Source organism: Porphyromonas loveana (genome assembly GCF_003096695.1).
GTDB lineage: Bacteria > Bacteroidota > Bacteroidia > Bacteroidales > Porphyromonadaceae > Porphyromonas > Porphyromonas loveana.
The window spans coordinates 1-57,671 of sequence record NZ_QEKY01000001.1; the positions used below are offsets into that span (position 1 = coordinate 1).

The following is a 57,671-nucleotide window of genomic DNA, read 5'->3' on the forward strand; positions in this document are numbered from 1 at the left end:
GTGGCAGGGGATGCTGTGAACATCCTATTGGCAGCTGCTGCTTACAACTTCAAAAGAGCCATGAAGGCTCTTTTGCACCTGCTCAAAATAATAAGCGAAAAGCTAAGCGAGAGACCATCGATGAATGACTTCTCACTTGCCAATGCTTTTTAAGGGATGACTAATTAAGGCCTACTCACTTAATGGCTTTTCAGCTTACTCCAATTCTAAGTATTATTTCTTAAATCGCTCCAGATGGTTTGTTTCAGAACGATCTTTGGCTCCACGAACACGGCTCTGGCCAAATTTGTATGTAAATCTTACCTGAATAGATGTATTATTCGTTTTAGGAATGATATTATACGAATAGGTATCAGTATTATAGTGATATGATGGCTTGTAATTAAGTAAATTAAGAGCATGGATGCTTAAAGTGCCTCCGAACTTAAAGTCCTTACTCAAGGATACATTGAGCAAATGTTTGTGTCGTCCTATTTTCAAGACTCCCCGTGATGGTGTATAGTAGTTGTAGCTCATAGTAGCACTAATGCTTCTCTTTGGTGAAATTTTGAATACATTACGAATACCGGCGGTGCTCATCCATGTTTTGTAGCCAACATCTTTGCCATCTATATGTCCCGTGGTTATATCATAGTCAGTACCTGCGCTGAATGACATTCGCCAAAAACCTTTGAAGAAAATTTTATCCATATTGAAATACAGAGACAACTCCTGTTCGTGACCAAAATTCGCCACACTACTAACCGTAGTATTATCCTCTGCCGAATAAGTGTATTCGCTAAAAGTATCGGAACCATAGTTATAAGAAGCACCGATAATGTAATCACCACAAAATGAGTAGCTCAAATCTACACCATTGTAGATCATGGGTTTGATATAGATATTACCCATTGTATAGGTGTTTTCTGAGTTCCATATCTTGAATGGATTAAGGTCATTATAGAATGGCCTTACTATTGAACGAGATAAATCTAATGCAAGGCTATGATCGCCATCTGCCAAATCCACTAAGACACTTAACTTCGGAAAGAAATTCCAATAATTTCGACGAAACTTCTCATCGGAGGTAATTTGATGGCCATGGATATTAGTATTTTCTGCTCGTACACCCAATGTGGTACTTAATACATCACTCCACTTTTTGTCGTATGTAATGTATAAAGCATTGACTTTTTCTTCATAAATAAAATGATTGCTATGGGCTTCATTGGGGATATACCCACTGCCGTCAAAATCATTACGGATAAAATCGTTCGACAGATGTGAGGCATTGAAATCATATCCAGCTGTAAGATTGTTGTCATTATCAAAATAATGGCTGTAATATCCCTTAAATTCATACCCATAACTATCGACAGTGCTATTTTGCTGGAATAGAGAATATGGAATAAGATTGTTTCTATTAGTAGCATTTGCATACTCCATTTTTCCCAACGAAGTGTTTATTGAGGAGGAATAGTTTGCACTTAGATCAAGATTGCTGCCGTTATTATCCATTTTGAGATTATAGTATGCCACAACACCTATCTTAGGTCTCTGGAATGGATTGTCTGTTTCATTGACTGATATTGAGGACTTATCCAATATGCCATTGAGATAATTTGAACTTTTTGTTGTCGAATTGCTGTTACTTTCCGAGCCTCCTATATGGAATGATGCACCCACAGTACTTCGTTTGGTAAAGTCATAGGTAATATTGATATTGCCATTCAAAAAGTGACCGGATGTTTCTTGTATTGTTGAGTTAAGAATATCCGTAAAGGTATCTGCGTAGTTATATGTTGCGTCGGTTTCATTTTGCGAATCATTATAGAGATAGCTTAAGTTTGCCGAAGCATTCAACTTATTCTTTGAATAACCCAAATAGAAGGTCGCTCTTGGAGATACTCTTTCCCCGAGGCAAACACCGCTTACACTCGCACTTCCTGTTAATCCTTGATTAGGATTCTTCTTCATTACAATATTTACAATACCTCCGGTGGTTGATGCCCTATAAGAGCTGTTGGGAGACATAATAATCTCAATATTCTCAATCTGATTGGCAGGTGTAGAGCGCAACATCTCCATCAACGAGGTATTGTCCATTATTGGTTTTCTGCCGTTAATGTATATAGTAGATATACCCTTACCCAATATGCAAACGGAGTTATTTTCTAATGTTATTAATGGAGTGTAACGCAGTATGTCATAACTATCAATATCCCCGACTTCAGAAAGACGAGGTTTGTATATAAACTTACCCGGTTTTTGCTTTAATCGCGGTGCTGATGCTGTAACAACAACCTCTTCTAATGCTATGGCAGACTCCTTGAGTGTAATAACGATCTCTTCAGATATGGGTTTCATATAAGCTTTCTCATATCCAATGAGTGACACTTCAAGCAAGTACTTCTCATAGGCTTCTTTCAATCCTGAAAATTGGAATACACCATCTACGCTTGTTACGCAGTAACCGACAACAGTGCTATCTGGCAATTCGATACAAGAAACAACAGCTCCTACAATAGTCTCTCCATCATTGTCAAGAACTCGTCCTCGTAGTGATTGATGCTCTTGGGCATTAACAGATAGAGCGAATAGAACAATACTCAACAAGCAATAAATACCTCTCCTATAAAGTTTCATAATTTGCAACTAAGAATTTGTTTTGTACGTTGCCAAATTAAAGTGCATAACTGTAAACGTAGTTATGTCCTGTAATTATGACACAATGGTACGCAAATTATTTCAATACACCAATTTTCCTAAATGTTTTTCTTTAAAAAGGTTCATTTTTTTCTCATTTCCTCTCGTTTTACAATGTAAAATGATTGATTTTGAGCTTTTTGCTTGCATAATAACGACGATAAAACTTGAACAAATTAGCACATTCAAAGAGAGTTACCCCGAGTTGAAAGAGCTCTCTTTTGCTTTCAATGGGGCAGAATGCGTTTGGTGTTCAAAATGATTGGTGGAGACGGAAAAAGTTTTTGTATACCGCGGACGAGACCATGAAAAAAATTGATCTGGGGTTTCTAAGTGAGCGATGTCTCCAAAAGAGTTTATTCTCCCTTCGCAGGTGTACGATGAGTAGAAAAACGATTTTTCAGCTCTTCGAATGTGTACGAAGACCTAAAAAACGATGATTTGACTCTTTGTAAGCCTGCGAAGGCTCTAAAAAGGTTGATTGAGACGATTGTAAACGTGCGAAGAGCTGAAAAATCGTTTTTCAACGCTTTGCACGCTGTTGAAGAGTCGAAAAATGGTTAAGGGACTTATTGAGCGCCGTTGATGAGCTCTCGAATGCTTGATTCTCTCATTAGAAAGCGATGGGAGATGTCGCGGATGATTTTGGGAGGTCGAAGAGGAATTTGGCGATAAAAGGGCGACCAAGGAAATGAGGTGCAGAGCTTGCCGGCAGCGAACGTGCGTTTGTCGTGCTGTGAAGCTAATGGTTTTCCTGTAGGATGAAGTAGGCGCGGTAGAGGCGCAGCTGGGTGTAGGTGTAGCGCCCTTCGAGCCGATCGTAGAGGGTTTTGAGCTCATATATCCGTGACGGATGGACGAAGTGGGGACGCAGTTCGTGCACGATAGTGGGATCAATATAGGGCTCGGGGGACAGCTGTCCTTTTTCTATCAGGAGAGCAAGGTGGCTTTCGATGGTGCTCGGACTGAGGTGGCGCTCGGCGGCAATTTCGCTTACACTCTTGCCTGCATGGAGCAGCTCCAGCGTGATTTCGTGCGTGCTCTTTTTCTCGCGACTCTTCTTCTCTTTGGTTTTTTTCGGACTGTCGGCTGTCGGCTCTTCGGCTGTGCGCGGACTGATGCTCTGCACCCATCGGGACATTTGTTCGTCCGTACCGAGCCGCTCTTGGCCGAGATTTTGTCCCGCTGCCAGCGCGCCGAAGATGGCGCGGAGTCTGAAGAGCTTGTGGACGGCTGCATGCAGACTGTCCTGTAGCTCGACCAATTCTTTGGCAAACTGCTTCGCTTTTTTCAGCTTGCTCACTTCCTGAAGGGTGGCGGATAGTTCGCTCGCGATGGCTGTCAGGGGTGGCATGAAGTATTCGACAGCCTTGTCGATGCGCTCTTTGAGGAGGCCGTTGTTCTCGTCGGGCTGCATCCACAACCGGCTGAGCTGCCGACGGAAGCGCGCTCCTACCTCCGCTACCTCGTCGATGCATGCCGATTGCTCGGCTGCCCGGTCGCCATAGTGGCTCTTGGTGCTCTGGGCGCTTTCGGTCCGATAGCTCATGCTGTGTTTGTGCCATAGCCCTGCGAGTTGCTGCCAGTCGAAGGCTTCGTCCGATTGTCGACGGAGGTAGATGCGGCTGTGCTCGTGGAGGGTCGATTGCAGTGCTGCTTCGTCCTGCTTGGAGGCTGCATAGTCTATCAGCTCTTGGGGCGTCTCCAGCCCGTGCAGCTCCGGAGGCGAGAGCAATACCATCCCGTCGGGGCCCGTCATGCGGGAGAGCGCCACGTAGGCTTGGCCGGGGACGAAGACGCCCTCGAGGTCGATGGCGGCTCGGTCGAATGTGAGTCCCTGGCTCTTGTGCACGGTGATAGCCCAGGCCGTGCGCAGGGGGAAGAGGCGGAAGCTGCCGATCACTTCTTGCTCGGGGGCGTTTGTCTCGGAATTGACCGTGTAGCGGACGTTGGTCCATTCGTGTGTTTCCACGTCGATGCATTCGCCGCTGTCGAGTCGGACAACTACGGAGGAGGCCGTGAGTGCGTGGACGACGGCGATCTTTCCATTATAATAGCGTCGCGGGTGGCGTGTATCGTTGCGAACGAACATGACGCGGGCGCCGACTTTCAGCTCCAAGACGGGATCCAAGGGGAAGAGATTCTCGGGAAAATCCCCCTTAACGGCCGCCTTATAAGTGTGTGATTCGGCGGGCAGAGCGGCGAGGGCTCGGCGATTGATCTGCTCGGCCTTGTGATTGTGCGTGGTCAGCGTGATGAAGCCTTCGTGTCGGATGCTGTCGAAAGCGGGATGCACGCGTTCCGTCAGATAGGCGAGGTCTTCGGCGGGAAGTCGGTTGTGGCGGAGGTGATTGAGCAGCGACATGAAGCGCGCATCGGTCTGTCGATAGATCTTCTCCAGCTCCAGATAGAGTGGTGGATGCTGCCGGATGACCATCGAATGAAAGAAGAAAACTCCCGGATAGACATCCGCCATCCGCTCCCATTCATGAACTTTGACGACGGGTGGCAGCTGCATCAGGTCGCCGATGAAGAGCATCTGGACGCCGCCGAAGGGGCGCGGATTGCTGCGGACGCGTCTGAGGACCAGGTCGATCAGGTCCAGCGTGTCGGCTCGGAGCATGCTCACTTCGTCAATGATGAGCAGCTCCATGTTCTGTAAGAGCTTGCGCTTCGAAGCGTGCAGACGGCTCTGACGAAAGTAGGATGCAGGCGTGTGGATGCTCGCGTCCACGGAGCTGCCTTTGGGCAGTTCGTAGGGGATGAATGTGCCCGGGGGCAGTTGTAAAAGAGAGTGCAGCGTCACGCCTCCTGCATTGAGGGCTGCGATGCCGGTGGGGGCAGCCACGATGCAGTTCTTATGCGTGTGGTCGATGATGTGTTTGAGGAGAGTCGTCTTGCCCGTACCGGCATTGCCCGTCAGAAAAAGGTTGCAGTCGGTGCGATTGATGAAGTCCAGTACGTATGCTTTTGTGTCCATCGGTTGTGTGTTCGCGGGCTATGGCCACGCCGCCATCGGGTGGCGTGGGACGATCCTCTGCACGAGAGGTGTGAGTGCGGGAGAGCGATCAGCGACGCTTGCGGAAGCGGCGGGTGATGCGATTCTTGAAGAATCCGAGAACGGCAGCGACCAGAAGCGGACGACCGAAGTCGGTAAGCTGCTCCATAAGGTGGAGAGTGGGGCGTCCCGTGGGGGTGAGCAGTTTGGCCGAAGGCACCTGTTTCCTGCCGACGATAAGCCGGAGGATTTTATTGCCCAGACTGCCCGGATAGAGGAGATGCTCTTCTACCTCTTCGAAGATGATGTCACCGTAATTGTTGCGTACGTGCTCCACGCGACGAATGATGTTTCTGCGATGCGTCTCAGCCTCTCGGTTGCAGTTGTCACGACGGCGTTTCAGTTCATTATATGCGTTCATGTCAGTGCCTGTTGCGTAGTACGTAGATAATTATGGTTGAGTCTCTTGGTTGTTCTTCTCTGCGAAGTCGGCTTTTCGGCTCTTGTGACGGTCGGCTATTTCCAGCACTTCACGAGCGAGCATATTGTGCAGGAATGCTCTGATCTTGTTGCGACACAAGTGTGAGACGAGCGCCACGACTACATAGATGCCCAATACGACAAAGAAGCCTCCCGCCTCTCCGATGCCAAACCAACGACCGAAGCCGAATCCCAAAGCGACGCTGAGGAAGAGGATGATGAGAAAAGCCATGAGGACAGACAAGACCACCAATGCTAATTTGGCGATGAGCCGAGCTACTTCATCTGCGGCTGTGTAGGCAGCCCCTTCGAGACGGAGCGTTATCATTTTGTATATGTCGTCGAATAGTTTCATGAACATAATGCGTCAGTCTTATATGATCAGATAAAAATGGAGAGGTGGATCTTCTCGGAGAAGGAACAAAAGATTTCACCGCAACAGACCATAGCTCGGCACTCCGATACGCGGGAAAAGGACACACTCCTCCTCGTATACCAAGAGCTGACAAGCCACTAAAGCCCTCGGGGCGGTACACTTTTGTAGAAAGAAAGCGTGTAAGCAACCCGCTTATGAGGGGGAGGATTGCTTACACGCCTCGGACTTATTTATTGCAGATCGTCGAGAGCTTCGTCGTACTTCTCACCCATTTCCTCCACCAAGTCCTCAGTGGCACCTTTCAATTTCCTGCGATACTTCTGATAGCGATGCTTAGCTTCGTAATAGCCTTCTACTACGCTGTCTTTTACCTTGTCGGCTGTGCTGTTGAAGTCCTCCACGAAACGAGTGCGCTTCTCGCGGTCGGCAAAATAAGCTACTGTAGCACCGACAGCCAGTCCTACCAAAACGCCGAGTGAAAATTTTCCCTGTGAGTTCATAAATAATCCTCCTAAAATTTATTGTTTGCTTGTGAATCAATTCCGGCTGAGAGCCGACCTCGTCGAAACGACGGGGCGCACCGCCGATTGTTCATGCGTAAAGATAAGAGTTTTTCAGACACAAAACAATTTTTGCGCTGAGAATGAACGGAAGAGTAAAGCGTCCACTTATGAGAGGCCGGGGGGGTGTCATTCGGCAGCGATGGCAGCGAGTTTGCGAGCAGTGTTGATGTTGCGCGTGGTCATCATCCTGCCGAAACTTTTCTCCAGAAGGGTGTTGCTGAGCTTCGACTGGCTCATCCCTGCTGGCAGATACATATAGATGCAGCGGGGCGTCAGCACCAATTGGTCTTCTCCCCAAGTTTTTTCGGCAAAAGAAGTCATCGTACCCTTGTCCAATTCGCCCATGAAAAAGGTGAGAAAAACGCGGCTCCCGTTCAGATCGCCGGCGAAAGGTTGGGCGGATAGAAGGTTGTCCAATTCTTCGGGGGTGAGTGCGATCACAGGCAGATCGGGGCCGATCTCCTGCTTGATGAGGGCGTTCACCTTTGCGCAAAGGGCTGGAGCGTTAAGATCGGTGTCCAAGACGATATTGCCACTCTGGATATAGGTGCGCACGTGGAGGAATCCTTCCCGCTCCAACATGTCTCGGAGGTCTGCCATCTTCGGGATGCGATTTTTGCCTGTTGGCATCACGCCCCGCAGCAATACGATGTATCTGGTCATTGCTCTTTCCTTCAGGTTGTTTTTAGAAGCGTCTATCAATGTCTCTTGTGCCGAGGTTGTTCTCCGTAAACCATAGATGAACATCATCAACCTCCTATCCCTTTCGAGGGGAGGAGATAGAGGCGAGATAGAGAAGTTTGTAGAGATTGAATAGGCGAAGCGAGGGATGTGCGCCTGTGAGTTGTCTCTCCAAGAGTGGACGAAGGGGGGGCCATAGAGCAGCTGCTACGTCTGCAAGGTGCCAATTATGCAGCTTGCGATAGGCTCGAGCGAGTCGCACAAGACTGCCAAGCTCCTCTTGATGGCGATGAAGATTGTCGATGTAGCGACGCGTAGTGGAGAGAAATTCGGCGGGCGTGTCACAGTTGTGATGCTCGACGGGGTTGTCAAAGTGACGCAAAGCGACGCCCGCCAGTCGCAGATGCTCGCCGAAGAGGAGGTCTTCGTAGCCCATGCCCATATTGGGAGGGAAGCCTGTGGCAAGCATGGTGGTGCGAGGGATCATGAAGGCCATGGAGACAAATCCGGCATGGGGAGCCTTGGCCCGTTCAACAGCCGGCTTACTTTCGACGCGCTCTCCGTAGCGTTGGCGCAGGGGATTGTCCAGCGTGGGGGGATAAATAAATCCACCGCAAACGGCTTCGTCGGCAGATGCCTGCTGCAGGTAGCGGGCCAGGAAATTCGCCGATGCGGGCATGGTGTCTGAGTCGAGGATGAGAAGTTGATCGCCTTGTGCCTCTTGTGCCAAGGCGTTGCGGAGCCGTCCCGCACCCATATTCTGATGCGGTGTGAAGACCCGACACAGGCCTTCTTGCTGATAGGTTGCATAGACCGATGTGAAGGGTTCGCCCGAACAGTCGTCACCGAGGATGATCTCGTAACCGACCGACAACTTTTTGGCTTGCGCCTGCAGCTCTTCCAGGAGCGGGCGGCAGTCTCGTCGGAAGACGGGTATCAAGATGGAAAGGGCGATGGTGTGGTGCATGGCTACTTCTGTATCGTGTACATACCTCCGGGCAGCGATCGTATGAGTCCGTCAAGCTCCATATCGAAGAGTTGGGCGGACACGTCGTTAATGCTCAACCCCGTCTCGCGAGTAAGTTCGTCGACGGAAATGGACTGGGCGTGGAGCAGGAGTTTGGCCACGGGTGTGTCAGGCCAATTGTCGGGTTCGAATGCCAATGTTTGCGATTGGGCTTCGGCTGTCGATGACCAAGAGAGAAGGGAGAGAATGTCTTCGGCCGATGTGACCAAAGCGGCTTTCTGTTCTCGTATCAGCGTATTGCACCCCGCCGAACGGCTATCTGTGGCACGGCCGGGCAGTGCCAGCACGTCACGATTGTAATCGGAGGCCAACTCTGCCGTGATAAGCGAACCGCCCTTGGCGGCCGATTCGATGACGAGTGTGGCATGGGAGAGTCCGGCGACGATGCGATTGCGGCCGACGAAGTTGAAGCGCTCCGGCTCTGTTCCCGTCGGATAGTCTGTGAGTAAGCCGCCATGGGCGAGCATTTCGGTCGCGACAGAGCGATGGCTGCTCGGATAGATCCGATCCAATCCATGTGCCAAGACCCCAACCGTGGGCAAGCCGTTTGCTAAGGCTGCTTTGTGTGCAGTGACATCGACTCCGTAGGCCAGACCGCTGACGATGAGCAGATCGGGGATGGCGTGAGCCAAGTCGGCAATAATCCGTTCCGTCGCCGAGCGGCCGTAGGCGGTGATATTACGCGTGCCCACGACGCTCAAGGCCCGTGCGGGGGAGAGATCGGCGTTGCCTTTATAATAGAAAAGGATGGGGGCATCGACGCATTCTTTGAGGAGCGGCGGATAGTTCTCGTCGGTGATGAAGTAGGTTTGCAGCCCTTTGGCCCGGATTTGCTCCAGTTCTCTGCGCGCTCTTTCCATGACGGCGGGAGCAAAGACGGCATCAATCAGACGATGTGAGGCGCGTGGCAGTTTGCGTGCCAGCTCGCTCCTGTCGGCAAAGATGGCCTCGGGTGATCCCATAAAGTGGAGCAGTTGCCTCGCCAACACGCTCCCCACCCCTTTGATCAGGGTCAGGGCTATGCGGCAAAGCAACTGCTCCTCAGTTACGTACGGCTGTGTGACCGTCATGTTCTATTGCTGCTTGGCGATCCACTCGTAAGCGTTTCGGAACGCCTGCATCCACGGAGTCACTTGGTGGTCATCGCGTGATGCCTCGGGGTAATACCCGCACTGCCAAGGGAAGATGCTCCGCTCGGGGTGTGGCATCATGGAGAGGTGGCGACCGTCTGCGCTACAGAGACCCGCTATGCGGTGCGGCGATCCGTTGGGATTGGCAGGATAGCCGTCATATTCGTACTTGGCGATGACGTGATAAGCTTTCTCGTCGTATGGCAGACTGAAACGACCTTCGCCGTGCGCACACCAGACACCGATCTTGCTGCCGGCCATGTTGCCGAGCATGACGGAGTTGTTTTGCGGTATTTCGAGCGTGACAAAGGTGCTCTCGAACTTGTGCGATTCGTTGTGTGTGAGCTTGTGCTTGAGTTCGTGATCGGGGTAGAGTAGTTCCAATTCCGCCATGAGCTGGCAGCCGTTGCAGATACCCAAACTCAGCGTGTCGGGGCGGGCATAGAAACGTTCCAGAGCAGTCTTGGCTTTTTCGTTGAAGAGAATACCTCCGGCCCAACCCTTGGCGGAGCCGAATACGTCCGAATTGGAGAATCCGCCACAGAAGGCGATCATCTGAATGTCCTCTAATGTTTCGCGTCCGCTCGTGAGGTCAGTCAGATGTACGTCCTTGACATCGAAGCCGGCGAGGTGGAGCGCATACGCCATTTCCCTCTCTCCATTCGTGCCTTTGTCGCGGATGATGGCAGCACGTATGCCGGATTTTTCTTTGCGATCGGGATCAAGTCCCATTGAAGCTAGTTTGCCGGTGAAGTTCTTGGGGAAGTGATAGAGAACGGGTTGCTGCTTGTAGTTCTCGAAACGGTTCCCTGCGAGGGTATTGCCGGTCTGGAAACAATCCAACAGATAGGAGGATTCGTACCAGACATCGCGCTTGTGGTCGATGCCGAAGAGGTACTCCGCTCCGTCTTTATGGATGAGGAGGTGACGCTCTGCAACCGGTTTTGCGATCGGGAGGAAACCAATGCCGGCATCCGTCAGGATCTTATCCACAGCTTTGCGGTCTTTCACCTGAATGAGGATGCCGGGATTTTCTGCGAAGAGTACTTTGATCAGATCATCCTCTACGAGCTTGTCCAGATCCACTTCCAGACCTCCTTCTACATTGGCAAAGCACATTTCGAGCAAAGCGGTGATCATACCGCCCGCCGAAATGTCGTGTCCGGCAAGAACCAGTCCCTTGCTTATCAACTCTTGTACGGCGTTGAACGCATCGCGGAAGTACTCAGGATCATTGACAGAGGGGACCTCGTCGCCGATGAATCCGAGGCTCTGTGCGAAAGCCGATCCGCCCAGAGAGAAAGGACAGAAGCTGAAGTCGATATAATAAAGAGACGTGCCTGCTGTGCGGCTGAGCACAGGGCTGACGATGCGACGGACGTCGGTTACTTCGCCGGCGGCGCTGATGATAACAGTACCCGGGCTCACGACTTTCTTGTCGCCGTACTTCTGCGTCATCGAAAGGGAGTCCTTACCCGTCGGGATATTGATGCCCAGATCGACGGCAAAGTCCGAACATGCTTCCACTGCTTGGTAGAGACGAGCATCTTCACCCTCGTTGCGGCACGGCCACATCCAGTTGGCAGAAAGGCTCACGCCTTCAATGCCGTCGCGAAGAGGAGCGAAAACGATATTGGTCAGTGCCTCAGCGATGGCAAGAACCGAGCCGGCAGCCGGATCGGCCAATGCGGCTTGCGGAGCATGTCCGATAGAGGTGGCTACGCCACTCTTGCCACGGAAATCGAGAGCCATGGCTCCGAGGTCGCTCAGCGGCAACTGGAGTTCGCCTTGACATTGCTGGCGAGCTACGCGTCCTGTCACGGAGCGGTCCACCTTGTTGGTGAGCCAATCCTTGCAGGCAACGGCTTCCATGCGCAGCACTTGCTCCAGGTATTCGTCCAGATGTGCCACATCGTATTGCGGAGCTTTGTACTGATGCGCTACCGTCTTGTCCTCCATGATCGTGCGAGGGGGCTTGCCAAACATATCTTCGAGCTTCATGTCGATGGGGCGCTCGCCGTTGTCCTTGCGGAAGACGAAGCGCATATCGTCCGTGGTTTCACCTACGACGTACATGGGAGCACGCTCGCGCTCTGCTATTTTGCGGATGTGTTCGAGGTCTTTCTCTTGCATTAGAAGGCCCATTCGCTCCTGGCTTTCATTGCCGATTATCTCTTTGGCGGAGAGCGTCGGGTCTCCTACGGGGAGGCGATCCATCTCAATGCATCCGCCCGTTGCTTCCACGAGTTCGGACAGGCAGTTCAAGTGGCCGCCCGCTCCGTGGTCATGAATGGAAACGATGGGGTTGTCGTCGCTCTCGGCTATAGCCCTGATCACGTTCTCGACGCGCTTCTGCATTTCGGGATTGGCACGCTGCACGGCATTCAGTTCTATGCTGCCGGCAAATTGTCCGGTGTTGACCGAGCTGACAGCCCCGCCACCCATGCCGATTCGGTAGTTGTCTCCACCGAGAAGAACCACCTTCTCTCCGGGTACAGGCTCTCCCTTGAGAGCATCGGCCTGCTTGGCATAGCCCACACCACCGGCGAGCATGATAACCTTGTCATAGCCGTAGCAAGTGTCGCCCGGTGTCTCCTGATGCTCGAAGGTGAGCACGGAACCGGTGATAAGCGGCTGACCAAATTTATTACCGAAGTCGCTGGCCCCGTTCGAAGCCTTCGTCAAGATCTGACGCGGTGTCTGGTATAGCCATTGGCGTTCGGATAATTTCTTTTCAAAAGCTCTTGCCCCGTCCGTGCGAGCGTACGAAGTCATATAGACGGCAGTGCCAGCCAGAGGAATACTACTCTTGCCTCCGCCCATTCGGTCGCGTATCTCACCGCCCGTTCCTGTGGCGGCACCGTTGAACGGCTCGACCGTTGTGGGGAAGTTATGTGTCTCGGCTTTGAGACTAAGCACCGTGTCAATGGGTTTCGTCTGATAGTAGTCCGGCGCGTCGGCGCTGCGAGGTGCAAACTGCTCTACCTTGGGACCCTGCACAAAAGCCACATTGTCCTTGTAGGCCGAGACGAGCAAGTTCGGATTGACGGCCGATGTGCGTTTGATCAGATTGAACAGGGAGCTTTCTTTTTCTTCTCCATCGATGATGAATGTGCCGCCGAATATCTTGTGACGGCAGTGTTCCGAGTTGACTTGTGAGAAGCCGAAGAGTTCGCTGTCGGTGAGTTGCCGGCCAATGCGTGCCGACACTTCTTCCAGATATACGATCTCGTCTTCGCTCAGCGCCAAGCCCTCTGCATCGTTGTATGCTCGGATGTCTTGCACGAAGAGGATGGGCTCGGGACGACGATCGACCTCGAACGTTTTCTGATCCAAACGCTCATACAGCGCTTGCAGCATGGGGTCGAACGCTGCATCGGCTCCCTTCACAGGGAAAAACTCTTCGATGCGACGGATGCCCGACACGTTCATATTCTGCGTTATCTCTACAGCGTTGGTGCTCCAGGGGGTCACCATCTCGCGTCGTGGCCCTACGTGGTAGCCGTTTACGGTGTCTGTGTCGAGCGGATCGGCGCCACCGAACAGCCACACCAGGCGGCGTATGTCTTCTTCGTTGAATAGCTTCTCACTCTCCACGGCATAGACTGAGCCAGACGGGTGACGAAAGAACAAAATCATCATGGATGTGCTTTATAGAATGCTTCTTAGTAATTACTTCTTCTGACAAAGATAAACGAAAAACAGGAAGGCAGGGTCAGCGTATTGTGTGGGAGCGCCCGAATGGAGAAATATAGGGGTGCACGATGATACGCAAACCTATGCTAAGCATGGATTTCTCCTATATATGAATAGAACCTTTCCCTTCAAATACTCACCGTCGGGAGCCTCTGAAGTGCAAGATTCGAGCTGTTTCTGCCAAAACGTGCCGAAAGTTGGCCGAATTGCGCCCCATAATCGTGAGCAAACTCGCGCCATTTCCTTTTTATTTTGGCGCCATTTCGGAAAATATTATGCGCCAAATCGAAAAAATTCTGGCGCGACTTTGTGTTAGATTTTGGCGCCACAGCCTCTTCGTTTCCGGCGCGAAAAACAGGGCGTTTAGACGAGGTGGTGCCTGAAAGAGGCTATCATTCCATTCGAACGTAAGTTATAGAGAGGATATTCGCACAGAGCTACCCTGTTCTATAGACTCCACTGTGATGGAGCGGTGGAGACCAGCTGTCTTGCTCATGGGGTATGATCGGGGAGAATTGCATCCCAAGGGCAGATTTTCGGCAAATATTTTTTGATTTATTTGGCGCGTAACAAAAAACGCATATCTTTGCAGCGTCAAAAACGAAAGGACTGGTTCCTTTCACGATGACGACTCCGTAGCTCAGTTGGTAGAGCAAATGACTCTTAATCATTGGGTCGTGAGTTCGAGCCTCACCGGGGTCACTCGAAAGGATGATGAGGGTGTACCGTTTCCGCGGTGCGCCCTCCATTTTTTTGTCCGCTGCGCATTCATAGCAGGCATAAGACCGTTTTAGAATTTTTTAGCACTGTTTTCGAGTCCGATAGTCTGTTTTACTTGCAGATTACGGGCTAATCCGTTATATTTGAGGTCACAAAAAATATTAATTTCTTACTGACAACCGAAACGTTATGGCTAACAGAATAAGAGTCCTGCTCACCGGAGCTGCCAGCACACTGGGTCGAGAGATTCTGGCGCAACTCCTCGATATGCGCACCGTCTTCGAGATCTCAGTCTTCGATATCAAGCGCGGACACACGATGGCTCTCTTCGAGAGACATAAAAAAGACCTCCATATCTATTATGGGGACTGCTCCGTGCCCGAAAACTCTGTGGAGGCTTGCAAGCGACAAGACTTTGTGATCCACTGTCACTCTCTCGACAAGACTAATGCCGACAAGAGATTGCGACTGGCCGAAGATGTGAACACGATGGGGACGCGTTACATACTGGAAAATCTGGAACGCTTCTCTCCGCATGCTTACTTCCTCTATATCTCTACTGTAGGTGTGTACGGCGACAGGCTCAAAGCGCCTATGATCAGTGCCGACAATATGCCGTGTCCCTCAATGGGAGACTACGATGCGCTGACCAAGCTGCAGGCAGAAAAATTGGTACAAGAGTCTGCTCTCGAATCCACGATCTACCGCCCCGGGATCATCTTGGGACACGAATCGTCAGCTCTCAATAGTTCTGTTTTCTTTATGCCGCTTGCTACACGTTTCGAAGCTGTGCATATTCGCGATTTGGCATCGGCTTGCGTCAATGCTTATGACCACCGAACTTACCTTTGGGGGCGTATATATAATGTGGGAGGCGGAGAAGGATGCCGCATCACTTACCAAGACTATCTCCGTCGTTTGTTCTCATTGCTCGGATTGGGCAATCCGGATTTCCCCGACAAAGCTTTTGCCACACGCAATCGCTATGGTGGTTATTTTGCCGATAGCGATGTCCTCGAAGACATCCTTCACTTCCGTCGCTATACAATTGAGGACTACTTCAGAGAACTGAAAGCCGAGCACCCCATCCTCAAGAAGCTTGCCAATAAGATATTCGGCGGTATGCAGCTCAAGAGCATGGAGGGCAAGAGTGCACCGCTACGCGCTGCCAAGGAAAATGACAAGGCGAAGATGAAGTACTACTTCTGATCGCAATAGTCTCCAAACATGAACGAAGGCTGTCTCCGCAAGAGGAGACAGCCTTCGTTTTCTTATTTGATGGTCTGCGGGATGACACCCGACAAGCGTCTTGATCCAAGCCCTATGAGAGCCCGGCGACGAGTGCGTAGAGATAAACGGCGGGAAAGACAAAGAAGGCACTGTCCAGACGGTCCAACACACCCCCGTGCCCAGGGATAATGCGACCTGAGTCCTTTACTCCAGCATTGCGCTTGAGATTGGATTCATACAGGTCTCCCCACGTTGCCATAGCTGTCACGATTAAGGCGAAGAGTACAAGCTCCGCGGGTTGCTTCGTCGAGCCGTACAGATGTGCAGCTGCGAAGGTCCCTGCGATGGTGAAGGCCAAGCCTCCGAAAAATCCTTCCCAAGTTTTCTTGGGGGAGATCACCTTAAAGAGCGTGTGCTTGCCGAAGAGCGATCCGGCAATGAAAGCACCCGTGTCATTCAGCCAGATAAGGACAAAGACAGCGAGGAAGAAGTGCGGCATAAAATCCGGCTGCTGCCCCTCTGCCAACTGTCGCCCAATACCTGTGGGATCGAGCAATAAACTTCCCAACCCCAGCGACCCTGCTATATACAGGTGTCCCATGAACGTGCGACTGTTGTCCGATCCTGCCTTATGGCGGTCCGAATACAGGCTGCGCACCATGGTATAGAGGACATAGAATAGGTAGGGAGCAAATATCGTGGCGTCCATGCGTCCTGTTCCGTACAGGAAAATAGCGGCGAAAAGGAAGGCTCCAAACAGTCCATCCATGAAGGTGCGGAGAGGACGCGTACGGTTTAGATTAACCAACTGTGCGAACTCTCGCAGTCCTAAAATGATGAAGACAGAGAAAACAGTTACGAACAATGCAGGGTCTCTCAGAACCACCGGCAGGATGATCAGGGCCATATAGACCAGACCGCTCAGACTACGAATGAGAACTCCTTTCATATCAGTTGTCAGATTTATGCGTCGGCTTGGTCTTCGGGAGAGTCTACCGACTGCTCTGCTGTGTCAGATGCAGGCTGCATCTCTTGTTCACGATCTTTTTCTGTTGCTGCCTGAGCGGCATTCAGACCAAGGAGTTCGTCCGTGCGCGAAGTCCAAGGACGCTTGCCGAAGATACGTTCCACATCATCCGCAAGGATGACCTCCCGCTTGAGCAATAGCTCTGCCAGTTCGTGATGACCGGCCTCATGCTCTTGCAAAATACTCTTGGCCCGTTCGTACTGTTCGGCTATGATCCTGCTCACTTCTGCATCAATGAGCTGAGCGGTATTGTCGCTATACGGTTTAGTTAGGTTCCATCCGTCGTTCTGCATCTCGTAGTAATTGATGTTCGGGAGCTTGTCACTCATGCCATAATAGGTGACCATGGCATATGCAAGTTTGGTCACGCGCTCCAGGTCATTGGCGGCACCAGTCGATACACGCTGGAGGAAAAGGTCCTCCGCGGCACGCCCTCCGAGAAGAGAACACAGCTGGTCTTGCAATGCTTCCGTGGTCGTTATCTGACGCTCTTCGGGCAGATACCACGCTGCACCGAGTGCTTTGCCGCGAGGCACGATAGTAACTTTGACAAGGGGATTGGCATAACGCAACATCCAACTAATCGTAGCGTGTCCGGCTTCATGGATGGCTATGCTGCGCCGCTCCTCTTCTGTGGTGATTTTGTTCTTCTTCTCCAAACCGCCGACAATGCGGTCTACGGCACTCATGAAGTCATCTTTGTCCACGAATGATTTGTCGCTTCGGGCTGCTATAAGTGCGGCTTCGTTACACACATTGGCAATGTCGGCACCGGAGAAGCCCGGAGTCTGCCGGGCAAGGAACTCTACGTCCACCGTTTTGTCTGTCTTTAGCGGTTTAAGGTGGACGAGGAAAATCTCCTTACGGTCGTTCAGATCCGGCAGATCCACGTAAATCTGTCTGTCGAAACGGCCCGCACGCAGCAGTGCGCTGTCCAGCACGTCGGCACGGTTGGTCGCAGCCAAGATGATAACCCCGCTGTTGGAGCCGAAACCATCCATCTCGGTGAGGAGTTGATTGAGGGTGTTTTCCCGCTCATCGTTGCCGGAGAAGTTGTTTCCCTTGCCGCGGGCACGTCCTACGGCATCGATCTCGTCGATAAAGATGATACAGGGAGCTTTTTCTTTGGCCTGACGGAAAAGATCGCGCACTCGAGAGGCTCCCACTCCAACGAACATCTCCACGAAGTCCGATCCTGATAGCGAGAAGAACGGCACATGCGCCTCTCCTGCCACAGCTTTGGCCAGCAGTGTCTTACCCGTTCCCGGGGGGCCTACAAGGAGTGCTCCCTTGGGAATCTTACCTCCAAGCTCAGTGTATTTGGAGGGATTCTTGAGGAAATGAACGATCTCCTCCACTTCTTGCTTGGCTTCGTGCAAACCTGCCACATCACTGAAAGTGACATGGATATTGGTTTTGTCGTAGAGTTTTGCTTTGGACTTGCCGACGTTGAAGACTCCTCCACCGCCTCCACTGCCGCCACCGCCGCCACTCATGCGACGCATCATCCATACCCAGAATACGATAAGCAGGATAAGTGGTCCCCATGCGATCAAGATGGAGGTGAAGCTGAACTTGCTCTCTTCGTACTTCACCTTGGCCTGGATCTGGTGCTCGTCGTAGAAATCCGAGAACTTGTCTACGGACGGTATTTGGGTATTGATATAGTAGTCCGATATATTGCCCTTCTCTTGGAAAGCGGGGATATCGCCTTTCTTGAAAACGGAGTCCACCATGGAGGGAGCCACTCTGGCTTTGAGCGTATTTTCTTTTCTGTTGACCACGATGTCCGTGAAGGCTTGTTTCTTGGCGATATTCTGGAATTCGTTCCAGCTGAGTTCCTTCTGAGAAGTAATATCTCTATCGACAAAGAAGAGCGTGGCCAATATCAGAAAAATGGGGGCGTAGAGCCATATTGGGTTGAAACGTATCGGTTTGCCGGGTTTCAGGTTATTCCCTTTGTTTGCCATATTGATTGCTCAGATTTTTATTGCTGTTAGCACGATGTCCGGCATTTGTTCGATGCGCGGCGTCACCGTTCGTTGATTTGGAAAGAAAACAGCCGATCGCCCCCTTTGGTTTAGATCTGCGCGGCACACGACTTCATGTATCGTGGACAGCTGCCGACCGACAAAGTACGACGAGGTGTAGCCGGCCTTTTCGTTTGAGGGCTGATAGGGATCAAACGTTGAATCGGAAGTGCATGATGTCACCGTCCTGCACCACGTACTCCTTGCCTTCCACGCTCATCTTGCCGGCTTCCTTGACCGCTTGTTCGCTACCGAGACGCACGAAGTCCTCGTACTTGATAACTTCGGCACGGATAAAGCCTTTCTCGAAATCCGTGTGGATGATGCCGGCACACTGCGGAGCCTTGCTGCCGCGAAGGAACGTCCAGGCACGCACTTCGTCGCTACCGGCTGTGAAATAAGTTTGGAGGTTGAGCAGATGGTAGGCTGCTTTGATCAGTCGGCTCACGCCGGACTCTTTCAGCCCTATCTCGTCGAGGAACATCTGTCGCTCCTCATAGGACTCCAGCTCGGCTATTTCGCTCTCTATCTTGGCCGCTACGACGAGAATCTCTGCGTCCTCATCTTTCACAGCTTCACGCACAGCCTCTACGTAGCGGTTGCCCGTCAGTGCCGAGGCCTCGTCCACATTGCACACGTACATGACTGGTTTGGCTGTGAGGAGGAAGAGTTCGCGGGCGAGCTGCTGCTCGTCCTTGGTCTCGAAGCTGACGCTGCGCGCATTGCGACCTTCGTCCAGCGCCTCCTTGTATTTGGAGAGAACCTGATAGGCCAGCTTGGCTTGCTTGTCGCCGCCCGTCTGAGCCTGCTTCTGCACCTTCTGTATGCGGCTTTCGATGGTCTCGAGGTCTTTGAGCTGTAGCTCCGTGTCTATAATCTCTTTGTCGCGTACGGGATCGACGGAGCCGTCCACGTGTGTGATATTATCGTCGTCGAAGCAGCGGAGTACATGGAGTATCGCATCCGTCTCGCGGATATTGGCGAGAAACTTATTGCCCAGCCCTTCGCCCTTGCTGGCACCTTTGACCAGACCGGCTATGTCCACGATCTCCACAGTCGTGGGGATGAGACGCTGGGGCTTGCACAGATCGGCCAGTACATTGAGCCGCTCATCCGGCACCGTGATCACGCCTACATTGGGGTCAATGGTACAAAAGGGGAAGTTGGCCGACTGTGCCTTGGCATTGGACAAGCAATTAAAAAGAGTCGATTTCCCCACATTGGGCAGGCCGACGATACCGCATTGCAAACTCATACTGTCGTTTTCGTTGTTTAGAATTAGCGAGGGAGGGGACTGTCTTGCAAATGGATGGACAGACGGATGTACTCTCCTTTATTTTCGCGGGCAAAGATAACGATTCTTCCGCACCTACGTCCGCAGGCTGCTTGATGGCCGATGTAGAGCTTCTATACCTATTATATAATAATGTATCTGTTCTCCGCTGTGCATGTTTATATGTCACGCAGGAGAGATTGAAAGGCCATGGACGGATGTGCGGCGACGGGAGTTTGCTATCTCTGCACATCTCTCCCCAGAAATTGTACGCCAGAAACGGGGTGCAGGTGGGGCCTTTTTCCGTGATATACATGCGCCAATTATTTCTGAAAATGGCACCATTTCAAAAAAATTTTGGCGCCAAATCGAAAACGAATATGCGCCATCTTGGCGCGTATTTTGGGGCGTCTTTTTGTCGTTTTTTGGCACAGCAAATCGAGCGGAGGAGTCCGGTTGTCCGAAAAAAAATTACCTTTGTAAGCGACAAAACAGCGTGGAAGGATTTGTGATGCTTGCAACCACGAGAAAAAATGCTAAAACTTTCTTCTCAAAAGCTCATTAGCAGTTGTCTCTCCTCTCGTATTGCGAGTGTGCAAAATCTCTCCGCATAGGAAGTTTCACAACAAATCAAGCTAATAAATATGAGCTACCTTTTTACATCCGAATCCGTATCGGAAGGCCATCCAGACAAGGTTTCCGATCAAATTGCCGATGCCATCCTCGATCAATTTTTGGCGGCCGACCCCGATTCCAAGGTGGCCTGCGAGGTACTCGTGACCACCGGCCAGGTCGTTCTGGCAGGAGAAGTGCGGAGCCGGACCTATATAGATGTGCAGTCGGTGGCCCGTGCCGTGATCGAACGGATTGGCTACACGAAGAGCGAATACGGCTTTGCCGCCAATAGCTGCGGCATCTTCTCTGCCCTTCACGAGCAAAGCGCAGACATCAATCGTGGTGTAGATCGCTCCGACCGTTCCGATCAGGGGGCAGGAGATCAAGGAATGATGTTCGGCTATGCCACGAACGAGACGAAAAACTATATGCCCCTTACCCTCGATCTGGCGCACAGCCTCCTCTACGAGCTGGCTGCCATCCGCAAAGATCCGGCCACGCCCATGCCCTATCTCCGTCCCGATGCCAAGAGTCAGGTGACTATCGAGTACGACAATGCAGGCAAGCCGGTGCGCATCGATACGATCGTGATCTCTACTCAGCACGACAACTTCGTGAAGCCGAGCAACACGCTCTCGGAGGCCGAAGCAGACGCCGCCATGCGCGACCGTATCCATCAAGATGTGGCTACCATCCTGCTGCCACGAGTGAAAGCCTTGTACAAACCGGAGATTGCACGTCTCTTCGACGGGGAGATGAAGCTGCTGGTCAACCCCACAGGCAAGTTTGTAATCGGCGGCCCCCACGGGGATACCGGCGTGACGGGGCGCAAGATCATCGTGGACACATACGGCGGGCGTGCCTCGCACGGCGGCGGGGCTTTCTCCGGCAAGGATCCCTCCAAGGTGGATCGCTCGGCCGCTTATGCTGCCCGCCACATAGCCAAGAACATGGTGGCTGCCGGAGTGGCCGACGAGATGCTCGTGCAGGTGGCCTATGCCATCGGCGTGGCACAGCCGGTGAGCGTGTATGTGAATACGCGTGGCACGCGTCACGTGCCTCTATCGGACGGAGAGATAGCTCTTAAGGTGCAGGAGTTGTTCGACATGCGTCCCTTCGCCATAGAACAGCGGCTTAAGCTACGCCACCCCATATACGAAGAAACGGCGGCTTACGGACACTTTGGACGCGACCCACGCACTGAGATCAAGACTTTCACGGACGAGCATGGCCACACCTTTCATCAGGAGGTGGAGCTTTTCACTTGGGAGAAGCTCGACTATGTGGATCGGATCCGCACGGCCTTCGGTTTGAATTAGGGGTTGTTTCGCCTCATAACAATTAGGGTCTTGGAGCATCCGATTTTCTCGCTCTTCGTGCGAATTGCGAGAAGATTGGTGCTCCTCGCTCATTTTTTGGAGCGTAAAGAATTGCTCTGTCAGAATTATTCCCTATATTTGCGCATCGACTTTTTTACTACCGCCCTTCTAAGTTCGCTAACAAGAGGATGGATACGTGTAAAATTAGTCGGAATGAGAAATTGAAGATAATCGGAGTGTACAGAGGTCTATGGCCTTTTACATTTCATTGTTTAAGTATAATCACAAACAAAAAACAAACAAAAAATGAAAAAAGCATTACTTATTGGTGCAGCCCTTTTGGGTGCCGTTACCTTTGCAGGTGCACAGTCTTTGAGCGTGGCTAAGAGTCAGTACAAGCTCACGAAACCCGCTCAGCCTCGTGAAGAGGTAGCTCTCCAAGTTTGCGGTGAATTACCAGAAGAAGTTTCCGGCATTGGTACCAACCAAAAGGCTCTTATGGCTGCTGCTGCCAAATTCGAGACAGAAGACCTCGAAAACTATGTAGGCTGGGAGATCAAAAAGATAGATTTCTTCCCCACACAAGAACAGTGTAAGTACAACGCAATGGTATGGGCTGATGACATGACGGTTCTGGGCGAAGCTGGTGACCAAGCTCCTGAACTTGGTGCAATTAACACTCACGTTCTGAAAGCAGGTGTTAAAATCGAAGCTGGCAAGACTTACTTTGTTGGCTATCGTGCCGATACAGAAACGGGTCACCCCCTCGGTTGCGATGCAGGTCCTGCAGTTGATGGCTACGGTGATTTGATTTCGTTGTCAGAAGACGGCGTTACTCTTCCTATGTTTATATCTCTCCACCAAGCGGTAGCAGACCTGAACTACAATTTCTACATCGTTGCTTATGTCTCTAACGAAACTGGTGTAGAAGCTGTGCTGACTAACGACCCTGCAAATGCTTATGTACAAAATGGTGTTATCAATGTAACGGGTGCTAACGGCCGCCAGGTGTCTCTGTACAACATGAACGGTCAGCTTGTTTACTCAGGCGTTGATACTACTATCCCTGCTCAGAAGGGTATGTACGTTCTCCGCGTAGGTGCAAGAACTTTCAAGCTCGCTATCTAATCCACCTAAGTATAAGTATAACAAAGGGGAGTGTCGCACGAGCGACACTCCCCTTTGCTTTGGGAGTCATCGCAAACAATTTCTTCATGCACCTTTTCTGCATTGCAGGGGAAGTTTTCAAACTGTCAAAGGTATTTCTCCGTATCGGAGCCAGAAAGTTCTTGCTATCTAATCCTTTCAGAGTGACAACAAAGAAAGGAGCATCGTCATGTGCGTGCTCCTTTGTATTCGGTTGCTTGATGTGAGAGAAACTGTCAGGCGACAGCTTCCTTCGGCCGCATGAGCTTGTCCACGATGAGCGAGATAGCTCCGTCGCCTGTGACGTTGCAAGCGGTACCGAAGTTGTCCATCGCTATGTATAGCGCTATCATCAGTGCCTGCATAGACTCGTCGAAGCCAAGGATACTGTGCAAGATTCCCAGTGCAGCCATGATCGCTCCTCCGGGGACACCAGGTGCGGCCACCATCGTAATGCCGAGCATAAAGATGAAGCCGATAAAATTACCGGTGTCAATAGGCATTCCCTGCATGATCATCAGAGCCAGTGCGCAGCAAGTGATCTTGAGCGTGCTACCACTCAGGTGTATGGTTGCGCAAAGGGGAATGGTGAAGCCTGCTATCTCCTCTCTAACGCCGCATTTGATCGCGCTGCGGAGCGTGACCGGTATCGTTGCTGCTGAGGACTGTGTGCCGAGGGCCGTGAAGTAGGCCGGCATCATGCGCCACAGCATCCGGAAAGGATTCTTCTTCGCGATCATACCCGCTACGCTGTATTGGAAGATGAGCAAGAGGATGTGCAAGCCGAAGATGATACCGATAATGCTGAGAAAGACCGTTAGCACCTTGGCCACCTCTCCTTGGTGCGTCATGTTCAGAAAGATGCCGAAAATGTAGAGCGGCAACAGTGGAATGATCACTTTGGCGATCAATTGTGTGACGATTACTTGGAAGTCATGCATTGCGTCCTTAAGCGTGCGGCTGTCCAAAGCGGCCAAGTCCAGTCCCAAAACAAAAGATAAAACCAACGCTGTCATCACGCTCATCATGGGCGGTATGGCAATGGTAAAGTAAGGCTGTACGCCTTCGGCCTGCGTAATATCGCTCATGCCCACTCCGGGTTCGATCAGAGACGGGAAGAAGGCCGCTCCGGTGAAATAGGCAAAGAGTCCCGATAGGATCGTAGCCGTGTAAGCAATAAGAACGGTGATGAGGAGTATCTTGCCGGCGCCCTTGCCGATATCTGCGATCGCCACAGTCACCAGTCCGAGGATAATCAGCGGAATGGAGAAACCCAGCAGCTCGCTGAAGATGGCATTGAACGTAACAAAGATGCGGATGAATGGGAAGCTGAACAGGTTCCCAAAGCCTATCCCGAGGAGGATGGCCAGAATGATTTTGGGAAGTAATCCGATACGAAGTTTACGCATATCGTTAAGGGTTGATCAAGAAAGAGGGGCTATGAATCGAATGCGTTGCGGAAGTATGCCTCCAGCAGTCGGCGGGCAGCGGTAAAGCTTGTAGCACGGTCCTGTAGTACGGCCTCTTCTGTCTCGGGGATGAGCGCCTGCACATCGGGATTATTATAGAAGGAGTCGCGCAGTTCGTCGTTGATGGTCTCATACATCCACCACTTGGCCTGTCGTTGGCGTTTGAGGCGGAAGTAACCGTTATCCGTTGTCATGTGTCGGTACTCGTCCACCATGTCCCAGATATCTTTGATGCCCAGTGCATAATAGCCCGAATAGGTGAGCACGCGCGGCTTCCATCCCGACTCTGCAGGCGGGAAGAGACGTAGCGCACTGCGATAGTGCGAAGCTGCAAGATTGGCTTTGTCCACATTGTCCCCGTCGGCCTTGTTGACTACAATGCCGTCCGCCATCTCCATGATACCTCGCTTGATGCCCTGCAGCTCGTCGCCCGTGCCTGCCAATTGTATGAGGAGGAAGAAGTCCACCATTGAGTGCACAGCCGTTTCGCTCTGCCCAACGCCTACAGTTTCGACGAATATGGTGTCGAATCCGGCGGCTTCGCAGAGGACGATGGTCTCCCGCGTCTTGCGCGCTACACCTCCGAGCGAACCCGCTGACGGACTGGGTCGAATGAAAGCGTTCTTCTCTCGTGCGAGCTGCTCCATACGAGTCTTGTCGCCGAGGATGCTCCCTTTCGAGCGCTCACTGCTGGGGTCGATAGCCAGCACTGCGAGCTTACGCCCTTGTCGGATCAGATGCATCCCGAAGGCATCGATGGACGTGCTTTTGCCCGCCCCCGGCACACCTGTGATACCGATGCGCATTGATTTGCCGGCGTGTGGCAGGCAGCGTTCGATGATCTGTTGTGCAGTGTCTTGATGAGTGGGGAGAAGACTCTCCACCAGCGTGACTGCCCGACTGAGAATGGTGATGTCGCCTCGCAGGATGCCGTCCACGTATTCGTCAACGGAGAGCTTTGTCCTGCGTTGTCTGTGTAGATTGGGATTGACTATCGGGGCATTGGAGACTCCTTTGGTCACTCTGAGTCCCAGATAGCATTCTTCGTTCTCCGGATGGCAGCACTGTTCGTCCATGGTCAGCCAGTATTATTATTGAGGAATGAGTTGAGGAGAGAGCGGGGATTATAGTTCGGCCTTCACTTTGATGCGTCGCAAGGGAGCCTGCGGATCGTTACAGATGATCGTTATGTCCGTCGTGACGCTTTGCCAACCCGCATCGCTCATGATCTGAGGATCCACGGTTATCTGCATGCGGATGGTTTCGCCCGGGGCTATGTCCTGCTTGTCGGCGGTGCCGCTGACTGCTCTATTGGTCGAAGAGAGACTGTGAAGGCGCAGCGTTCCCTCGCCCACGTTGCGGATCTCTATCTCTGTTTGCCCCATCTTGCCCGCGAGCTTGCCCAAGTCCACAAAGGTGCGCAGCTCCATCGTTCCTGTCTGAGACGGATGCAGAGCCAAAAAGTCGTCCACCAATGGCAGGACGATCATGACCGAATCCACCTCTCGCAGACCGATTTCGGGTGTGAACACTTCCAGCACGAGCGGCTCCAGCTTCATTCCCGGTTTTGTACCAGCAGGGACGGCAAGCGCTATGTTCAGCTCTCGCGGCTCGTCAGAGCGCAGCTCGAAGGACTTTCCCATCGGAGCCACAAACGTAGGCTGTGAGAGGACGGACACTTGTATGGGGAAGGGGACAGGATTGTTCACGATCAAACGCATCACCGCCTCAGCCTGTGGCATAGAGGGGGGGAAAGCCAGATGTGAGGCGCTCAATTGCATCGGGCCGATGCTCTTGGCATAGGTGTGCGGACTGTTGCCGCCGAGGGTCGTCACGGTGCCGCTGATGGTCAGCTCCAGCGGGGAAGTGGGGGCATTGGAGAAGACGCGGATGTGCTTCACGAAAGCACCCGCTCGCCCGACCGGATTGAAAACGACGCGTATCTCTCCCTCTTGTCCGGGGGCGATGGCTGCCTCCGGCCAGGAGGGTGTGGTGCATCCGCAGTCGGCCGTCACGCGCGTGATGACAAGCGGTGCCGTTCCGCTGTTGCGGAAGCGGAAGCTATGCTCCACGGAGCCTTTCTCTTCGCTGATAAGCCCAAAATTGAAGGACTGCTCCTCCACCCGGATTTCCGGAGTCTCCTGGGCCGACAGCCACAGCGGAGTCCACAGAAAAAGGAAGAAGAGCAGCCCTCGAAATGTACTGACGCTCATACGTCTTGTACCTCCTAAGTCCACAAAGTTGTGATTACTCTACCACGCCCTTGATACGCAAGGTGAAGGTGCCGTCCTTACCATTGCTGTACACGGCCACCGTTTTCACGAACTGACCCGGACGTCCTGCAGGGTTGTAAGTCACCTCTATCTTAGATGTCTGACCCGGAGCGATAGGTTCCTTGCTGAAGACAGGAGTCGTACATCCGCATGAAGCTACTACTCGCGTGATTACCAACGGAGCATCGCCCGTATTCTTTACGACGAAAGTGTGCGTCACGCTACCGGCCGATTCCTTGATATTGCCGAAGTCATGCTCCACGTTGTCTGAGTCGATGACAGCTTTTTTTCCACTCTGTGCCGTAGCTACTCCTACTCCGATGAGGAGAGCGATCAGGACAAAAACAATTCTTTTCATAATTCTATTCGTTTGTCTGAACTAAAATGTTGCATACCCATTTTGACTGTGGCGGATGGCTGTCCTCCGAAGAGGAGTGAGCATAACCACCGAGGCAAAGGTACACTATTCTTTTGATCGTCGTATAGTCGTGACGTTTAATTGCCTCTATGCACATCCCGGCTGTAGATGCCTTCGGACATTTGGATGCTGTCGTTTTGGCGAGATGGCGTGCAGATTTGTTTGCTCTTACTCCTTGACCGATTGCAGAGATGGCGATGTGTATGGCCGATTATATAGAAAAACAGTTTTGCCCTTAGGTAAGGACAGTTCTGTCCTCAGTCGAGGACAAATCTATCCTTTATAAAGGACACTTTTGTCCTTTGCTTTGTTTGTTCCTTAGCAGTCGCTCTTTCCTCGGATCCTTTCTGTTTTTTTTATTTGGATTCATAAGGTGCTGATAATGTGTGTATTGCCATCTTTTCATGCGCGATCTGTCCAAATGAAGGGGTTCGGAGAGGTAAAAAAATAGGCAAATGCGCGATTTGTCCAAGTGATTTGCGCGATTTGTCCAAAAATCTTTTGATGCTACCCTTTTCCTTTGCTGTAGTGAAAGTCGAGATTTGTTTCTCATCGTGCGAACTGCCGATTTCGGAAACCCTTAGCGAACAGAAAGAGAATGTGTGATCAAAAAAAACAGAAGACAAAGAAAGAATGCAAGAGAAGAGGTAAAGGAAGGTATGGTCTTTTAGAGACCGAAAGCAATAGCAAACGCTAATTATTAACTCATTAACTAACTTAAACACGAGACCGGAGGATTTCTTTCCTATCAGTCTCATTAAAAACAAACAGTATGAAAACAAAAGCATTACTCAAGTTTATCGTGGCTGTATTCGCTGCAGCCATTTGCAGCCCCAGCTTCATGCAGGCTCAGATGATGGGAGGAGATAATGTGTTGATCTCCTCATTCGAAGCGGGACAGCCAGAAGGTGAGTCCAGACTGGCCGTAGCAAATAATGGTTGGATCTATGTGATGGCTCATTATAAAAACGCGGCTGATACCCAAGTCAAGATTTTTCGTTCCGTGGATGGAGGAGCCACATATCAACAACTCAAACATTGGTATCCGGAAGGTGGCTATCAATATGCAGATTTCGATATAGTAGTAACCGGCAATAATGCGTCTGATATCAGAGTGTGGTCGGTGGAGTTGCTCGTCAAAGATTCGGACAGCAAAGTCGTGATCTTCCGCCGTGATGCCGATATGGCAAATTCAGTTCGTATCTATGATGAAACGTTGCCGAACGTAGAACTGTACGATGTGGCCATGGCTTCCAACTTTAGAGCTCCTTCTCCTATGGGAGTCGGCGGAAATCCTTTTGCTCTGGGAATTGCTGTATGCGGATACAATAAGGCTGCCTCTCCCAAGCATAGCTTTCTGGACTATATATTCTCTTTGGATGGGGGGGCTACTTTTGAGAAGTCACTCTTGTACAAACAAAATGGAACGCAACAAATCGAAGATGTAGACATCTCTATCGGTAGCACAACTGCCGATATGCACAATACCTGGCCTCTTATGGGCATTGTGTTTGCCAAAGATGGTTATAATAATGTTGGGTTTATCTCCAATTTCGTCGACAATGATCCTGCCTTCGCATGGAGTAGTCCGATCACACTCGCTGCCTCCGGTAATTTGTCGAGACCGCGAATCCAAATGATGCTGGATCACGATTCGGAGAATACAATAGGCGGTGAGAGTTGCCACAATTTCATGATAGTCTATGGGTCTCAGAATACTATCGAATATGCATATCCGAAGGAATCGTTCGGGTATTTATCCGAGCCTTCTGTGGACGACCTTACTGTAACTACCCTCGTATCCAATGCACGACAGCCGGCTCTTTCATACGATAAGGTAGGCAATCACTATCTGTTTACATACGCTACTGAAGAGGATGGTATACAAAAATTGAAATACCAATGGGTGCACTACGATAATCTTCATAAACCCAGTTCGTGGAGTACTAAATACGTTTATGCATCCGACTATGATGATGTTTCTTTTTATTTCAGGAAGCCTCTTGTGGATATCAACCCTTCGAAAGTAAAAGCTTGTTGGATCTGGTTTGATGATTATCAAAGTGGAATCGATTTGTGGGCCGATACTGAGTGGGCAGTGCCATCAAGCATTGAAGACATCGTAATGCAAGAAAGTAAGATAAAGCTCTACCCCAATCCGGCGAACGAATCCGTCCTAATCAGTTTGCCAGTGGCAGGAGAGAACAGGGTAGTACTCTACGACTTGCAGGGCAGGATGGTAGCCCAAGCCTCTTTCTCCGGCAAGGAATATAAGCTGAATGTGCAGAACTTGGCTAAGGGCACATACATGCTCAAGGTCGTGTCCGATACCGAGCGCTTCGTAGAGAAGCTCATCGTCGAATAAGAAGACGATCGGAGCAACAGCAACCATAAGCTGTGATTATACTGTTCTGATAGCAAGGGCAGGGACGGTTTTTCTCTCGCCGTCTCCTGCCCTTATCTATTAGAAGCTCAAAAAACAAAAGCCAATGAGACAATGGATAGAAAAAAGATTTCCGCTTAGAAATTGCGACAAGTCCCGCGGGGAAGAAGCCACGTCGGCATCCTTTCCAATGGGGCTTTTTCTGTGTTTTCGGCAAAACATCTGTGCCGCATGATTAATCGGCATTGACGCTTTTGGGACGCAATGCGTATATTTGTATATAATTACATGGGACTATGACTCCAAAACTGATGAAAACTCTCTTCTTTTCATTTTTTCTTATTGTATTGATAGCGGGTTGTACACGCAGAGAACAAAACACCGCAATTCAATTGGCGGGAGAGAAAGAGCGCATCACCAAGCTCATCAAAGAGCGTCGTCTCTCCAACGACTCACTCCTGACCCTATATGATCAGAGTGTGGCGGCCAACGATCTTGTGGGACAGGTCCTTTATAGTTGTGAGGTGGGGCAGCGAATGCGCAATGTCTCCAACTATATCCAAGCCATCACCTATCATCAGAAGAGTCTCATCGCAGCCGTTGCTCTCAATGACACATTGGCTGCCGCTCAGGCATGGAACCACATCGGCACCGATAATAGGCGTCTCGAAGAATATGCCGAAGCTTCCGACTGCCATTACAAGGCGCTTTCGCTCATGGATGCTTATTCCGACTCGCTCCAAACCGATGCCAAGAAGTGTCGTGCAGCAGCGCTGAACGGCATCGGCAATATCAATACAGCTCTGGGCTATTATGACGAAGCTGAGAAGAACTTCCGAGAGGCCCTCAATATAGAGAAACAGTTCGATAATCATCAGGGGCAGGCTATCAACTATGCCAACATCGGACGCCTCTACCATTATCGCAAAGAATATCGCAAGGCACGCTCCTACTATCTCCTGTCGTTGGAGCAGAACAATCTGGAAGAAAACGTCATGGGTATCGCCCTCTGCAACATCAATCTGGGCGAAGTGGACGAAGAGAAGGGCGACTTCACCAAGGCCATGCAGGAATATGCCATTGCTTATCGACTGATGGAGCAGCTGTCCGACCGTTGGCATTGGCTCCAAGCCTGCATCCCGATGGCGCAAATCCACTTCAAGCAGGGCAACGAAGCCGCCTATTTACGCTTCATCACGCTGGCCGAAAATACAGCACGAGAGATCAACTCGACCTCTCACCTTATTCGTATACACGAGCTCAAACAACGTTATCACGAGAGCAAGAAGGACTACAAGCAGGCATTGGAGCAGTTTCGTATGGGCAAGGCGTTGAGTGACAGTGTGGCGTATGCAATCAAGACCAGCAGCATACAGGAGGCTCGTTTCGACTATGAGCGTCTCAAGTCGCAACGTGAACTCGAAAAAGTACAGTTGCAAAACGAGGCACGCCAAGGAACGATGCGCATCGTCCTCATCTCTGCTTTGGCCTGCCTCCTGCTCTTCATCCTGCTCTCCTCGGTGCTCACCTATGCCTATCGTCAGGGTCGCAAGTACAATAAACTCATCGAGGAGACAGACAAGATCCGCACCAATTTCTTCACGGGCATCACGCACGAATTTCGGACTCCCATCACCGTCATACAGGGGCTGAACGAGAAGATGAGCACCACTCCCGAGTTGCCGGCATCGGACAGAGCCGAGCTGCATCACGTGATAGGCGAACAAAGCCGTCAAATGCTCAACCTCGTGAATCAGTTGCTCGACATCTGCAAGATTCGAAGCGGCGTTTCTATCCCCGAATGGCGTCATGGCAATGTGGTCCTCTTCCTGCGACTCCTCGTCGATTCCTTTGCTCCTTATGCGCAGGCACAGGGTGTGTCGATTCTGTTGCGAAACGAGCCCGATCCTATCATGGCAGACTTTGTCCCCTCATACCTGCAAAAGATCATCTCCAACCTCGTGTCCAATGCCGTCAAGTACTCCTTCTCCGGCGGTACGGTGGTCGTATCAGCCGAGTGCAGTAAGAGTGGAAAACATCTGATCCTACGAGTCTCAGACAACGGTGTCGGCATAGACAAGGCCGACCAGTCTCGCATATTCGACTTTTTCTTCCGCAGCAAATCCACCTCCGACAAGCAAGGTTCGGGTGTGGGGCTCTCCTTCACCCATCTCTTAGTGGAGAGTCTGCGCGGTACGATCTCTGTGCAGAGCGAGCCGGGTGTAGGTAGCATATTCACTATTCAGCTCCCCCTCCGCAATACTTCTTCCCGAGAAGAGATTCTTCCTTGGTCGCCTGCTACAGACACCATCGAGCTGGCTGCCGCACACGAACACACCGATGCTGTCTGCGAGCCGGAGCTTGCTGCTTTAGTGCAGGAAGCCGATGATGAACGTCCCTCCATCCTTTTAGTAGAAGATAATAAGGACATCAACCTCTTGATCCGACTCCTTCTCAGCGACTGCTACAATATCCATACCGCCTCGAACGGACAGGCAGGCTTCGATCTGGCCGTGCAGCTCATCCCCGATATCATTATCACAGATATCATGATGCCCGTCATGGATGGGATGGAGATGGTCAAGCTGCTCAAGCAGTCACCCCTCCTCTGTCACATACCCATCATTGCGCTGACGGCGATGGTCGCCGAACAGAATAGGATGGAAGCCGTCAAAAGTGGTGTGGTCACCTATCTCAACAAGCCGTTCTCGCCGGAAGAGCTGCATTTGCATATCGAACGCCTACTCGCCGATCGCGATGCGCTCAAGCACTACTATATGCAACATTTGATGCAGACAGAGCAGCCGGAAGACGAGCCTCGTGTATTGGAAGATGGTAATATGCAGTTTCTGCTTGCGGCCAAGGACACTATCTTGCACGGTATCGGAGAGAATGCGGACTTTTCTGCCCGGCACTTGGCCGACAAGATGTGCATGAGCCCCTCCCAGATGAATCGGAAGCTCCTGAGTATCACAGGCTGCTCTTCTCTGAACTACATCCAGCAGATCAAAATCAAGCAGGCTTGTAAACTCCTCGCCGACGAAAGCCTCAGCATCGCCGAGGTGAGTATGCGTTCGGGTTTCTCCGATCCGGCTTACTTCTCACGCATCTTTAAGCGGACTATGAATGCCTCTCCCTCCCAGTATAGGCAGACGGTACTCGCTATGCCTGATGTCGTCGTGCAGCAGTGTTGAGTGGATATCTCTTCAGTTTTCTCTCCTTCCTTGTTTTGATCCAGGGGCGTTCGTCGGTGCCCCTCGGCTCGTCTCGGTCTTTTTTACGCACCGGAAAGGGCGTTCGAGTGGTGCCAAATCTCAATCGAAAGTCGCGCCAAAAGTTTTTCGATTTGGCGCATAATTTTTCCCGAAATGGCGCCGGAAGAAAAAGAAAATGGCGTGGGTTTGCTCTTGATTTTGGGGCGTGTTGTGGCGGATTTTCGGCACGTTTTCGCGAGAATACATCCGATCAAGCTCTTCCGCAACTCCCGAAGTGCGACTCTCGCACACGAATGTTCTGGATGCCATGCCCTCCTCTCTATTTCCGTTTTAGTGCTGACAATACTGCCTATACGCTCCCATGACGGCCAAAATGGGCTATATTTGTGCACAGATTTAACAAGACATTTCTATCAATGAGAACCGTCAAACTCAAAGACAAGGAGTTCGGGCTCTACATCCCTGCCGCTCGCATCCGAGAGGCCATACAGCGGATGGCAGACGAGATCAAACGGGATTTGCATCAGGACAATCCGCTTTTCGTCTGCATCATGAACGGCTCGTTTATGTTTGCATCCGAGTTGATGCAAGCACTCGACGAAGGCTATCAGGTCGATTTTGCCCGCTATTCCAGTTACTGTGGAACGGAGAGCACCTTCGTCCTGCGCGAGATCATGCCCGTCACGGCCGATTTGCGCGACAGGGTGGTGGTCATCGTGGAAGACTTGATCGACACGGGCTATACGATGAGTTGCATGAAAGCCAAGTTCTTGGAGTTGGGTGCGCGCGAGGTGCGCGTCGCCGTCATGCTCAGCAAGCCCTCGGCGCTCAAGTGTGACGTCACGACGGACTATGTGGGCATGGAGATAGAGAATGATTTTATCGTAGGTCACGGCCTTGACTATGATGATCTGGGGCGTATGTACCCCGACATCTATAAAATAAAAGAATAGATGCTTAACGTACTTATCTTCGGTGCCCCCGGATCCGGTAAGGGCACCCAAAGCGAAGAGTTGATCCGCAAATATGGATTCAAGCACATATCTACCGGAGATATGCTTCGCGCCGAGATCAAAGCTCAGACTCCGCTGGGCGAGATCGCTGCTCGTTACATCAACGACGGTAACCTCGTGCCGGACGATGTAATCGTTGAGATGATGGAGCAGTTCGTCCTCACGCAGAAAGATACCGAGGGAATCATCTACGACGGATTCCCCCGCACCGTTCCCCAAGGTGAGGCGTTATGGTCCATGCTGGAGCGTCACAACGACAAAGTGGACTTGGTGCTCAATCTGCAAGTCCCCGAGGAGGTGCTCATCGAGCGACTCCTTCACAGAGGCGAGGTCAGCGGCCGAGCCGACGACAATATGGAGACCATCCGTAAGCGTTTAGAGGTATATGAGACTTCTACCGCCGCATTGGCGGACTTCTTCTCTGCCAAGGGTGTCTTGCACAATGTCGTAGGCACCGGAACGGTGGAGGAGATCACGGCACGTATCATCCCCATCGTGGACGGTGCTCTCGAAAGGGTAAAAACACTTACGCAATAAATGCACGTATATGGCAGCAGAGTCAAACTTCGTCGATTACGTCAAGATATATTGCCGCTCCGGCAAGGGTGGAAGAGGCTCTACACACTTCCGTAGAGAAAAGTACATCCCCAAGGGCGGACCCGACGGCGGTGATGGTGGGCGCGGAGGACACATATTCCTGCGTGGCAACCGGAACTATTGGACCCTGCTGCACCTGCGCTACGACCGCCACATCATGGCCACGAACGGCCGGGGTGGCAGTGCCAAGCGGAGTACGGGAGCCAATGGCGAAGACCGAGTGATCGAAGTGCCCTGCGGAACGGCCGTTTACGATGCCGAGACGGGGGAGTTCATTACGGATATTACCGAGCATGGCCAGCAGGTCATGCTACTCGAAGGCGGCAAGGGGGGGCATGGCAATACCTTCTTCAAGACGGCGACCAATCAGGCGCCCCGATATGCTCAGCCCGGTATGCCCGCACAGGAGCGGATGGTAATCATGCAGCTGAAGATGCTGGCGGACGTAGGTCTGGTGGGATTCCCCAATGCGGGCAAATCGACACTCCTCTCCGTGCTCACGGCGGCGAAACCCAAGATCGCCAACTACCCCTTTACGACACTGGAGCCGAATCTGGGCATCGTGGCCTACCGCGACAAGCGTTCGTTTGTGATGGCCGACATCCCGGGCATCATCGAGGGTGCTTCTGCAGGCAAAGGTCTCGGGCTGCGCTTCCTGCGCCACATCGAGCGCAATGCGCTTCTCCTCTTTATGATCCCTGCCGACACGGACAATATCGCTCGCGAGTACGAAATTCTCAGCCGTGAGCTGGTGCAGTACAACGAAGAGTTGGCCGAGAAACGCAAGGTGCTGGCCATTACCAAGTGCGACCTCATAGACGAAGAGCTCCAAGAGATGCTCCGCGAGGAGTTGCCCACGGGACTACCCATTATCTTCATCTCGGCGGTGGCTCAACAAGGATTGGACGAGCTTAAGGATACGCTATGGAAAGAGCTGAGCAAGGAGTCCTTGCACGAGCCCGACAGCATCGTGCGTCAGTCGCTCGATCTGTCCAGTCTGACATGGGATGACGAGGATGACCTCTTCCCTGCTCCGATCCGAGACGAAGATGAAGAGGAATATGACGACCTCGACTTTGATTTGGAGATCGAATATGATGATGACGCCGACGCGCCGACTCAGCTTTGACCCTGCCATTCTGCAGCACTGTCCCGATTTCCGCGTAGGGGTCGTGGCCGCAACGGTGACGGGTGGTGTGTCTCCGTCCGATCTGATAGAGACGATGGGGCGAGAGGCACGACTCCTTGCCGATACTTGTGACCTCGGTGCCATCAAACAGTCTCCCGCTATTGCTACCACCCGCGAATGCTATAAACGCACGGGCAAGGATCCCAATCGTTATCGCCCTGCATCCGAGCAACTCTCGCGTCGAGTGGTGCGCGGTCTCGGGTTGTATTACATCAATACGCTTGTGGACATAGGCAATCTTCTTTCCCTTCGCACTGGCTATTCGATTGGAGTATTCGATCGCACTAAGGTGGGCTCCGACATCGTCTTTGGCGTAGGTAAGGCCGAAGAGCCTTTTGTCGGTATCGGCCGTGGCGAGCTTAATATCGAAGGGCTGCCCGTTTATCGTGATGAGAATGGAGCTTTTGCAACCCCCACCAGCGACCACGAACGTACCAGCGTGGACGATGCGTCCACCGCTGCCCTCCTGTTTATCAATGATTTCGGTGTAGATCGGTCCGAGACTGACCGCCTGCAGCAGGCTGTATCCGAAGCAGTAGAACTCCTTACGCGCTATGCCGGTGCCACGGACATCGGTACACAGATCGTCAGCGCGAGCGAAGACACTGCACCTATATGCCTCTCTATTCCCCTGTGACGGGGATGTATTGCTCCACTTTCCACAGTACACGATGCCGTCACAAAGCCCACAACAGTTTCGCTTACCCTTCTTTCTCTTCCTCCTGCTATGGGGGATGCTGCCCTTGACTGCTCAGACACGATTCTCGGGGGTGGTGCTCGATTCGGTCACGCTGGAGCCTATTCCCTATGCTTCGGTTTACTTTGCCGACAATCGAGGCACGGGTACGGTGACCTCCGCGGCCGGATCCTTCGACCTCTCTTCCCCGCAGAACGATCGCACCATTATCATTTCTTCCACGGGCTACCGCCAGCAACAGTTCACGCTGCGGCAGGGAGAGAAGCGCAATATGCGCTGTCGCATCCTCTTGGCACAGGAGGATATGCAGCTCCACAGCGTAGTGGTTCATGCCAAGCGGAGAAGATATTCCAAGAAGAACAATCCCGCCGTGGATCTCATCCGCCGTGCCATAGCTGCCAAGGACAGCAACCGTATCGAATCGGCTCCGGCATACAGCTATCGCACCTATGAGCGCATGCTGCTCTCGGACGATGACTTCCGCTCGGGCGAGGGCTTCTTGTATCTCAAACACGACAAATGCCTGCAGTGGGCGGACAGTTCGCGCTTTACCGATCGGTGCATCCTTCCGCTTTCTATGCGAGAGAAACTCATCCAGACGGAGCGACTGCCGCACAAGTCCGAACGATCTGTCGTGCTTGCGCGCCGATTGGATGGTGTGGAAGAGTCGTTTGACGAGGGACCAATGACGACCAATCTCGAAGAGATATTCCGTCCCATCAACATATACGACAACGACATCCCCATCATGCTCAGCCGCTTCCCCAGCCCGATGAGCAGCAACTTCGCCACCGGTTTCTATAAATACTTCATCTCTGATACGGTGATGATCGGGGGAGAGTCCTGCATCGAAATGGCTTTCTCTCCCTTCAATCCCCAAAGTGCAGGCTTTACCGGTCGTCTGTGGATAGCCCGCGACGACTATGCCCTGCGCCGCATCGTGCTCAATCTGCCCATCTCAAGCAACGTCAATTGGGTCACTCATCTGCGCATTGCACAGGACTTCGAGCGGGAGCCTTGTGTGGATGTTTCGGGGGCTATCACCCGTTATTACCGTGTGCTGAGGCGACAAGATTTCCAAGCATTGCTCTCGGCGGCCTCCTTCATTCCGCAGGGTGTCGAAGTGGATCAGACGCGCATCTTCACTGACTATCGTATCGGGGAAGGTAGTGTGGACAAGAATCCGGCTTCGGTGACCTATTTGGCTACCGACTCTGCGGGATGGTCGTCTTCCCCTCGCGAGACAGAGGGTTACTGGAACGTCATGCGGCCGGAGCCATTGCCGCCTACGGGGCAGAAGCTGTTGGCCTTCATGCAATACCTCCGTCGCGATCGCACCTATAAGGCTGCGACCACTGTGGCCAAGACGCTCCTAACGGGTTATCTGAGTCTCCCGCTTTCGTCGCGAGACTCTGTGCGTCGCGTCTTCGATTTGGGCCCCATACACAATACCCTAAGCGGCAACAAGATCGAAGGCCTACGGCTGCGACTGGGTGGAATGACTCTGGCTTCGCTGAGTCCGCACTTCTTTGCTCAGGGATATGTGGCCTACGGATTTCGAGACGAGCGGTGGAAGTGGAGAGGAAAGTTCACTTACTCCTCCATGGCCAAACAGCTATATGCTGATGAATTTCCTCACAGGAACCTCTCCTTTATCGCTTCGTACGACCTCTATACACCCGGACAGGTGATCTCTCCCATGTATAAGGACAATGTGCTGACCATGTTGGGAACGATGAGCAATATGCGTCGGGTCTACGTCGAAGAGTATCGTCTGGAGTACGATCGTGACTGGGGGCGTGACTTCGGTACCGTGGTTTGGGCCAGCCGCCAACGTAACGAACCGGCAGGTACCCTCCGTTACGAGCAGATAATGGCGGACGGTACGGTACAACCCATTCACTCATATCGGACGACTGAGTTGGGGGTGAGTCTGCGCTACGAACCCGGCCGAATCCCTTACAACGGACGCAAAGGGCCTAATACAGCATTCAATCTGGTGCGTCGCTCTCCCGTCTTTGAATTGGAACATCGGATGGCTTTCAAAGATCTCTTGGGAGGAGATTTCGGTTATCAGCGAACGGAGTTTCGCTACAAGCATCAGTTCTGGCTTTCTCTTTTCGGTATGATGGACGCTACGCTGCGTGCCGGCAAGGTGTGGACGCAAGCGCCATATCCGCTGTTGGAGCTGCCGCCCGTCAATGAAAGCTACATCCTCCAGAAAGGAACTTTCCAACTGATGAAGCCGATGGAGTTCATATCCGACCGTTATGCACAGTTCCACCTGACTTACCACGCCGAGGGGTTGCTGCTCAATCGCCTCCCGCTCATCAAACGCTTGGCCTGGCGCGAAATCTTCTCGATACATGGAATGTGGGGAGACCTCTCGAAGTGCAACGCCTCGGGGACTGTCGGCAGCTTCCTCTTTCCCGAAGAAACGATACCGATGGACAATATTTGGTATTTGGAAGGGAGTGTCGGCTTGGAAAACATCTTCCGTATCCTTCGTGTGGAGTACTTCCGTCGCTTCACACAGCTCAGCACGGCTCCCGATAAATGGGGCATCCGTGCACGCCTCCAGCTATCATTCTGATAAATCCGTCATTTGGATTGTGTTAGAAAGAGATGAACTGCTGCTTTGCAGTTCGTCCTTTATGGCACAGCCCGCTTAGCGTTGGGTGGAGAGGAGAGCGGCGAGCTCTTCGTCCGAGAGAGTGGCCGGGTGTTGAGAGTAGGGGAGGCGGAAGGTGCATCCTTCTCGATAAGCGCTGCAGCCAAAGGCTTCGCGCCCTCTAATGATGGTGCCTTGTGCGCATAGCGGACAGGTAAGGTCCGGGGCTGTGGTCGCCGTTTCTTGGGAGGCCGCTCTTTTCTTCTTTGGGCTGCGAGGTTTGGCCGTTTCCTTGCCCTTGGGCGTAGATGTTTCAGGCTCCGCCAGCACGACGGATGTGCGACTATTGAGCACGTCGGGGATGAGGTGTACAAGCAAGTCTTTCAACTCTTGAATGAAGTCCGCAGCCGAATAGTCCCCCCTCTCGATGCGGCGGAGTTTATGCTCCCATTGCCCCGTCAGCTCGGCACTCTTGAGGAGTTCGTAGTTGATGGTCGCGATGAGGGACACGCCCGTGGGCGTTGCTTTAAGATTCTTCTTCTCCTTATAGATATAGTTGCGCTTGAACAGCGTCTCGATGATGGCCGCGCGGGTCGATGGTCTCCCGATGCCGTTCTCTTTGAGCGCGTCCCGCAGTTCCTCGTCATGTACCAGTTTGCCTGCTGTCTCCATCGCTCTCAGGAGTGTAGCCTCGGTATAATACTTGGGAGGCTGCGTCGTCTTCTCTCGGACTTCGGGTTGGTGTGGGCCGCTCTCGCCTTCGACGAAAGCGGGTAGCGTCTTTTCTTCGTCTTTGTTTTCCTCTTTGTTGTCGTCCTCGTCGTCTGAGCGGGTATCTAAGAAGATAATGCGCCAACCCGGCTCGAGAATCTGCTTGCCCGAGGTCTTGAAGCCCACTTCTGCGGCCTCGGCCGTTACCGTTGTTTGGCTGAATATGCAGTCGGGATAGAAAACGGCGATAAATCGGCGCGCCACAAGATCGAATACCCGCTGCTCGTCACCCGCCAGACCGCGTGCCGATTGGCCTGTGGGGATGATGGCATGGTGGTCGGTAATCTTGCTGTTGTCGAATACCTTCTTGCTCTTCTTAAGCTTGCCGCTCTGTAGGGGCTGCGTGAACGTGGCATAATCGGTCAGGCCGCGCAAGATGCCGGGCACTTTCTCGAATATGTCTTCGCTCAAGTAGGTCGTGTCCACACGGGGATAGGTGGTGATCTTCTTTTCGTATAGCGACTGGATGGTGCGCAGTGTGGCATCGGCCGTCATGCCGAATCGTTTGTTGCACTCCACTTGCAGGCTCGTCAGGTCAAACAGCCGTGGGGGCAACTCCTTCCCTTTCTTCGTCGTGATGGAGGTGATGACCAAAGGGCTGTCTGCCACGGCCTCCACTTGGCGTTGAGCTTCCTCTATCGTGGAGAAACGCCCCTTTGTACTATTGAATACAGTATCCCGATAGGTAGTCTTTACCTCCCAATAAACCTCGGGTTGGAAGTGCTCGATCTCCTCTTGTCGTTTCACGATAAGAGCCAGCGTAGGCGTCTGCACACGGCCGATGGAGAGTACTTGCCGATTGCCTCCAAAGCGCAGCGTGTACAGGCGAGTCGCATTCATCCCCAAGAGCCAGTCGCCAATGGCACGTGCCAATCCTGCTTCATAGAGGGACTGATACTTCTCGCTCTCGTGCAGATGGGCAAATCCCTCACGAATGGACTCCTCGGTCAGCGACGAAATCCAGAGTCGCTTCACCGGACAGGTGCAGCCTGCTTTCTGCAGCACCCACCGCTGTATCAGCTCGCCTTCTTGGCCCGCATCGCCGCAATTGATCACCATATCGGCATCGCGTACCAGTCGCTCTATCGTACCGAATTGCTCTCGGATGCTGTCTCCCCCGATCAGCTTGATGCCGAATCGGGGCGGTACCATCGGCAGGAATGCAATGCTCCAGCGTTTCCAGTCGGGCACATAGTCATGCGGTTCTTTGAGCGTGCAGAGATGGCCGAAGGTCCATGTCACCTGATAGCCATTGCCCTCCATATATCCCTTGTGCGCTTTCTGCGCACCCAGGACGGCGGCAATCTCTCGACCCACACTGGGCTTTTCGGCAATGCAAACGATCATGTGACACTCATTGTTGATTCGGTGACAAAAATACGATATTTACGCCCGAACATATTTTTCTGCTCATAAAGGGAGAGGGGATATCCGTACGTGTAGGAGTTGTGTCGAATGATCACGAGTGCCGATCCTTGCAGACAGCATTTTTTCGTTCGGTGTACGTGTACGCGAAGTCGTCTTTGATGTTTTTCGTGTCTGCGTACATGTACGCGAACGCAAAAAACGGCGTTTTCTTCTCTGCGTACATGTACGCGAAGCTGAATTTGAGATTTTTTGCCTCTACGTACGTGTCCGCGAATGCAAAAAACAGCGTTTCCCTCTCTGCATACATGTAGTTCTCAGCTCTTCTTCCTGTAATATCAGTGGACGATCGAATGTCGGATCCGTCTGATCATAAGAGTTGGTTCAGTGAAATCAGTCTTGAGCCATAATCTTCAAATAGATGGCATCAGTATAATGAGGTAAAATGACGGATTGTTGTCTATATTGCGTTTTTTGCATAGGAGATTACAATAGAATTGGCTCAAAAAAAGATAAATTCAGACAATTCGAATATTGTTTTCGTTCTTTTTCTTTGTCTTCTCAGGAAAAGTGATTAAATTGCGCTGTCACTTTTAATAGTTCTCTCCCCATACGTCGAAGAGTGGTTTTTACGCCGAGAATAACGGTACACCTAATTGGCTATTATCCATTCCGATATCCGGCGGATATATACATGCAGAATCAAATAATAAACAGTGTTGTCGTCAAAAAAGGGCATTTAGCCTTTATCGGAAATTCTGTTGATAGCAGTATGCCGCAGGGAGGTGTTGTTGTCATGCCCAGGGCTTCAGTCGAAATATCTGCAAAGTCCTTGCAGATAATGAATGGATTCTTCATGAAGAAGAATGCAGAATTTAAATTCAAAAAACAATAAAAATGACAAAAATGAAGACTAAAATTGTTACATTGATTGTTTCCTGCTTGTTTCTATCTCAATACTTGATGGCACAGCAAGTTAGAAGTATTCCGCCCAAGCCGACGGATGAGACGTATGAGTACATCCCTTTTCCGACAGACAATGCAGTCTGGACCAATCGCAGCTATCACAACTTCTATGGGCCAGGTCTTCAAGTCGATCGCAATTTTTTTAGCACCGTCTTTATGAAAGGAGATACGATTTGGGATGGTAAGACCTATAGTAAACTCTACGTCTGCAAGGGAGAAACACCCGACTACAGCCCGGGGGCTTTTTGGGGTGGTATTCGAGAAGAGAACAAACGGATCTACGTCCGTCAGTCACATACCTATACCGGTGAACCTTATGCAGTACCCATGGTGTATCCTTACCCGTTAGATCGTTATTTTGGACCTGCCCCTTCGGTAGAATATTTATGTTACGACTTTAACATTCCATCTGATCCGGCAACATTCTATGCTGAATACCTCAAGCGATACCACATGGAAGGGTTTGCAGAATATGAGCGTACGGATTATGAATGGATAGGGGAACGTTGGCGCAGGGTTGTTTATTTCAAATCAAAATATGCCTATGACAATCCGCTCTTTACGTTCCGATGGATCGATGGTATCGGCAACGATAGAGGGTTCTGCTATAATGGCACTTACATAACCACCGGTAATCATAACTTTAGAGAGACTAATCTCTTATGCTTCTTTCAAGACGGAGTGCAGCAATATCACGCGGATAACATTATTATTCCTTTCGAGGGGTCGGACGATTGTTTCCGTATAGACGATCTTTTGCTCGGGCTTAGTCCCACCGTAGCAGATCCTGCTGTTCGGCTGCGATATGAGCACGGCTCACTCGTTTGGGACGCTGCTGTGTCCATCACCCGCGTGCTGCTATATGATTTGCAGGCGCGTCTCGTCTTTTCGTCTCCGACAGTGGGCGTTCATTCGGTTTCGCTGCCCGCGACCATCCCTGCAGGGACTTATCTCTATTGCGGCGATGACACCTATGGACATCGCTACACCGGCAAGCTAATCATTCCGTAACAAGGCCGCGATATATGTGGTAGAAAGCGAATCATCCTTTTCTAACACAACCAGGAGGCTGTACCGAAACAGTAGTTTCGATGCAGCCTCCTTTCTTCGTGTCCGCCACGAATGATCCGTATTTCCGAATAATCGTCGCGGCTTCGTTGTGCAGCGCATAAGCGTGGCGGCTTTTTTTGGCGCAAGAATTCAAAAGGCATAACTTTGTCCGAACAATAAATATAGTTCCAAGCATGGATTTGCATTTCGAAAATATTAGGAGGGAGTACAGCAAGCGCAGTCTCTCTGCCAAAGATATGCCTGCCTCGCCATTCGACCTTGTGACCCGATGGCTGCAAGACGCAGTAGAGACCAAGACCTATGAGCCCACGGCTGTGATCGTGGGGACGGCAACGCCGGACGGTCGCCCCAGCACGCGCACCGTTCTGCTGAAGGAGTTTTTGAACGGAGAATTTGTTTTCTATTCCAACTACGAGAGCCGCAAAGGCCAGCAGATGGCTGCCAATCCGCACGTATGTCTCACCTTCCTCTGGCACGAACTGGAGCGTCAGATCCACGTGGAGGGAGAAGTGCGTTTATTGGAGCCCGAGCAGAGCGATGCCTACTTCGCTATGCGCCCTTATAAGAGTAGAGTGGGCGCGCGCATCTCTCCGCAGAGCCGTCCCATCCCCGGGCGCACCTTTATCGTACAGGAGTTTATGAAAGAGTCGCTCCGCTATGCAGGCAGGACGGTCCCGCGCCCCGATACTTGGGGCGGATACGTGGTGCAACCCACGCGCATTGAGTTTTGGCAGGGACGCGAAAGCCGTCTGCACGATCGTTTCTTGTACGAACTACAGCCCGACAGTACGTGGAGCATCTGCCGCCTGGCACCATAAATCCCTCTTATCAAATGAAAACAAAACTTATTCCCTCCCTCCTCATTCTCCCCTTACTCGTGCTATTCAGCTGCGCCTGCAAGAAAACGGGCAAGGCCGATGCCGCGGGCGACAGAGCCATCGTGAACCATATAGATGCCGAGCGTTTCCGCGAGATGCTTGCCGATACGACCGTGCAACTCATCGATGTGCGCACGGCAGAGGAGTATGCCGCCGGCCACATAGGCAATGCCCGTCTCCTGCCTGTGACGGACAATGACTTCCGCGAGCGTGCCGAGCGCGAACTGGACAAGCATAAGCCCCTGCTTATTTACTGCCGGAGCGGAGCCCGTAGTGCCAAGGCTGCGGATATTCTCTTGCGGCAAGGTTATTTCGTCTTCAACCTCAAGGGCGGTTACAAGGGCTATCCTTATAAGTGACTATGGGGAAGTTGTTAACGCCTAATCTCCTTTTCCCCTCTCTTCCCTAATAGCTTAAACGGTATGAAGGCAAAACGCATACTCGTATATCTTGTCCATATGGTGACTTTGCTCTGCTTGTTGTGGGGACAGTCGTTGAGAGCGCAGAGCTGTGTGGACTACGTGAACCCGCTGATAGGGACACAAAGTAGTTTCGAGCTGAGTGCCGGCAATACCTATCCCGTTATCGGAATGCCGTGGGGCATGAACAGCTGGACGCCCATGACGGGAAAGCCCGGGGACGGATGGCAATACACCTATACGGCACACAAACTCAGAGGCTTCAAACAGACACATCAGCCCAGTCCGTGGATCAATGACTATGGACAGTTTGCCCTCTTGCCGCTGACCGCTCCTGCCCTGCCGACCGAGAGCGACACCGCTGCGCTACATGCATGGCAGAAGCGAATCTTCTCCGACGACGAGACTTCGTGGTTCTCTCATAAGGCAGAGACGGCCACTCCCTATTATTACAGCGTCTATCTCGCCGACTACGACACCCGAGTGGAGATGACCCCCACGGAACGTGCTGCCGTCTTCCGTGTGCGCTATCCTGAGCATCCGACCGAAGGCCGCGGCCGATGGTTGCGCTTGGACGGTTTTGCGGGTGGCTCCGAGATCACCGTCATAGATCCCTTTACAGTCATAGGCACATCGCGCAAAAATAGCGGTGGCGTGCCCGACAACTTTGCCTGCTATTTCGTTCTCCACTTCGACAGCCCCATCGTGGAAGTGTCGCAGCTAACCACAGAAGAGAAGCCCGGCGAGGGCAAACGCGCATGGGCAGCTTGTCGCTTCGAGGGCCGAGATCTCACTTTCCGAGTGGCCTCGTCCTTTATCAGCCATGAGCAGGCGCGCGTCAATCTGTCGGAAGCAAAAGGCAACTTCGACGAGGTGAAGCAAGCAGGCCGGGCTGCGTGGGAGGATGTGCTCGGACGTATACAGGTAGAGGGCGGCACCGCAGGCGAGCGCACAACGTTCTACTCGGCACTATACCGCTGCTTACTCTTCCCCCGTCGCTTCTACGAGATCGACAGAAAGGACGATCCCATCCATTACAGCCCTTACAACGGATCCGTGCTGCCGGGTTATCTCTATACAGACACGGGCTTTTGGGATACTTTCCGTGCCCTCTTCCCGCTGCTCAATCTGCTATACCCCGACGAGAACATCAAGATGCAGGAAGGTCTGCTGAATGCCTATCGCGAGAGCGGTTTCTTCCCCGAATGGGCAAGCCCGGGACATCGCGACTGCATGGTGGGGAATAACTCGGCTTCTGTCTTGGCCGATGCCTATCTCAAAGGCGTGCAAGTGGCCGACACGCACACGCTGATGCAAGGGCTGCTGCATGGTACACGGGCTGTGCATCCGCAGGTGTCGTCCACGGGGCGCAAAGGCTGGGAATGGTACAATACGCTCGGTTACGTGCCGGCCGATGTGGGCATCAATGAAAGTGCTGCCCGCACGCTCGAATATGCTTATAACGACTGGTGCATCTATCGTCTCGGTTCCTCTCTGGGTTGGGAGTCGGCAATGCTCGACACGCTGGCCGGTCGGGCGCTGAATTACCGTCATTTGTTCGACCCCGAAACGCGGTTGATGCGCGGACGCCATCGCGACGGCAGTTATCGGACGCCTTTCTCGCCGCTTAAGTGGGGCGATGTCTTCACCGAGGGCAATGCGTGGCACTATACCTGGTCGGTCTTCCACGATGTGCAGGGCCTGATCGATCTTATGGGCGGAGAGCAAGTCTTTGCGGAGATGCTCGACTCGGTCTTCAGCACCCCGCCTGTGTTCGATGAGAGCTATTACGGCTTCGTCATTCATGAGATCCGCGAGATGCAGATAGCCGACATGGGCAACTATGCGCATGGCAATCAGCCTATCCAGCACATGGTCTATCTGTACAACTATGCCGGTCGGCCTTGGCAGGCTCAGCAGCGGGTGCGCGAAGTGATGTCACGGCTCTATAGCCCCACCCCCGACGGCTATTGCGGCGATGAAGACAACGGACAGACGTCGGCCTGGTACGTCTTCTCTGCTCTCGGTTTCTATCCCGTCACGCCCGGGACGGACCAGTATGTGCTCGGCTCGCCGCTCTTCTCGCGGGTCGTGCTCCGTTTTCCGGATGGAGGTTCCACTGTATTGGAAGCTCCGAATAATGGAAGCGATACGCCCTATGTCCGCTCCGTGGAGATAGACGCAAAGGCGTGGAGCCGCAACTACCTGACGCATGAACAGCTGAGGCAGTCCTCCACCATTTGTTGGGAGATGGATGCCAAGTCCAATCTCCTCCGCGGCACTGCCGATGACGACAAACCCTATTCCTTCTCGGTAGAGAAAAGATAGTTTCCCTCCCTCCTCTCTAATCAAGCTAAAAGACTATTTGGTACAATGGATATGCTCAAGACTCCTTCCGGACGATCTGCAGCCCTGAGAGCTATGGCGCTACTCTGCCTGCTATTCTCATCTGTAGCCTGCAAGAAGAATGCACCTACAGATGTTTTCAAGGATCCGGTAGACTACGTGAATCCCTATATGGGCAATATCAGCCATTTGCTCATGCCCACTTATCCCACCGTGCATCTGCCGAACAGTATGCTGCGTATGTGTCCTGCCCGTGCGGACTATACAGTTCAGCTCTTGGACGGCTTGCCACTGGTGCTCACTTCGCACCGTGGTGCCAATGCTTTTCGCCTGAGTCCGCTCAACAACCTGCCGGATTCGATCCCCACCATTGCCCGCTACACATACGACAACGAGGACGTGCGTCCCTATCGTTACATCGTGCATCTCGACGAGGAAGATGTGGACGTGGACTTCGCTCCTTCGTTCCGCGGTGCCATCTACCGGCTGCGTTACAATGCCGACAGTAGCGGACACTATCTCATCGTCCACTCCGAGAAGGGGGAGATGACAGCCGAGGGCAACGTCATCTCCGGCTACCGTTATCTGCAGGACAGCGTGCGCATATTTGTCTATATGGAGACGTCAAAGTCTCCTGTGGCCTATGCGCGCCGATCGGACAACGGGCAGTACATCTGGCATAAAGAGCAGGTGACGGGCAATACCCTTGTGCTCAACTATGATCTCAAGTCCTCATCCGATCTCTTCGTACGCTATGGGATCTCCTATATCAGTGTGGAGCAGGCTCGCGAAAATCTCCGCAGCGAAATACAGTCCTACAACGTGGAGGTGCTCTCGAAGATGGGACGAAACGAATGGAACAAGACGCTCGGCAAGGTACAGCTCGAAGGCGGGACGACCGAAGCCCGACAGGTGTTCTACACCAGTCTGTACCGTACCTACGAACGCATGATCAACATCTCGGAAGGAGGTCACTACTATGCTGCCGAAGACGACTCCGTGCATTCGGACAACGGCATCCCGTACTATACGGACGACTGGGTGTGGGATACTTACCGCGCCGTGCATCCGCTGCGAATCTTATTGGAGCCGGAGGCCGAATCGCATATGATCAACTCATATATACGTGCAGCTCTTCTGAACAAAGAGAAGTGGCTGCCGACCTTCCCCGAGGTGACGGGGGACAGCCATCGGATGAATGGTAATCACGCCATCGCCGTGCTGGCCGATGCATACGCCAAGGGACTGACGAGCTTCAATCTAAACGATGCATACGAACTCGCCAAGCGGGTAATGGCCGAGAAGACTTATGCTCCGTGGCGACGAATGCCCAAGGGAGAGCTGGATCGCTTCTTCGATGAGAAGGGATTCTATCCCGCCTTGCCTCAAGGAGAGAAAGAGACAGATCCGACTATTCATTCTTGGGAGAAGCGTCAGGCAGTCGCCGTAACCCTCGGTGCAGCTTATGACTATTGGTGCCTGAGCCGATTGGCGCAGTTCTCGGGACATGTGGCAGAGGCTCGCGAATTTCTCCGCAGGAGCTACGACTATCGCAACCTCTATAACTCGGAAACGGGTTTCTTCCACCCCAAAGACAAAAAGGGCAAATTCATCCGTCCCTTCGATTACGAGTTTGACGGTGGCCCTGGTGCCCGTGACTACTACGATGAGAACAATGCCTATACCTATCGGTGGGACATACAGCACAACTTCCGCGATTTGATCGCCCTGATGGACGGGCCGGAGAAGTTTGTGGACTATCTGGATCAGACCTTCCGCACGCCGATGAGTACGTGGAAATTCAATTTCTACCACAATCTTCCGGATCAGACGGGCAACGTGGGGCAGTTCTCCATGGCCAACGAGCCGAGCCTGCACATCCCCTATCTCTACGTATATGCCGGACGGCCATGGCGCACGCAGAAGCTCATCCGCGAGCTGGTAAACGAATGGTTTCGCAACGACCTGATGGGAATGCCCGGAGATGAGGACGGTGGCGGGCTTAGTGCTTTCGTCGTGTTCTCGATGATGGGATTCTATCCTGTCACACCGGGGTTGCCTGCCTACGTGATAGGTAGTCCGTTCTTCAGCAAGATAACGTTGGATTTGGGGGGTGGCAACCGCTTCACCATCATTGCCGACGGCGCAAACAAGGAGAACAAATACATCCAAAAAGCGGTGCTGAACGGAAAGACACTGGATCAAGCTTGGTTCCAACACAGCGACATCGCCCAAGGCGGCACGCTCGAACTCAAGATGGGGCCGCGCCCCAATAAACAATGGGGCGTGGACACACCGCCGCCTTCGGCCGACCCCAAGCCATAGCTATCACCTTGTTTCCCCCTGTTGATTTCTCGGCTTTTTTGGTGCCCAAAAAGTTTTCAACACCGAGAAGCTGTTTAGATTCATTCTAAATAAGCAGACTTTTGACGGTCAGTCGGATAATAAAGGATACTGAAAAACACGAAGAGAATAGTCAGATGTCGATTATTAGGATGTTGAAAGATAATCTTTATAATTGTTGCATTCGATCTTTATAAATATCAATTCTGATAATTATAATATTCGCATCTGAAAATTATAAAGTTTAGATCTCAAAAACCTAATTATTGCAGGCTCTCCAAACCCTTCCCAACGTGACAAAAAAGAAGCACCCGTTGAGTTCGCGACCGAACTCAACGGGTGCTTTATGCTTTTGTGATGACAGATGAGGGGTTATGCCATCCTATTCATGGTCAAGAGGTGATAATGTTTGGCCGTTCGGATTGCTATAGTTCCGATGCTGCACCGTTCAGATAGGGGAAAGAGGAGTAAGGCAGAGCTATCCCCGCCGATTTTGCCGATAGGTTCGTTATTCATCATTGCTTTCATTTACTACATATTGCTTTGAGGTTTGTCGTCCGTGCGCGCTGGTATTCAGGTGTTTATGGATTGTAGCATCGTCTGCCGACATGCAAAGGTAACCAAAAAGGAAAGCCCCTCGCTCGCCACCTGAACTGAAGTGCACCCCAAATGTTTGATGTCTAACTTTTGGGGTGCACTTCTGTTGATTCCGGTGGGCTTTTTCCCTCATTATGGCGATGTGCCCATAATGATCAGTATGCTTCTTTCTTTTACGGTAATATTTATATATACATGCATATTGTATGCCATCTGTATCTCTGTGAAAAAGAAATAGGCTGTTAAACAAGATACATATAAAAGAGCGTAATGGCATCGACGACTTATGTCTATGACTACAGCAGCACGACCATGATAGAGAGAAGGTCCTTTGCAGCTCCATGCCAAGAAATCGTTCAATGCGCCGCAAAGAATAATGCTCCAAAAGGCCTTCTGACATACTTGTAGCTGTGTTCTTAACGCGATTGTGCTGTCTCTATGACTTAGTTCTCAAAGCCAAGTTGGTGTCGTGTCAGATGATGGCCGTCTGAAAGTCCTGCTCCTTCCGCATGCCTTTTGGCTGATTTGCAACCATCTGATAACTGTCCTACCTCTGAAAGGGGATGAGGTAGCGCTTTTTACGTACCTGGCGGTTTAGGACAAACCTTTCTTCGCCTGTGGACTAAGTCCCTTATTGTTAGCCGTTTATATTCCCTCTCTCGGGAAAAGCTATTCGCTCTAATGAGGGAGAGTGAGCCTTTACGGAAAAAAATCCGCAAAAGCATCCATACATGTAGGTAAATATGCTGGAAAAGAGTACTTTTGCGACATTGATTTTGAACTATTATTCTGTGTCATGGCAAAAGTTATAAAGACAAAAAAAGGCCTTGCACTTAATCTCAAAGGCAAACCACTACAGGAAATGCTGTCCACTCCGGCACAGAGTCCTCTCTATGCGGTCGTGCCCGATGATTATCAAGGCATTATCCCCAAGGTGACAGCTCGACCGGGGGATAAGGTTCGTGCCGGCTCAGCGCTTATGTACCATAAGTCCTATCCCGAGATGCTCTTCACCAGTCCGGTGAGCGGCGAGGTAGTGGCTGTGAATCGTGGTGCCAAGCGTAAGGTGCTCAGCATCGAGGTACGACCCGACGGGCTGAACGAATACGAGGCTTTCGCTGTAGGCGATCCTGCTTCACTCTCGGCCGAGCAGATCAAACAGCTCCTCCTCTCAAGTGGTATGTGGGGCTTCATCAGACAGCGTCCGTACGACATTGTGGCTCTGCCCGATGTGACGCCACGTGATATATTCGTGACGGCCAACTTCACGGCGCCGCTGGCTCCCGACTTCGGCTTCATCGTCCAAGGAGAGGAGCGTGCTTTGCAGACGGCTCTCAATGCCTTGACCAAGCTGACGACCGGTAAGGTTTATGTGGGTGTGCAGCCGGGCTCCAAGCTCGACCTCAAGAATGTGGAGCTATACGAGGTGCAAGGGCCACACCCCGCAGGCAATGTGGGCGTACTCATCAATCATACTGTTCCTGTCAATCGTGGTGAGACGGTGTGGACGCTCAAGGCCACCGACCTCATCGTGATGGGTAAATTCCTGCTCACGGGTAAGGTTGACTTCTCTCGTATGATTGCCATGACGGGCTCTGACGCTGCTGCACATGGCTATGTGCGCGTCATGCCGGGTAGCAATGTCTTCTCCATCTTCAATCCGTTGACCATTAAGCCTGATCACGAGCGTGTGATCGACGGTAACGTATTTACCGGAAAGAAGCTGACGGAGGCAGAACCTTACCTCTCGGCACAGTGCGATCAAATCACTGTGATCCCCGAAGGAGATGATGTGGACGAGCTCTTCGGTTGGGCCACTCCCCGTCTGAACCAGTTCAGTATGAGTCGTGCCTACTTCTCATGGCTGCAAGGCAAGAACAAGGAGTATGTACTCGATGCCCGCGTGAAGGGGGGCGAGCGTGCCATGATCATGAGCAATGAGTACGATCGCGTTTTCCCGATGGATATTTTCCCCGAGTATCTGCTCAAGGCTATCATCTCGTTTGACATTGACAAGATGGAAGACCTGGGTATCTATGAGGTGGCTCCGGAGGATTTTGCCGTTTGCGAATTTGTAGATACGTCCAAGATCGAGCTCCAACGCATCGTGCGTGAGGGTCTGGATATGCTATACAAAGAAATGAATTGATAATCCGTTCACACTCTAAAGCATAAGACATTGAAAGCGTTAAGGAATCAACTAAATAAGCTGAAGCCTCATTTCATGGAGGGTGGCAAGTTCCATAGCTTGCATTCTTTCTTCGATGGCTTCGAGTCCTTCCTCTTCGTGCCGAATCGGACTTCGCGACATGGCGTTCATGTGCATGACGCCATCGACAGCAAGCGTACGATGATCATCGTGTGTATGGCATTGCTGCCGGCCTTGCTCTTCGGCATGTACAATGTGGGGGTACAACATTATATGGCTATCGGTGCTCTCGTGGAGTTCTGGCCGGCCTTGCTCTTCGGCCTGCTGGCCGTATTGCCCAAGATCATCGTCTCCTATGTCGTGGGTCTGGGTATAGAGTTTACCATAGCCCAGTATAGAAAAGAAGAAATACAGGAGGGCTTCCTCGTATCGGGTATGCTCATTCCGATGATTGTCCCCGTCGATACGCCTTTGTGGATGATCGCTTTGGCTACGGCCTTTGCTGTCGTTTTCGCCAAAGAGATATTCGGTGGTACGGGACGTAACATATTCAACGTTGCGCTCGTAACGCGTGCCTTCCTCTTCTTCGCCTATCCGGCGGCAATGAGTGGCGACCAAGTGTTTGTGCGCACGTCCGACACCTTCGGACTCGGTGCCGGTACCGTTGTCGATAGCTATTCCGGTGCTACTCCGCTCGGACAGATCGCAACGGCGGGAGCTGAAATGCCTACGCTGCATGATGTGGTGGGCAAACCGCTCTCTCTCATGGATGCCTTCATCGGTAATATCCCGGGTTCAATCGGCGAGACTTCTACGTTGGCCATCCTCATCGGTGCTGTTCTGCTCATTTGGACGGGTGTAGCCAGCTGGAAGATAATGGTGAGCGGTGTGGTTGGTGCTACGGCTATGGCTTTGGTATTCAATGCCATCGGCACGACGGCTGCGATGCAAACTACTCCGCTTATGCACCTCGTCTATGGTGGTTTCGCCTTCGGTCTCGTCTTTATGGCTACGGATCCTGTTACTTCGGCTCGTACGGAGAGAGGTAAGTGGATCTTCGGCTTCTTCGTGGGGCTGATGGCCGTATTCATTCGCGTACTTAACCCCGGTTATCCCGAGGGTATGATGCTTGCCATTCTGTTGATGAACGTGTTTGCACCGCTTATCGACTATTTCGTGGTGGACAGCAATATCAAGGCTCGTAAGGCTCGTGCGCTCAAGAAATCCTAATCGCATAATCCACTCGTACAAGACATGAATAGAGATAAAAATTCATATACCGTCATTTACGCTTCGGTGATGGTTATCCTCGTGGCGGTGCTGCTGGCCTTTGTCTCTCAGACATTGAGCGACAAGCAGAACGATAACGAGAAGATAGATAAGATGCAGCAGATCCTCCGCTCTGTCAATATGGCGACAGAAGATAAGGGCAAGGTGATAAGCACTTATATGAGCGTGATTAAACAAGAACTCCTCATCAATCAGGACGGTACGGTAGCCCAGACTTTCGAGGGCGATCAGCTGGCTCAGAATGAGGCTTTCAAAATGAATACGCGCAATGCTTTCAAATTGGCAGCCGATGATAAGAGTATCGCTCTGCCCCTCTATGTGGCAGAAGTGGACGGACAGACCAAATACATCGTTCCGATGAATGGGGCCGGACTATGGGGCCCGATCTGGGGCTTTGTTGCGTTGAACGATGACTGCAATACGATCTTCGGAACAGACTTCGGCCACCAGGGAGAAACTCCGGGATTGGGCGCTGAAATTACCACTTCGAAGTTCTCCGGACAGTTCCACGGGAAGGAAATTTTCAAAGGTGGAGAGTTCAAATCCGTTGCAGTAGTCAAGGCCGGACATAAAGCTGATGACAAGGACTATGTAGATGGTATATCAGGTGGTACGCTCACCAGCGATGGAGTGAACAATATGCTCGATGCCTCGCTCCGTCCTTATGTACTATACCTAACGAATAACGCTAAAAAGTAAAGGGCTATGTCACTTTGGAACAAAAAGAATAAAGAGATTCTGCTCGGGCCGCTAAGTAAGAACAACCCCGTCATTGTGCAGATGCTTGGCGTTTGTTCGGCTCTGGCAGTAACAGCCAAGCTGCAGCCGGCCATTGTTATGGCTCTGTCAGTAACAGCTGTTGTGGCATTTGCCAACGTTATCATTTCGCTTCTGCGCAATACTATTCCCGGACGTATCCGTATTATCGTCCAGCTCGTGGTTGTAGCTGCGTTGGTGACGATCGTTAGTCAGGTGCTGAAAGCTTATGCCTATGACGTCAATAAACAGCTGTCCGTATTCGTGGGCTTGATCATCACAAACTGTATCCTCATGGGGCGCTTGGAAGCTTTCGCCTTGGCCAATCGTCCTTGGGAGTCTTTCCTCGATGGTATCGGTAATGGCTTGGGATACGGTCTCATCCTGATTATTATTGCTTTCTTCCGTGAACTTCTCGGTTCCGGTACGCTCTTGGGCTACCAAATCATACCGCAGAGCTTCTATGAAATAGGCTATGTGAACAATGGCTTGATGATTCTGCCTCCGATGGCACTGATCGCCGTGGCTGTTGTCATCTGGGTACACCGCTCTCGCAACAAAGAGTTGCAGGAAGATTGAGTAAACAACGCTTGACAATCAATTAAGACAGTATCAATTATGGATTACATAAGTACGTTTGTCCGTTCGATATTTGTGGACAATATGGTTTTTGCTTACTACTTGGGGATGTGCTCTTTCTTGGCCGTTTCCAAGAACGTAAAGACCTCCATTGGTTTGGGCGCTGCAGTTACTTTCATTCTGGTGTGCACCCTGCCCATTAACTATATGCTGGAGAACTACATCTTCAAGGCCGGAGCACTCTCTTGGCTCGGACCTCAGTTTGCCGAGGTGGACTTGAGCTTCCTTTCTCTGATCATTTTCATCGCGGTGGTCGCTACGTTCACGCAGCTGGTCGAGATGGTGGTCGAGAAGTTCAGCCCTGCTCTTTATGCCTCGTTGGGTATCTTCCTTCCCTTGATTGCCGTTAACTGTGCGATCCTCGGGGGATCACTCTTCATGCAGCAGCGCGAGTTTGTCAATGTCGGGATGGCTACGGTTTACGGACTGGGTTCCGGTCTCGGTTGGATGCTTGCTATCGTAGGTATGGCAGCCATCCGTGAGAAATTGGCTTACTCCAACATCCCTAAGCCATTGCGCGGATTGGGTATTACATTCATTATCACCGGTCTCATGGGCATTGCCTTCCTGAGCTTCTCCGGCGTGAAACTCTAATAAGAACGAAGTAGAAATGATGAGTACAGTAATTATTGTCAGTGCAGTCGTGTTCCTACTGCTCACGCTGATTCTGGTTATCTCTTTGCTCTTTGCTAAGAGTAAGTTGGTTCCTTCAGGCAATGTGAAGATAACGGTCAATGACGAACGTAATCTGGAGGTACCCCTTGGTGGCACCTTGCTCAATACGCTTCAGTCTCAAGGTATATTCCTCTCTTCGGCCTGTGGCGGGAGTGGTAGCTGTGGCCAGTGCCGTTGTCGGGTGACAGAGGGTGGAGGAGAGATTCTGCCCACCGAGAAAGGTTTCTTCTCTCGTAAGGAGCAGAAGGATCATTGGCGCTTGTCTTGCCAGACGAAGGTGAAGGAAGATCTCGAAATCGTTGTGCCCGAAGAGGTCTTCGGCGTGAAGGAATGGGAATGTGAAGTTCTCTCCAATAAGAACGTATCCACCTTCATCAAGGAGTTTGTCGTTAAGCTCCCCGAAGGCGAGAAGATGGACTTCAAGAGTGGTAGCTATGCGCAGATCACCATTCCCAAGTACGACATTCGATTTGCGGACTATGATATTCAAGAGCGTTTCTGTGGCGATTGGGACAAGATGGATGCTTGGTCGCTGACTTGCAAAAATGACGAAGAGACGGTGCGTGCCTACTCTATGGCCAACTATCCTGCCGAGGGTAATATCATCACGCTCAACGTGCGTATTGCCACTCCTCCGTTCGATCGTGCAGCGAATAAGTGGAAACCCGGCATCAAGCCCGGTATCTCCTCTTCGTATATCTTCTCTCTCAAGCCCGGTGACAAGGTGAAGATGAGTGGCCCCTACGGTGACTTCCATATCCAAGACACCGATGCCGAAATGCTGTACATCGGTGGTGGTGCCGGTATGGCTCCGCTTCGTGCTCAAGTGCTCCATCTCTTCCGTACGCTCAAGACCGGTCGCAAGGTGAGCTATTGGTATGGTGCTCGCTCCAAGAACGAGATCTTCTATGAAGAGGATTTCCGTGAGATTGAGAGAGAGTTCCCCAACTTCAAGTTCAATATTGCGCTGTCCGATCCTCAACCCGAGGACAATTGGACCGGCTATGTGGGCTTCATCCATCAGGTTATCTATGACAATTATCTGAAGGATCACGACGCTCCCGAAGATATTGAGTACTATATGTGTGGTCCCGGCCCGATGGCCAACGCTGTCAAAGGCATGTTAGAAGATCTGGGTGTGCCTCGCAACATGCTCTACTTCGACGACTTCGGATAATCCTTTACACGGCCTCTGCGAGAGGTTTGTCGATGCAAAGAACCGCGCCTGCAGTCCCATCGGACGGCAGGCGCGATTCTTTTTTCTCCTATTTGCTTCTTCCCTCTATCCACTAATCTGTTATGATGACGGTTAGTGGTGAGAAAAGGCTCAGAGTTGCCTGCGATGCACGTCGAACGAGCCGTCGCAGGGTCGGTATTACGATGCCGTTGAGCGTGAATGCGTTAGGCCGGGGAGGATTAGCACATCTGTGGCGAGGGGAAGTGGATGATGTTTGGGGTTGCAGCATTCATCCGCCTTTTTCTATCTTGCTTAAGAACTGAGATGATTGAGGGTGTGTAGATGCAAAAAAGGTCGGCACTCCGGAGAGAGCCGACCTTTTTGCTTGTTTCTGTCAAATATTATTTGATTCGCAGGGCTTTGCCCGGAGTCAGTGTCTTTTTCTTGCTGATGCCATTCTTGGCGCACAGCTTAGCTACCGTAGTACCGTTACGTTTGGCAATGGCTTCCAACGTGTCACCTTTCCTGATGCGATAGGTCTTAGGCGTAGCTGAGTTCCGCCCTTTTCTTTTGGAGGCCACGCGAGAACCTTTGCCTGCTTTGGCATAGCGTGTGCTGCTGCCACGATGGAAAGTGTAGACGTCTCTGAGTGGTACACCGTTATCAAAGTCAATGATCGTACTCGGATTGATGGGGATCCCCATGAAACGAGTCTCGAAGTGAAGGTGAGGACCGGTGCTTCGTCCTGTACTGCCTCCCAATCCGATGGGTTGGCCGGCGCGTACGATCTGATTCTCATGTACAAGCTGGCGACTCATGTGCCCATACACGGTCTCCAGTCCGTTGGGGTGACGCACTATAACATAGTAGCCGTAACCTCCGTGCTCATAGTTGCGCACACGCACTTTGCCATCGAAAGCAGCTCGGATCGTGTCGCCCCGATTGACGGAGAGGTCGATGCCATAGTGCATACGTCCAAAACGACGACGATAGCCAAATTCTGAGGTAACTTGCTTGTCTTCGACAGGCATTACAAAAGATGAGCAATCAATGTCATAACTTTCGGGGATTTCGACATCTGCTCCAACAAATGGATTGACGTACTCGCTCCAAGAATCTTCGCCATAGATATCTACGGCTGGGTAGTTGAGAGATTCCATTGCCAGCCTACTTTCGTATTCGGCTTTTCTAACCTCTTTTTCAGAAGATACCTTGTTGCGGAACTCCAGCCGATCGGCAACCATGTTGCCGAGGAAACGCACAGAGTCTTGTGTCTTTGTGCGTTCGGTCTTTGCTTTGCTGTTCACTTGTTTGGAGCGCGTGTTTCTTACCGGAGTGTTTGCCACTGTGGCTGAAACGAAGCACAAT

At 51.8% G+C, this 57,671-nt stretch carries 43 protein-coding genes, 1 tRNA gene and 1 pseudogene (2 of these 45 only partly in view); 24 read left to right on the plus strand and 21 right to left on the minus strand.

Features of this window, described 5'->3' with window-relative positions:
* A pseudogene (locus tag C7382_RS00005) lies at positions 1-153 on the plus strand (IS5/IS1182 family transposase); the annotation flags it as partial.
* A gap of 60 nt (positions 154-213) precedes the next feature.
* On the opposite strand, the gene C7382_RS00010 reads toward C7382_RS00005, so the two are convergent.
* The 9 genes from C7382_RS00010 to purL form a co-directional block, all read right to left on the minus strand.
* Positions 214-2,625: an outer membrane beta-barrel family protein gene (locus tag C7382_RS00010; protein ID WP_116678270.1), complete on the minus strand. Its 2,412-nt coding sequence runs from the start codon at positions 2,623-2,625 to the stop codon at positions 214-216.
* A gap of 802 nt (positions 2,626-3,427) precedes the next feature.
* Positions 3,428-5,665, minus strand: a complete 2,238-nt coding sequence (locus C7382_RS00020; protein WP_116678272.1) for a helix-turn-helix domain-containing protein — start codon at positions 5,663-5,665, stop codon at positions 3,428-3,430.
* An 88-nt stretch (positions 5,666-5,753) separates the two neighbouring features.
* A complete protein-coding gene (locus tag C7382_RS00025) occupies positions 5,754-6,104 on the minus strand; it encodes a hypothetical protein (RefSeq protein WP_116678273.1) in 351 nt (116 codons plus the stop codon).
* A gap of 30 nt (positions 6,105-6,134) precedes the next feature.
* Positions 6,135-6,518: a hypothetical protein gene (locus C7382_RS00030; protein WP_243405602.1), complete on the minus strand. Its 384-nt coding sequence runs from the start codon at positions 6,516-6,518 to the stop codon at positions 6,135-6,137.
* Between the two features lie 251 nt (positions 6,519-6,769).
* Entirely contained in the window at positions 6,770-7,039 is a 270-nt protein-coding gene (locus C7382_RS00035) for a YtxH domain-containing protein (RefSeq protein WP_116678275.1), read from the minus strand.
* Positions 7,040-7,228: 189 nt separating this feature from the next.
* Positions 7,229-7,765 (minus strand): DUF1697 domain-containing protein, encoded by a 537-nt coding sequence (locus tag C7382_RS00040; protein WP_165815096.1) that lies wholly within the window; start codon positions 7,763-7,765, stop codon positions 7,229-7,231.
* Positions 7,766-7,859: 94 nt separating this feature from the next.
* Entirely contained in the window at positions 7,860-8,750 is an 891-nt protein-coding gene (locus C7382_RS00045) for a glycosyltransferase family 2 protein (RefSeq protein ID WP_116678277.1), read from the minus strand.
* Positions 8,751-8,752: 2 nt separating this feature from the next.
* Complete coding sequence (dprA, locus tag C7382_RS00050) at positions 8,753-9,880, minus strand: DNA-processing protein DprA (protein ID WP_116678278.1); 1,128 nt, start codon at positions 9,878-9,880, stop codon at positions 8,753-8,755.
* Positions 9,881-9,883: 3 nt separating this feature from the next.
* Positions 9,884-13,579, minus strand: coding sequence for a phosphoribosylformylglycinamidine synthase (purL, locus tag C7382_RS00055; protein ID WP_116678447.1), 3,696 nt, complete (start codon positions 13,577-13,579; stop codon positions 9,884-9,886).
* 686 nt (positions 13,580-14,265) lie between these two features.
* Here purL and C7382_RS00060 point away from each other — a divergent pair.
* Both C7382_RS00060 and C7382_RS00065 read left to right on the plus strand, forming a co-directional pair.
* Positions 14,266-14,338, plus strand: a tRNA-Lys gene (locus C7382_RS00060).
* A gap of 207 nt (positions 14,339-14,545) precedes the next feature.
* Positions 14,546-15,565, plus strand: a complete 1,020-nt coding sequence (locus C7382_RS00065) for an NAD-dependent epimerase/dehydratase family protein (RefSeq protein ID WP_116678279.1) — start codon at positions 14,546-14,548, stop codon at positions 15,563-15,565.
* Positions 15,566-15,677: 112 nt separating this feature from the next.
* On the opposite strand, the gene C7382_RS00070 is transcribed toward C7382_RS00065, so the two are convergent.
* From C7382_RS00070 to ychF, 3 genes are all read right to left on the minus strand, one after another.
* Positions 15,678-16,535 carry a phosphatidate cytidylyltransferase gene (locus C7382_RS00070; protein ID WP_116678280.1) on the minus strand — a complete coding sequence of 286 codons (858 nt, stop codon included), beginning with the start codon at positions 16,533-16,535 and terminating at the stop codon, positions 15,678-15,680.
* A 14-nt stretch (positions 16,536-16,549) separates the two neighbouring features.
* Entirely contained in the window at positions 16,550-18,583 is a 2,034-nt protein-coding gene (gene ftsH, locus C7382_RS00075; protein ID WP_116678281.1) for an ATP-dependent zinc metalloprotease FtsH, read from the minus strand.
* Between the two features lie 211 nt (positions 18,584-18,794).
* Entirely contained in the window at positions 18,795-19,898 is a 1,104-nt protein-coding gene (gene ychF, locus C7382_RS00080; RefSeq protein ID WP_116678282.1) for a redox-regulated ATPase YchF, read from the minus strand.
* A 238-nt stretch (positions 19,899-20,136) separates the two neighbouring features.
* Here ychF and C7382_RS00085 point away from each other — a divergent pair, with 238 nt between their 5' ends.
* The 3 genes from C7382_RS00085 (at position 20,137) to C7382_RS00095 (ending at position 22,978) form a co-directional block, all read left to right on the plus strand.
* Positions 20,137-20,481 (plus strand): hypothetical protein, encoded by a 345-nt coding sequence (locus tag C7382_RS00085; protein ID WP_165815097.1) that lies wholly within the window; start codon positions 20,137-20,139, stop codon positions 20,479-20,481.
* Between the two features lie 79 nt (positions 20,482-20,560).
* Positions 20,561-21,850, plus strand: a complete 1,290-nt coding sequence (gene metK, locus C7382_RS00090) for a methionine adenosyltransferase (protein ID WP_116678284.1) — start codon at positions 20,561-20,563, stop codon at positions 21,848-21,850.
* A 306-nt stretch (positions 21,851-22,156) separates the two neighbouring features.
* A complete protein-coding gene (locus tag C7382_RS00095) occupies positions 22,157-22,978 on the plus strand; it encodes a T9SS type A sorting domain-containing protein (protein WP_116678285.1) in 822 nt (273 codons plus the stop codon).
* Between the two features lie 254 nt (positions 22,979-23,232).
* Here the strand turns inward: C7382_RS00095 and C7382_RS00100 are convergent, their stop codons facing one another.
* Genes C7382_RS00100 through C7382_RS00115 form a run of 4 tightly spaced genes read right to left on the minus strand, consistent with a single transcriptional unit; the run spans position 23,233 to position 27,096 of the window.
* Positions 23,233-24,405, minus strand: a complete 1,173-nt coding sequence (locus C7382_RS00100) for a dicarboxylate/amino acid:cation symporter (RefSeq protein WP_116678286.1) — start codon at positions 24,403-24,405, stop codon at positions 23,233-23,235.
* A 29-nt stretch (positions 24,406-24,434) separates the two neighbouring features.
* Positions 24,435-25,541, minus strand: a complete 1,107-nt coding sequence (meaB, locus tag C7382_RS00105; RefSeq protein ID WP_116678287.1) for a methylmalonyl Co-A mutase-associated GTPase MeaB — start codon at positions 25,539-25,541, stop codon at positions 24,435-24,437.
* 48 nt (positions 25,542-25,589) lie between these two features.
* Complete coding sequence (locus tag C7382_RS00110; RefSeq protein ID WP_116678288.1) at positions 25,590-26,678, minus strand: DUF1573 domain-containing protein; 1,089 nt, start codon at positions 26,676-26,678, stop codon at positions 25,590-25,592.
* A 34-nt stretch (positions 26,679-26,712) separates the two neighbouring features.
* Complete coding sequence (locus C7382_RS00115) at positions 26,713-27,096, minus strand: DUF1573 domain-containing protein (RefSeq protein WP_116678289.1); 384 nt, start codon at positions 27,094-27,096, stop codon at positions 26,713-26,715.
* Between the two features lie 832 nt (positions 27,097-27,928).
* Here C7382_RS00115 and C7382_RS00120 point away from each other — a divergent pair.
* Positions 27,929-29,521: a TapA/TapC family T9SS-dependent outer membrane protein gene (locus C7382_RS00120; protein ID WP_116678290.1), complete on the plus strand. Its 1,593-nt coding sequence runs from the start codon at positions 27,929-27,931 to the stop codon at positions 29,519-29,521.
* Between the two features lie 329 nt (positions 29,522-29,850).
* A complete protein-coding gene (locus C7382_RS00125) occupies positions 29,851-32,733 on the plus strand; it encodes an ATP-binding protein (protein WP_116678291.1) in 2,883 nt (960 codons plus the stop codon).
* 120 nt (positions 32,734-32,853) lie between these two features.
* On the opposite strand, the gene C7382_RS09970 is transcribed toward C7382_RS00125, so the two are convergent.
* Positions 32,854-33,063 (minus strand): hypothetical protein, encoded by a 210-nt coding sequence (locus C7382_RS09970; RefSeq protein ID WP_133241516.1) that lies wholly within the window; start codon positions 33,061-33,063, stop codon positions 32,854-32,856.
* A 107-nt stretch (positions 33,064-33,170) separates the two neighbouring features.
* Between C7382_RS09970 and C7382_RS00130 the strand changes: the two genes are divergently transcribed.
* Genes C7382_RS00130 through C7382_RS00150 form a run of 5 tightly spaced genes read left to right on the plus strand, consistent with a single transcriptional unit; the run spans position 33,171 to position 38,843 of the window.
* Positions 33,171-33,707 (plus strand): phosphoribosyltransferase, encoded by a 537-nt coding sequence (locus C7382_RS00130; protein ID WP_116678292.1) that lies wholly within the window; start codon positions 33,171-33,173, stop codon positions 33,705-33,707.
* Positions 33,708-34,304: an adenylate kinase gene (locus C7382_RS00135; protein WP_116678293.1), complete on the plus strand. Its 597-nt coding sequence runs from the start codon at positions 33,708-33,710 to the stop codon at positions 34,302-34,304.
* Between the two features lie 10 nt (positions 34,305-34,314).
* Positions 34,315-35,493, plus strand: coding sequence for a GTPase ObgE (gene obgE / locus C7382_RS00140; protein ID WP_116678294.1), 1,179 nt, complete (start codon positions 34,315-34,317; stop codon positions 35,491-35,493).
* Entirely contained in the window at positions 35,459-36,190 is a 732-nt protein-coding gene (locus C7382_RS00145) for a B3/B4 domain-containing protein (RefSeq protein WP_243405603.1), read from the plus strand. The genes obgE and C7382_RS00145 overlap by 35 nt, the downstream gene beginning before the upstream one ends.
* 34 nt (positions 36,191-36,224) lie before the next feature.
* Positions 36,225-38,843, plus strand: coding sequence for a DUF5686 and carboxypeptidase-like regulatory domain-containing protein (locus C7382_RS00150; protein ID WP_243405604.1), 2,619 nt, complete (start codon positions 36,225-36,227; stop codon positions 38,841-38,843).
* Between the two features lie 75 nt (positions 38,844-38,918).
* On the opposite strand, the gene C7382_RS00155 is transcribed toward C7382_RS00150, so the two are convergent.
* Positions 38,919-40,979 carry a DNA topoisomerase 3 gene (locus C7382_RS00155; protein ID WP_116678297.1) on the minus strand — a complete coding sequence of 687 codons (2,061 nt, stop codon included), beginning with the start codon at positions 40,977-40,979 and terminating at the stop codon, positions 38,919-38,921.
* A gap of 981 nt (positions 40,980-41,960) precedes the next feature.
* Here C7382_RS00155 and C7382_RS00170 point away from each other — a divergent pair.
* From C7382_RS00170 to C7382_RS00190, 5 genes are all read left to right on the plus strand, one after another.
* Positions 41,961-42,974: a hypothetical protein gene (locus C7382_RS00170; protein ID WP_133241517.1), complete on the plus strand. Its 1,014-nt coding sequence runs from the start codon at positions 41,961-41,963 to the stop codon at positions 42,972-42,974.
* A gap of 233 nt (positions 42,975-43,207) precedes the next feature.
* Complete coding sequence (gene pdxH, locus C7382_RS00175; RefSeq protein WP_116678301.1) at positions 43,208-43,852, plus strand: pyridoxamine 5'-phosphate oxidase; 645 nt, start codon at positions 43,208-43,210, stop codon at positions 43,850-43,852.
* 14 nt (positions 43,853-43,866) lie between these two features.
* On the plus strand, positions 43,867-44,271 hold the full coding sequence (locus tag C7382_RS00180; protein WP_116678302.1) for a rhodanese-like domain-containing protein: 405 nt from the start codon (positions 43,867-43,869) through the stop codon (positions 44,269-44,271).
* A 63-nt stretch (positions 44,272-44,334) separates the two neighbouring features.
* Positions 44,335-46,659 carry a GH92 family glycosyl hydrolase gene (locus C7382_RS00185; protein ID WP_116678303.1) on the plus strand — a complete coding sequence of 775 codons (2,325 nt, stop codon included), beginning with the start codon at positions 44,335-44,337 and terminating at the stop codon, positions 46,657-46,659.
* 51 nt (positions 46,660-46,710) lie between these two features.
* Complete coding sequence (locus tag C7382_RS00190; RefSeq protein ID WP_394342037.1) at positions 46,711-49,002, plus strand: GH92 family glycosyl hydrolase; 2,292 nt, start codon at positions 46,711-46,713, stop codon at positions 49,000-49,002.
* Positions 49,003-49,392: 390 nt separating this feature from the next.
* Here the strand turns inward: C7382_RS00190 and C7382_RS10035 are convergent, their stop codons facing one another.
* The gene (locus C7382_RS10035) at positions 49,393-49,539 is read right to left on the minus strand and encodes a hypothetical protein (protein ID WP_165815098.1); all 147 of its coding nucleotides are present in this window, start codon (positions 49,537-49,539) and stop codon (positions 49,393-49,395) included.
* An 874-nt stretch (positions 49,540-50,413) separates the two neighbouring features.
* On the opposite strand from C7382_RS10035, the gene C7382_RS00200 reads away from it, so the two are divergent.
* The 6 genes from C7382_RS00200 to nqrF are packed head-to-tail and all read left to right on the plus strand — an operon-like array spanning position 50,414 to position 56,303.
* A complete protein-coding gene (locus C7382_RS00200) occupies positions 50,414-51,766 on the plus strand; it encodes a Na(+)-translocating NADH-quinone reductase subunit A (RefSeq protein ID WP_116678306.1) in 1,353 nt (450 codons plus the stop codon).
* Positions 51,767-51,796: 30 nt separating this feature from the next.
* Positions 51,797-52,996 (plus strand): NADH:ubiquinone reductase (Na(+)-transporting) subunit B, encoded by a 1,200-nt coding sequence (gene nqrB, locus C7382_RS00205; RefSeq protein ID WP_116678307.1) that lies wholly within the window; start codon positions 51,797-51,799, stop codon positions 52,994-52,996.
* 24 nt (positions 52,997-53,020) lie between these two features.
* Positions 53,021-53,755, plus strand: coding sequence for a Na(+)-translocating NADH-quinone reductase subunit C (locus tag C7382_RS00210; RefSeq protein WP_116678308.1), 735 nt, complete (start codon positions 53,021-53,023; stop codon positions 53,753-53,755).
* A 6-nt stretch (positions 53,756-53,761) separates the two neighbouring features.
* Positions 53,762-54,391: an NADH:ubiquinone reductase (Na(+)-transporting) subunit D gene (nqrD, locus tag C7382_RS00215; RefSeq protein WP_116678309.1), complete on the plus strand. Its 630-nt coding sequence runs from the start codon at positions 53,762-53,764 to the stop codon at positions 54,389-54,391.
* Positions 54,392-54,430: 39 nt separating this feature from the next.
* Entirely contained in the window at positions 54,431-55,045 is a 615-nt protein-coding gene (gene nqrE, locus C7382_RS00220) for an NADH:ubiquinone reductase (Na(+)-transporting) subunit E (RefSeq protein WP_116678310.1), read from the plus strand.
* Between the two features lie 19 nt (positions 55,046-55,064).
* On the plus strand, positions 55,065-56,303 hold the full coding sequence (nqrF, locus tag C7382_RS00225) for an NADH:ubiquinone reductase (Na(+)-transporting) subunit F (RefSeq protein ID WP_116678448.1): 1,239 nt from the start codon (positions 55,065-55,067) through the stop codon (positions 56,301-56,303).
* Positions 56,304-56,704: 401 nt separating this feature from the next.
* Here nqrF and C7382_RS00230 read toward each other — a convergent pair whose 3' ends face one another.
* A protein-coding gene (locus tag C7382_RS00230) for a M23 family metallopeptidase (RefSeq protein WP_116678311.1) crosses the window boundary here: on the minus strand, positions 56,705-57,671 show its 3' portion. It continues 35 nt past the right edge of the window; only the last 967 of its 1,002 coding nucleotides appear in the window; the start codon falls outside the window, past its right edge — the gene reads right to left on this strand; its stop codon occupies positions 56,705-56,707.
* Positions 57,631-57,671 carry the final stretch of a hypothetical protein gene (locus C7382_RS10040; protein ID WP_165815095.1) on the minus strand. It continues 598 nt past the right edge of the window, so the window shows 41 of its 639 coding nt (coding positions 599-639); the start codon falls outside the window, past its right edge; the stop codon is at positions 57,631-57,633. Before C7382_RS10040 ends, C7382_RS00230 begins: the two co-directional genes overlap by 76 nt.

Excerpts from the sequence above, each read along its gene's own strand:
- C7382_RS00010 (WP_116678270.1), bottom strand. The coding sequence starts at position 2,625 with ATGAAACTTTATAGGAGAGGTATTTATTGCTTGTTGAGTATTGTTCTA.
- C7382_RS00020 (WP_116678272.1), bottom strand. The coding sequence starts at position 5,665 with ATGGACACAAAAGCATACGTACTGGACTTCATCAATCGCACCGACTGC.
- C7382_RS00025 (WP_116678273.1), bottom strand. The coding sequence starts at position 6,104 with ATGAACGCATATAATGAACTGAAACGCCGTCGTGACAACTGCAACCGA.
- C7382_RS00030 (WP_243405602.1), bottom strand. The coding sequence starts at position 6,518 with ATGAAACTATTCGACGACATATACAAAATGATAACGCTCCGTCTCGAA.
- C7382_RS00035 (WP_116678275.1), bottom strand. The coding sequence starts at position 7,039 with ATGAACTCACAGGGAAAATTTTCACTCGGCGTTTTGGTAGGACTGGCT.
- C7382_RS00040 (WP_165815096.1), bottom strand. The coding sequence starts at position 7,765 with ATGACCAGATACATCGTATTGCTGCGGGGCGTGATGCCAACAGGCAAA.
- C7382_RS00045 (WP_116678277.1), bottom strand. The coding sequence starts at position 8,750 with ATGCACCACACCATCGCCCTTTCCATCTTGATACCCGTCTTCCGACGA.
- dprA (WP_116678278.1), bottom strand. The coding sequence starts at position 9,880 with ATGACGGTCACACAGCCGTACGTAACTGAGGAGCAGTTGCTTTGCCGC.
- purL (WP_116678447.1), bottom strand. The coding sequence starts at position 13,579 with ATGATTTTGTTCTTTCGTCACCCGTCTGGCTCAGTCTATGCCGTGGAG.
- C7382_RS00065 (WP_116678279.1), top strand. The coding sequence starts at position 14,546 with ATGGCTAACAGAATAAGAGTCCTGCTCACCGGAGCTGCCAGCACACTG.
- C7382_RS00070 (WP_116678280.1), bottom strand. The coding sequence starts at position 16,535 with ATGAAAGGAGTTCTCATTCGTAGTCTGAGCGGTCTGGTCTATATGGCC.
- ftsH (WP_116678281.1), bottom strand. The coding sequence starts at position 18,583 with ATGGCAAACAAAGGGAATAACCTGAAACCCGGCAAACCGATACGTTTC.
- ychF (WP_116678282.1), bottom strand. The coding sequence starts at position 19,898 with ATGAGTTTGCAATGCGGTATCGTCGGCCTGCCCAATGTGGGGAAATCG.
- metK (WP_116678284.1), top strand. The coding sequence starts at position 20,561 with ATGAGCTACCTTTTTACATCCGAATCCGTATCGGAAGGCCATCCAGAC.
- C7382_RS00095 (WP_116678285.1), top strand. The coding sequence starts at position 22,157 with ATGAAAAAAGCATTACTTATTGGTGCAGCCCTTTTGGGTGCCGTTACC.
- C7382_RS00100 (WP_116678286.1), bottom strand. The coding sequence starts at position 24,405 with ATGCGTAAACTTCGTATCGGATTACTTCCCAAAATCATTCTGGCCATC.
- meaB (WP_116678287.1), bottom strand. The coding sequence starts at position 25,541 with ATGGACGAACAGTGCTGCCATCCGGAGAACGAAGAATGCTATCTGGGA.
- C7382_RS00110 (WP_116678288.1), bottom strand. The coding sequence starts at position 26,678 with ATGAGCGTCAGTACATTTCGAGGGCTGCTCTTCTTCCTTTTTCTGTGG.
- C7382_RS00115 (WP_116678289.1), bottom strand. The coding sequence starts at position 27,096 with ATGAAAAGAATTGTTTTTGTCCTGATCGCTCTCCTCATCGGAGTAGGA.
- C7382_RS00120 (WP_116678290.1), top strand. The coding sequence starts at position 27,929 with ATGAAAACAAAAGCATTACTCAAGTTTATCGTGGCTGTATTCGCTGCA.
- C7382_RS00125 (WP_116678291.1), top strand. The coding sequence starts at position 29,851 with ATGAAAACTCTCTTCTTTTCATTTTTTCTTATTGTATTGATAGCGGGT.
- C7382_RS09970 (WP_133241516.1), bottom strand. The coding sequence starts at position 33,063 with ATGGCATCCAGAACATTCGTGTGCGAGAGTCGCACTTCGGGAGTTGCG.
- C7382_RS00130 (WP_116678292.1), top strand. The coding sequence starts at position 33,171 with ATGAGAACCGTCAAACTCAAAGACAAGGAGTTCGGGCTCTACATCCCT.
- C7382_RS00135 (WP_116678293.1), top strand. The coding sequence starts at position 33,708 with ATGCTTAACGTACTTATCTTCGGTGCCCCCGGATCCGGTAAGGGCACC.
- obgE (WP_116678294.1), top strand. The coding sequence starts at position 34,315 with ATGGCAGCAGAGTCAAACTTCGTCGATTACGTCAAGATATATTGCCGC.
- C7382_RS00145 (WP_243405603.1), top strand. The coding sequence starts at position 35,459 with ATGATGATGACGCCGACGCGCCGACTCAGCTTTGACCCTGCCATTCTG.
- C7382_RS00150 (WP_243405604.1), top strand. The coding sequence starts at position 36,225 with ATGCCGTCACAAAGCCCACAACAGTTTCGCTTACCCTTCTTTCTCTTC.
- C7382_RS00155 (WP_116678297.1), bottom strand. The coding sequence starts at position 40,979 with ATGATCGTTTGCATTGCCGAAAAGCCCAGTGTGGGTCGAGAGATTGCC.
- C7382_RS00170 (WP_133241517.1), top strand. The coding sequence starts at position 41,961 with ATGGCACAGCAAGTTAGAAGTATTCCGCCCAAGCCGACGGATGAGACG.
- pdxH (WP_116678301.1), top strand. The coding sequence starts at position 43,208 with ATGGATTTGCATTTCGAAAATATTAGGAGGGAGTACAGCAAGCGCAGT.
- C7382_RS00180 (WP_116678302.1), top strand. The coding sequence starts at position 43,867 with ATGAAAACAAAACTTATTCCCTCCCTCCTCATTCTCCCCTTACTCGTG.
- C7382_RS00185 (WP_116678303.1), top strand. The coding sequence starts at position 44,335 with ATGAAGGCAAAACGCATACTCGTATATCTTGTCCATATGGTGACTTTG.
- C7382_RS00190 (WP_394342037.1), top strand. The coding sequence starts at position 46,711 with ATGCTCAAGACTCCTTCCGGACGATCTGCAGCCCTGAGAGCTATGGCG.
- C7382_RS10035 (WP_165815098.1), bottom strand. The coding sequence starts at position 49,539 with ATGATGAATAACGAACCTATCGGCAAAATCGGCGGGGATAGCTCTGCC.
- C7382_RS00200 (WP_116678306.1), top strand. The coding sequence starts at position 50,414 with ATGGCAAAAGTTATAAAGACAAAAAAAGGCCTTGCACTTAATCTCAAA.
- C7382_RS00210 (WP_116678308.1), top strand. The coding sequence starts at position 53,021 with ATGAATAGAGATAAAAATTCATATACCGTCATTTACGCTTCGGTGATG.
- nqrD (WP_116678309.1), top strand. The coding sequence starts at position 53,762 with ATGTCACTTTGGAACAAAAAGAATAAAGAGATTCTGCTCGGGCCGCTA.
- nqrE (WP_116678310.1), top strand. The coding sequence starts at position 54,431 with ATGGATTACATAAGTACGTTTGTCCGTTCGATATTTGTGGACAATATG.
- nqrF (WP_116678448.1), top strand. The coding sequence starts at position 55,065 with ATGAGTACAGTAATTATTGTCAGTGCAGTCGTGTTCCTACTGCTCACG.